Genomic DNA, 57671 nt, shown 5'->3' on the forward strand with positions numbered 1-57671 from the left:
CGGCGACATACACCCCGTCAGCCCCTCCGTTAGATTGAATAGCTGTCACGGGGACGAACAGGACATTCTGGGCCTTGCTCAGCTCCAAGGCGATATTCATAATCATCCCCGTCTTCAGCTTGTTGTCCGAATTCGAGATCGATAGCTCGGCAGCGTAGGCATTCACGCCCTCATCCGTAGACACTTCTGGTGAGATGAAAATGACGGTCCCCTCGAATTCTTCACCAGGATAAGCCGTCGTCGTCAGAATGGCTTTCTGTCCGCTCTTGACCTTCACAATGTCACTTTGGTTAATCTTGGTCGCTACCTTCAGGTCACTCGAATTGGAATTGTTCATCACGATGAACGGTGCTGTCGGGCTTGTACCCACATCACCATTGACCTTAAGAATGACACCATCCCAAGGTGCGGTAATCTGCAGCTTGTTCAGTTCACTGCGCTTTTGCTTCAGATCCGTCTCGGCACGGCTAATATCGATGCGCAGATTCTCAAGTGTATTTTTCTCGGCAGGATCATTCAGTTTTTTCAGCTCCAGTTGGGCCGTTCGGTAAGACATCTCTGCATCCTTAATACCGCTCTCAATCTGATCACGCGTCTTACGTATATTAAGCTCGATTGTGTCATAGCTGGCTTGTGCCTTCTCCCATACCTGCTCGGCTTCCACCTTCTCCTTGTCGGAGATGGCACCTGAATCACTCAGGAACTTTTGATCCTCGTAGGTCTTCCGTGCCAGCTCCAGGTCGCCTTTAGCGGTCTTAAGCTGATTCTCGGCCTCCTGCAGTTCATAGCTGCTCTTCGCGGTCTCAAGTGCCTTCGCAGCCTTCTTCACGTTCATTTCCTGCAGCTCCACCTCGGTCGCCTTTGGTCCCTTGGTAGCCTCAGCCAGCTTGGAACGGGCCATACGGAGGGCATCCTCTGCATTCTGGATTTGCAGCTTGGCTTCCGTATCATTTAACCGCCCCAGCAGTTGACCTTGCTTCACCTGATCCCCAACCTTGACATTGACCTCAGCCAGCTTGTCTGTACTGGTGCTGTTGAAGTTCAGATTTACCTCTTTAGAGGCTTTGACCGTTCCCGTAACAGACAAGGTCTCGGTGATGTCACCGCGTTCGACGATGATCGTTTCATTCGGGATGGCCGTCATCGCTGGCTCAGAATTGCTCATAGAGTTATATACAGCAACTCCCCCGCCACCGAGCGCAAGCATCGCGACTAGAGTGATAATCACTTTCTTTTGACGTTTCTTCCTTAACAGCTGTAATGCATTGTTCATTTTGTTCTCCGACATGTGTTGCTTCCTCCTAAAAGTTTTGTGAGCTTAACTACTCCAAGGTTTGTTCAAGGTATAGTTGGACTGAATCAGTCCAATGGCCAGATCATTAATCTGCTGCTTCAACTGCTCGACACTCAAGCGGGCTTTGATGAGCTCCAGCTCTATGATTAAGCCGCGCTCCCATTTCTTCCGAGCCAGTACCAAGTTAGCTTCGGCAATGGCCAGATCCTCGTGCAGCTGTGCATATTTCTTTTGCTCATCCTGCAGCGTGGTATATAGCGATCTTACGGATTCGGCAAAATTGTCCTTGCCATTGCTCAGTGCCTCATTGGCATTTTTCAGGTCCAGCTTGACCAAATCATAGTCCTCTGCGGTCCCCTGAAAATTGTAATAACGCAGACTAATCTCCGCATTCTTGACAGCATCCTGCAGCTGCCAGATGGTCGGGTTGTCTTTGAGTAGCCCTGTAATGTGCGTCTCAACATTCATAGGCTCTGGCTCATGATAAACGGGATGGCTTATCAGGGTGAATTCAGTCCCTTTTGGCTTATTCATCAGGGTGTTGAGCTCGTCCTTAGCCTTCTGCAGATCGGTCTTACGCTGTTCCAGCGTCAGCTCGGCATCTGAGCGCGCCTTCGTGCTGTCAATCTTGCTCTTCTCCGAGATTAGGCCCCGAGCCAGCTTGGCAATAGCAACTCGTTCCTCCAGCTTGGCGATCTGAACAGATTCTTGAGCGACAAGGACTTGATTCTCCGCGGTGAAAATCCGGTAATAAGCTTTCATGACCTGAGCATAGACCTTGTCCTTCTCGAACTCGCCCTGCTTTTTGGCCGACAGGTAGGACAGGTTAGCTGAAGTATAAGCTTTCCAGGCAGAATTGTTCGCTGAGGAATCCGACTCCTCCAGGCTAGATGGCTGTTGTATGTATCCCAAAGCGTCAATGCTCTTTTTCAGTTCGAGATTCTTGCGTTCAAGGTCCTGTGCGGACGTCTTCAAGGTGAAGCTATTGGCCTGGGCCCAGGCATTAGCTTGCTCCAGCGTCAGCTCCTGTTGCTTAGCGCTGGCGCTAGCATTGGCATTACGATTGGCCGATTGTGATGTCTCTGCCGTGAAGGCTGGTGTAACAGCATTGGTAGAAGACAGAGTCCCTTGGGCTGCTCCTGTACCAGACGGCGCAATAGGCGTAGAAATTACGGCAGCCCCAGCAGCCGAAGGCATACTAAGGACAGCAGATAATGACAGTAACAACACAGCTGCGGCTGGTTGATGTTTCATAGGGATGCCCCTTTCCAGTTCAAATATAAAAAATGTAAAACGTATGTTTCCTTAGCCCTTTAGCACTATGGGCTTCTCTATTCTGTGGGAAATATTCGAGCTTGCCTAGTCTTTTGGACTAGATGTTACAACCTAGATACATGCTTGTCTGATTACGAAACATATGGATACTGCATCCAGCTGCTAGAGACATATGCCTGCTTTACCCTTTTCGTATATTCGATATATTGGAGATGCAGCTACAAAATGGCACCGTATTTATGACAAGTCATATAGGTGGTCCGCAAAAAAGCCTCATACTCACTGCGGGTCTGACCCTGGCAATGTGAATGAGGCTCTTTAAATCTAGTTCATCTAATCATCTAATTTATCTGACTGATCTGGCTCGTTGCATAAGCCGCCGCACCGATCATACCTGCTCGCCCACCAAGCTGTGCAGTGACGACACGACATGCATGTGACGACAATTGAAGTGCATGAGCCTGGATGGTCTCTCGTACAGTATGTAACAGCCGGTCTCCGGCCGCTGACACTCCTCCACCGATGATAATTAACTCTGGATTAAACAGATTAATGACATTCGCAAGACCGAATCCGAGGATCTCCCCTGTCTCATGCATAACCTGAATCGCTATCGGGTCGTTCAGATCATAGGCATCCGAGATCATTTTTGCAGTAATCCGGCTCAGATCACCTTCCACCCAGGTCTGGATCATGCTATGCTCTCCGCGTTCCAGCTTCTCAATACAAGTACGTACCATCCCTATAGCAGACACATATCTTCCCAGACAACCTGAACTCCCACATCTGCATGGACGACCTTCCCGGAACATATTCATATGTCCAATTTCGCCGATGCTCGAAGTAGTTCCATATAGAACTCTTCCATCGACTACAACCCCAGACCCCAAGCCGGTTCCAATGGTGACCAGTACGATATTATTCAAGCCCTTTCCTGCTCCAAAATGCCACTCTCCATAAAGATTCACCCGGACATCGTTATCAATAAATACCGGGAATGAGAAGTCCTTTTTCATCTCTTGAACTACGTTAATATTCTCCCATCCTGGAAAGTTCGGTGAGAAAATAGATAGCCCTTCCGTGGGATTCAGCAATCCCGGGATTCCTAATCCCATACACAATACTTGCTCGTCCGTTATTTGATGAAGCTGCATGAGCTCACGGATGATATTTTTAATAGCTGTGATAACATAATCAGGACCTTCTGATGCATGTGTTGGGTCACTTCGCTCTGATAAAACACTCAAGCTTCCATCTAAAATAGCTGCTTTGATATTGGTTCCTCCGAGATCGATGCCAATCATATAACCAGGTGAATGATTCATGGATGAATCTCCTTTTTAAGTATGTATTCTTTTGGACAGTGTGACTAGCTTTTAGTATAGCAGTTAGCGCCCCCAATACATATTCGATAATCAGCTTTCTACACATAAGCAAATAAGCGATTGAAATACCCATCGCTCGAACGTTACGTCGGCATCCATGCGCACTTCTCTCGCTTATTGGTTATAGCTGAAGCCATTCTCTGCCTTACCTAATGATTCAACGTAATCAGATAATTGTATTTATCAGCATGCTTAAGCTCATCCAGTATGATGCCGAACACTGTGTCTTTATAGATGCCAGCAGGCAGTCCAAACCAAATCTTGCGGTATCGTTCTACTGCACCCAATTCTCCCATCAAGGCTCGCTGTAGACCTTCTGTATAGGAGTTCACTTTTTCATATTGCTCATTGCTGGAACCTGTAATGGTCTGACCTGTCAACGCCAGATACATCTCTCTGAACATTTTGTTGTGACCACGCTCATCGTTACGAATACTTTCGATGATGGCTACCTGCTCCTGTGAAGGGGCCAAATTGATTAATTCCGTGTAGAATAGCTCGTCGTTGCGCTCCCCTTGTACCGCTTCCTTAATCATTTGTATCGCTTCCATATATCCAGTGCTCCATATAGGCGTGAATTCGTGTCTCATATAGTATACATTTCCCCAGTAAGAAGGTCCTTGATCCAAGCTGACTCCTCCCAACGTTTGTTTATGGAAGTATATGTGTATTCACCCATTCAGGTTCCTACCCAGAGAATGAGTGCAGTAGTTCCCCATCTGGTTGTAACAGAACTTTTTTATGAACAATACAATCAGTCTGGGCATATGGTGTATTACATTTCAAATAAGGAGTGCTGAGTATGACCCTACAAATGAATCCACAGCAAAGAGTGCTATATCAAGCGGACAATAATACAGCTCAAAACATAAGAGCCTATAGAGATCATCTACACAACATATGCAGACATCATATACACCAGTATGTTCGCATTGAGACCTTAGACGGCCAAATGATGGTAGGAAGAATTGTGAGCTGTGATAAGGGATTGTTGAACCTGGCCGTTAAGAATAATGAAGGTCATCATGGACATGGTACTTATGGGAGAGGTTTTGGTTACAATGACGAGCTCATTTTAACTCTGGTTCTTTATGAATTGCTCGTAATTACTTTGTTGTACACCTAACAGAATGCTTCATCCTGAACAAAGGAATGACTCCTGTCTCGTACAGACGGAGCCATTCCTTTTTGTGATGTATTTTACCGAACAAGCGAAATCATAGACGGGTGTGTGATAAAGCTGCAAGATGTATTCAGCCTCACTGCAATTAGCGCATTAGATTAGACATAAAAAGTTCTCAGAACGATGACCAAGAGAATGTAGAGCACCAGAATCACGGCAGTCGAAGTGTAAACCGGGCAAATTTTCTCACAACTCACTACAAACACCTCCTTGTGATTTACCACAATATACGCATTTATCGCGCCAAGTGTTTGTGCTTATACCCAAAATTAGATACGAACATTTAGACCAATCCCATAACTTAATGCAAGACTACGTGATCTTTTCACTAATCCAAAAAATTCCCGCTATGCGTTTACACAAGGTTTTTTGATACAAGCTGTAATTTCAAAAAGTGGCTCAGTTATCTATTATTTAATCCAGCGTTTAATTAATGTTGATCCTGATGATTATAATGTAGCTAATCAGGTAGAGGTAATTCGACCTCCCTTGACTATTAATCAACTGGATAGTCTGGAATAATCCGCTGAGGAGGAATAACAACGCTTGGAGAATCATCAAGTTCTACATCAGGACCAACCCAAAAGTAAAGCTAGGGCACTGTCTGAAGTACTGGCTGTATCCACAAAGCTCGGCCTCACTTCATTTGGAGGGCCGATCGCACATCTTGGTTATTTTCATGAAGAGTACGTGCGTCGTCGAAAATGGATGGATGATCGAAGCTATGCGGATTTAGTAGCCTTGTGCCAATTTTTACCCGGACCTGCGAGTAGTCAAGTAGGGATTGGAATTGGGATCATCCGCGCCGGGCTGCTCGGTGGGCTGATAGCTTGGCTAGGTTTTACACTTCCATCTGTCATTGCCTTAGTCTTGTTCGCCTTCCTCTTGCAAGGGTTTGATATCAGCAGCTCAGGTTGGATTCATGGTCTTAAATTGGTTGCTGTAGCCATTGTCGCCCAGGCCATACTTGGTATGGGACAAAAATTAGCTCCTGACCGTAGCAGGGCAACCATTGCCATCTTTACGGCTGCGGCGACCCTCTTGTGGCAGACTGCTTTCATTCAAATCCTTCTTATTGTTATGGCTGGCTTTATTGGTATGATCTATTTTAGAAAAACGACAACCACTCAAACATCAGACCTGTCTGTTCCTGTTAGCCGTAGCTTGGCAGTAGTCTGTTTAGGTACTTTCTTTGGAATCTTGATTGTTCTACCGCTGCTAAGCCAATTGGATAGCTCGGGATGGCTGTCATTCTTTGATAGCTTCTACCGTTCAGGATCGCTTGTATTTGGGGGAGGTCATGTCGTACTTCCACTGCTGGAGCGTGAATTCGTCCCTACAGGTATGATCCACAAGTCCGACTTTTTGGCGGGATACGGTGCAGCACAAGCTGTACCAGGGCCATTATTCACTTTTGCCGGATATTTGGGAGCGATGATAAGCGGAGTTACAGGAGCAGTGATTGCAACGATCGCTATATTTTTGCCCGCTTTTCTTTTAATCGTAGGAGCATTGCCCTTCTGGAATTTTTTACGTAAAAGCCTCAAAATCCAAGGCGCTTTAATTGGAATTAATGCTGCTGTTGTAGGCATCCTGTTGGCGGCGTTATATAATCCGCTTTGGACAACATCTGTTCTAGCTCCTGTTGATTTTGCACTGGTATCTATTTTGTTTCTAATGCTCGTTTTTTGGAAAGTACCGCCATGGATCGTTGTCGTCGCTGGTGCAGCCGGTGGTGCGATGATTAACTTGCTCTAACTCGTTAAACGGCAAAGAGCCTTACCAGTATGAATGCTGGCAGGGCTCTTTTGAATATGACGGTATATTTTTAATACTCACTAACCTCAAATGTCAGTACACGATCATACAAGATGTAATCTTTACGGCTGCTGAATGGACCTTTGTTATGATCATGCTTGTCGAGGGCATAGGAAGCTTTGCCCGATCCCGCCTGCTTGGCTTCATACCAAGCAATGAAGTCATGGACCTCCTTCATGCTGAGGTCGAATTCTTTCTCCAGCCCTGTTGTCATCGTGACTACCATGATAGCTCGGTTGCCGGAAGGCTGCTCTGGTTCTGGATTTGGCTGTTCACCTGCCAGCGGAGTAGCCGAGGCCTCTTTGGATCGTTCTGATTCCACACCATTTACTGTCGCCGTCACGGCGAAATAATATGTCGTCCCATTGGTTAGCCCTGGAATAACATAGTTGGCATACGCATCCTTGGTCACACTCACTGTTTCCGTATAGTTACCAGGCTTCGTTCCATAATAGATCGTATAGTTTGTGGCATCCTGTACTTCCTTCCAGCTTAAAATAGCCTGCGAGCTGCCAGGAGAAGCCGTTAGTTGAGAGGGAGTATTAATAGGCACAATGTAACCGCCCTGATTAAGATCTATGGCATCCAGTGAAGTCCACACACCTGATTGGACAGATTCAATTACGACTTCATGGAATCCGGTCTCAAGACCTGTCTTCTCAAAAACAAGCGTTAATGTTCCTGTGTTATATTTCTCGCTATACGTGTAGGGAACTCCATCTATGGTGATTGACACTTCAGATGCATGCTCCTGACTTGTGTAGGTTAGTAGACGAATCTGATTTCCATAGAAATCAAATGTAATGTTCTGGCCTGGTGTTTGCGTCCATTTTCCCGTAGAACGATAATAGTTAGGACTTGTTCCTGGAGGTATGGTTCCTGTAACATACGCATCGTCATATCTTGTCCAGCCATTTTCCGGGTTCTTAAGTACAGTTCCTATATTCGCTGCATAGGATTTTGTTGCCGTTAAAGAGAGTAGCATGAAGATCGTAAGACCAAAAATGATCGTAAACTTTCTTAATAGTTCCTTATTCATCTGGATACCCCCTAATATTTGGTGAATCCACTTAAAAATAAGGTAATTCATCAATCATGTCTAAACATAAACTTACTGATCTATAAAAATATACTATAATTTTGCATATTTATTTTTTATTGGTTATAATTCCTTATCCTACGAACAGATTAGCTATGATCTATTGCGTTTTTGTACGATATGAGTGTTTAACAGAATGCATTACGTCATCTTCAATACAATGCTTTATTATTATTGTTCCCCCACTTGCCCTTGGGCCCCCTCACTAGTACTTGCTTGATCTACACCCGCCTCGTCTACAACTGAATCAGGCTCGCTGGTATGCAGCACGTCTTGTACAAATGCTCTCAAATCGCTTTTACTCGTCACACTTAAGACGGCTGCTCGCCCCACATAAGTCTGTTCGATTAGCTTCATAGGAGGAACCTGCTCACTAGCTGTAACGTTGCTCTGATAACCCAGTGAAGCCAGCTTCCACATATCATCGACGGATAAATTCGTATCTATATAGGGACTTACTTCCTTCAGGATGGATGGGAGCTTCATAATCGAGGTCGTCGTCTTCATCTCCTCGGCAATGGCCTTCAGGAAATCCCGTTGTCTCTGTGTACGCGAGAAGTCAGACATGGCATCATGGCGGAAGCGCACATACTGTAGGGCTGTTGTTCCATCCAAATGCTGCATTCCCTCTTTGAGGTTGATATCAAATTCGTGCTTATCCGCTTTACTTTCATAATTCATATCCTTCTCAACATGAAAATCAACACCACCTACAGCATCGACCAGCTTAATAAAGCCTTGAAAATCTGTATACACATAGTATTGAACTGGCATACCTAGCAATTCGCCTACTGTATTCATGGCCACCTGTGGCCCGTGTTGAATGGCTGTATTTATCCGGTTCTTGCCGTGTCCAGCTATATCCGTATAGGTATCTCGAAGAATGGAGAACACATGGATGCTTTTCTGCGTAGGGTCCAGGGATACTACCATCATGCTGTCCGATCTCGGAATTTCCCCCTTCTTGGTTCCACGGGCATCTACCCCCATCAGTAGAATATTCACAGGCTCGGTGCCCAGCCACTCAGGTGGTTCAACAGCTACAGCTTCATTAATCTCACTAAAAGGAGAGTTTTCTGACGTCTTATTCAGACTCTCCAGTCCTCTATAAATAGAGGAAACGTAATAGATAGCAGAGCCAAGTGCCATGATTAGGATTAACAATAATAATAACGTTTTTTTTCTAAGGGTCATTCGATTACTTCCTTTCTCGACCTTGCTGTGTACTTAGATAAATTAATGATCCTGCAAGGCTTCTACAATAAGTGAAGCATAATATCTTCCGCCATCAGGCTTCAGGTGAACGCCATCTTTATAGAAATACTCTCCTTTGCCTTCACTGGCAGCATACCAGTCTAGCACTGTCGTATTGCTGAACTCCTTAGCAACCTCTTTGATATTCCTGTTCACCGTATCCTGCCATCCCTTGGGTACCCGTGCTGTTACCAATACCACTCGTTTGGCGTCGGACAGGGACTGTAATAAGGAACGAAGCTGCTCCTTGCTGAACGGTCCGTTGGTGCCCAGTTCAATGACGATCTGTTCCCCCAGTTTTCCTTGCGCTTGTAAATCATGGATGACCTTCTTCGCCTGCGACATCTGTCTGCCCACCTTGCCGTCAACGGTGATTTCAGGAAGCTGCTCCTTCAGGTAGGGTTCAACCCCGATCATCACAGAATCACCAATGGCGGTAATTCCTTCTCCGTTGATTGCTAGCTGTGCTAACTCCTTTTTCTTCGCATTAGAATCCCTCTCCTTCGCTGGCGCCTCCTTCGCAGCCAATCCATGATCGGTAGCTTGATGCACCCTTTCTCCCTGCGCTATGGAATGAACATCACTTTGCGAAGCTGTAGGTGTCTTAGCTCTCGTGACTCCCTCTGATCGGCTTCCCCAGTACACACATATAGCAATGACGCATACCAACACGAACCATAATCTCATCATTTTACGCTGTTTCATGACCTTCTCATCCTCTCATAATGAACTGTCAATATGAATTTATATTCATGAATTAATCTCTTATTGATGGGTATCTTGCTTTATCCTGTCTGCTAGAAGCGAGGCATAGAACCGGATTCCCTCTGGTGTTAGATGAACACCATCGGGGGAGAACAGCTCTTGCCTGCCAGCACTGGCTGCATACCAGTCGATGACAGTCGTGTTCCCGAATTCAGCAGCAACGTCCTGGATACTTTCATTCACGGTATCCTGCCAATCTTTTGGAACGCGTGTCGTCACAATATATATTTGCTTGGCATGATTCAGGGATTCTAGCAAAGACCGCAATTGAGCTTTGCGAAAAGGACCATTCGTACCCAGTTCAAGAAGGATACGATTCCCCAGCTGGCCCTGCGCCTGAAGATCATCGACAATCTTCTGTGCCTGAGACATTTGCCTACCTACCTTACCGTCAATAACGATGCCAGGCAGCATTTGTTCCAGCTCAGGTGCTGCACCGATTAGCAGAGAATCCCCAATTGCGGTAATGCCGTCTTCTGCCTTGGACAAGGATTCATCCTCATGCTTCCCGAACTCATCACTTAGGTTGGTGGATGCCGCTGCTGGCGCCACAGGTGCCAATTCCTGACTCATGGTGGGTACTTCCTCTGCTGATGGCTCCTTCAGGCTATCACTCCAAGCAACCAAAGTCAGGAACAATGGCAGAAGTACCGCTAGCAGTCCGAACCGTCTCTTTCGAATCCAATGCAAAGTTGCTCTGATGTTCCCCCTACGAAAAGGCTCTTCAATATACGTGTAGGACAGAGCAGCAAGGATGGCAGTAGCCAGCAGTTGCAACAGGATATGTGTAAAGCTCGACTTTTCTGTATGGGTGACAGGATTCGTCAAAATGATGACAGGATAGTGCCAGAGATAGAGACTGTAAGATCGTTTGCCAACCCATACAAGCGGCCTCCACCCCAAGATGCCATTCACTCTGCTGGCAGGATGCACCAGTACAGCGATCACCACCGCACTGAGAATGGATAAATATACAAAGCCGCCGCGGTATAGAAAGTCATCATACTCATTCGTAACACACATCAGTCCCAGCAGCAGGACCATTCCTAATCCCCCTATGGAATCAAGCGCCGAACGAGCGGGCCGCGTAATCCTGCCGCTTAATTTCCAGCTAGGCCAGATCACCGCCACAGCAGCTCCAATCAGAAGGGCAAATGCCCGAGTATCTGTTCCATAGTATACGCGGCTTGGATCGGTACCCGGCTCATACATCAAGCCCATTGTCATAGCTGATATCGCGGCACCTATGAGAATCCACAGCATCAATCTACCTCTACGCAAGACCAGCTTTATCCCCAATATGAGGATAATGGGCCAGAGCACATAGAACTGCTCCTCGATGGAAAGTGACCACATATGGCCGATCGGCGAGGGTGGACCGAAGCTTTCGAAATAGGATACTTCACGAAAAATGAGATACCAATTATTCACATACAGCAGTGAAGTAAGGAAATCTCCATGTAAGGCTTGCAGCCTTGGAGCGTCCAGGATAAGTAGCCAGCAAGCAACAAAAAAGAGCATCGTGACCATAGCCGGTAATAACCTTCGAGCTCTGCGAATCCAAAAATCGACAATGAGTAGCCGCCCCTTCGTTCTCCATTCCATGATGATCTGATCTGTAATCAGATAACCAGATAATACAAAGAAGATTCCCACACCCAGCAGACCCCCCTGGGCCCACTTTGCATCCAGATGATAGGCTATCACAGCAAGGACAGATATTGCTCTAAGACCATCTAATCCAGGTATGTAGCGCTTGTCTTTTGACTTTTCTAATGGCTTGCCTATCGCCCTTCTGATTGGTCGCCTATTTCTGTCCATTAAGCTTCAGTCCTTCTTCGCTGCAGGGTATTTCTTGCTCACATTCAATATACCGAGCAGATGTCGCCAAGATTTGATCAACATGTAAACAAGTTGTCACAAGCGAAGAATGTATTTGAGGAATATATTAAATAAAAAGGAGCACCCCTATCTCCGTAAACCGGAATAAGGATGCTCAGGAAGGGCTATATGCAATTACAAACTATACACTGGGCTGTAGAGTACGATGCTCAAGCCATTTGATTATCGAAATTCAATGATGAATGTCTGGCCGTCCTTCGTATCGGGGGCTATGGCTTGCGAAGTAGAGAACATCTTTTGTCCACGAATGAGCACACTCTTGTTATCTTGACTCCAATAGATTTCATTCGCGATCAGCCCACGGTAGACAGGTTCGTTAGAGAGAATATTCTTCCCCTGAACCTTCCCGACATAGAAAACATCATGATCATATAAAGAATAAGCAATACTCTTCTTGTCGTGCGACAGTTGAAAGTAATTCACCTTCTCCAGCAATATGGACAGTTCACTGCTACGCTTATCGTATACATACAAGGTTCGATCTGCACCGAGGAATACAAATTGATCCGCTGTAAGCCAAGCATATTGCTCCGCTGCCCTTTCGCGCTCATATTGAACTCTAATGCTGTCTCCACTGATCGATCCCAATAGCAGATTGGCCCTGCCATACGAACCAGGTGGATAAGTAGTACACAATACGCTTTCTCCATCATCGGACATCTGTACGGTAAGAACTGACCCCTTTGAAGTCAGGTCCCCTAGCGTATAGGACTTCGTTGTCTTCGTAACTACATCATAGGAGCGAAGCCTGCTTTGCTCTTCCTGATAACCTACTAATAGATAGCTCAGGTATTTACTGTTGTTCGACCAGGACACATCCTGTAGAAAAAAAGAGTCATTGTTGCTGATCTTGGCTACTTCTGCCTCCTGACCATCCGTTAAGGAAATGATCTTCAACGTAATCTGCGAGGCTGACCTTCTGATCTGGCTAACATATTTCCCGTCAGGCGACAGCAGCATCTGAGCGTTAATATGATCAATTCGAGGAACCACCTTGCTTTGCTCGTAAGGTGTGGCCACGCTTCTTAATTCAGACTGATCGGTTATTCCTTCATTTTGGGTAACAGCAAGTACAGCATTAGAAGATGTCCAACCTAATAAGGCGTCCGAGTTCGTGATTTCATCAGGAAGACGATAAATTGTATGGACCTGGAATGGATGAGAATTAGGCTCTTCTATATTCATATCTTCTTGACCAGGTATAATGACGGTCTCCGTTGTAGATCCCATACTGCAGCCTGTCAAGAGCATCATGACACATGTCAGATACATTAGAAGCAATGTAATGTGTTTGTTGTTCATAACGATGTCCCCGTCCTTACGATCTTCAAGCCATCAAATTCTACAGTAACAATGGTGTGATCCTCCTGATTAAGGATTTTTATCGTTCCTCCAGATTCATGCACGATAGATTTTACGATGCTAAGTCCCAGTCCAACGCTGCCCTCTTCTGATCCACTGGGGTCGGCTAGAAAGAAGGGCTCGAACCAATCAGTCAATGAGTCTGCCTCTATAGGATCACTTGGATTATCAAACACAAAGCGGATTTTACCATCGGCTTGAAGTGCCTTCACGTTGATTTCCGAGAACGATGCACTATATTTAATCGCGTTGTCCAGCAGATTGATAAAAATCTGGCGTAGCCTGTCCTTGTGGATCACAACCATCAGCTCGGGCTGAATTTCATACTTTATTTTTTTCTTATAACGCTGCGCCCGGATCGTCATGGACTCACACACATCCTGTAGAATCAGACCCGCCTCGACCTTGTCGGATTCCTCTGCTGTTACGTTTTTACGCGAGACTTCAAGGAGCTTCACTACCATGGCATGTAATCTCTTGCTTTCCTCAATGATATGATTCATTCCTTTATCAAAAAAGCTTCGATCCTGCTCGCCGTTCTCACGAATTAATTCGGCATATCCCAGAATGGATGTGAGAGGCGTCTTGAGCTCGTGAGTCACGTTATCAAAAAATAGCTTTTCCTTCCGGTGAAGCTCCTGAAGACGATCCCGATCCTTTTTGATAATCGTAATTTGTTTGCTGATCTGGTCAATCATATCGTTAAAATTGTCCGCTAACCTACCGATCTCGTCTTGCTGCTTCACCTCAGCTCGCACGTCCAGATTCCCATTTTTCACTTCCGTGGATAACCGACTTAGCTTGATCAAGGGAACCGTAATATGTCTCGACAGAACATACGAGAAGAGGAAGGCCGCCACAAAAATGGCCAATGACATGTAAAAGATGATATCCAGGACCCGACCACTTTGCTGGTATAACAGGCTGAAATCCTTGGAGAAACGCAGTATCCCCACTCTCGCTCCATCAATAACGACAGGATAGGAGAAGAGAGCCACAGCACTGCTGTGGTCATAGGTGATGCTATAAGCCATGTTGCCATTCACAGCCTGCTGCAGATCATTCTCTTGATGCTGTCCGAACATAGAGTTGTCCGAGGCATGGAGTAATTCGCCTTCCACTGTGTAGACACCTACGGCGCTGCCTGTCGCATGATGTAGATCATTCGCCATTTCCTGAGCCATTTCACCAAAATACAGAGTATTGCTTGTGAAATGATTAATGAGAAACGCCTGACGAACATAAATGTTACTGTTGTTCTTAAGCCCCACTAACTCTGAGGTTACGAGCTTCTGATTGCTGGACTGAATGAATTCCTTAACCGTCTGATTAAGAATAAGAAAAGAGAGGAAGAAGATAAGAAAGAATCCTACAAGAAATTTAACACTGATTCTCTTCATGATTCTTAATCCACCTGTTTTACAAATTTATACCCGATACCGAACACCGTATTAATATAATTACTGGCGCCTAGCTTCTTGCGCAGTCGCTGGATATGAGTGTCTACTGTACGTGTATCGCCTACAAATTGATACCCCCATACCAAATCGAGCAAATCCGAGCGAGTAAATGTCTTTCCCTGATTCCTGAATAAGGTCATCAGCAAGTCATATTCCTTGGGGGTCAGCTCCACAGCTTGCCCATCGTTCTTGACGAGTCGTTCCTCGGTAACAATCTCCAGCTTATGAAAGCTTAGAACACCTTTACCATTCTCTTCATGGCTTTCACTTCTCGCAGAATCAAGCCGTCTCAGGATCGTTCGAATCCGGGCAATAACCTCCCGTAAATCAAAGGGCTTTGTGATGTAGTCATCCGCTCCGATTTCCAGTCCAAGGATCTTGTCGGTAATGTCTGATTTAGCTGTAATCATAAAAATGGGGATGTTATAGTCTGCAGTCACCCTTTTACAAATATCCAGCCCGCTCTGATCGGGCAGCATCCAGTCCAGTAACAATAAATCTGGCTTAAATAGCTCCAACTCCTTCATGCCTGCAGCACCGCTTGCAGCAATCCGCGTCTGGAAACCTTCCTTGGAGAGTCCATAGGATAGCAGATCGGCTATCGGCGCGTCATCTTCAATGATGAGAATTTTTGCATTGTTCAACGGATCTTCAACTCTTTTCTTCTTAACGTAACGTTCACAAAGTAATAGCTAATATGGTTGCACCATAGCCCAATAACTAAAATAGATGGTAATCCAAAAAAAATGGGAAATCTGCGTTGTGGGGTCCTTCCTACAAAATAGTCCTTATCGTTCAAGGTAGCAGATACAGCTACCAGACACAATCTTTAAACGGTCTTGTGACAAATTGTTTACATCCTGATCAAACTTTAGTGACATCTCCCCTCTAATATGCTCTATATTCAGTCCTTAATCACAAGGAATGAAAAGTACATATCAAAACCAGGTCTTTCTGGGAGGAGGATATCGGTGTCTACTCGTAATACACTGCAACAGGATAGCAATGCAACAACGATCACACAGGATTCCATGGAAGGAAAAAAGCGCCAAAGAGCCAATCCCTCGGGCTCTGGCCGCCTTATCGCGCTTGATGCTGTTCGGGGACTGGCCGTAATAGGCATGTTTTTGCAGCATTTCGCGCTGAATGAAAGGAACGCCTTTGTTTCAGGGAATACAACCTTGCTTTTTATACTCTGTGGCGGAATCTCTTACTCGATTATGGCCGGACGAATGCTGGGGAAAGGTACCGACATAAAGGTATTTCGTACGCGAATGCTGGCCCGGTCCGTATTCATCGACATCATTGGATATCTGCTGATCATGTTAAATGCTCCGTTCGGTGTGATTCTGCCAGCCTATGCTGGACTGTTCATTCTGGCGTTGCTATTGGTGCGTCGCTCGACCCGGACGCTTGTCTTGACAACAGCAGTTCTGATCTTGATCGCCCCACCTCTGATGCTCCTTGGAGGAAGCCTCCTGTCAGGCACCTACTTACTCAGGGACATTGCTGGTGGTCCAATGTCAGCGCTTGGACTGGCGCCTGCCTTCGTAGCTGGTATGGCGATTGGCCGCCTTAATCTTCAACATGCGCGAACAGCCTTCTTGCTCGTTGTTAGCGGAGGATTCATTATCGCGATCAGCAAACTGCTCGCTACGTTCATTCTGCCTGGTCTTAGTCAGTCATTTGAAGCATGGATCGTAAGCGTTCAGGGCACTGTAGTCAACCAACCTGATCCTTATGCTATTTGGCCGCATAATGTGGATTCTCCGATGTGGCATATGCTTCTGTGGACAGCTCCACACAGTGCTTCTACATTTCAGACACTTATGGGGCTGGGTATCGCGTTCCTGGTGCTAGGAATTGTCTGCCTCATACCGAACAAGCTCTCAGCAGTGCTCAAGCCTTTTGCAGCCGTCGGACGTGTCGCATTGACAATGTATACCTTACAGTTCATTGTGTTCTGGATACTTGAGCTAGCTGGAATTGAACTAGGATTGGGTAGTATGCCATTAGGTGATTTGCTCGTTGCAGTAATAACCGTAGCGATTAGTTGGATCATTGCGCTGCGCCGCACAGGTCCACTTGAAGCCTTCATGAGAAGATTCGACCAAGCCTTCACTCCCGCAGCCGACACGAATAGCGGTTCATCTAAGTTATAGTCAACTGCTATGTTATAACCAGCTACACAAAGTCAATAAGCTTACCTAGTCACTGTGTACAATGCTAGGAAAGCTTATTAACCCTTTTTAAGGTAAGTTGGAATTATATAACTACAAAACACTGCATAATGGGTATGCATTGCGAACAAGCTATAATCATTACACTGTGAGGAGGATTTTTGTAATGAAACGAATAGTTGCATATGTATTGCCCTTGCTCCTGGTTACAGCCTTATCGGCTCCGGCTTTTGCCCAACACACGACGGATCAAGACATGACATATCAAAACAATAGGGCCAATTACCAAACGAATTCCGTTCGAGCTAATGCAGTAGACAACGATAACAACTCGAATTGGGGTTGGCTGGGATTATTAGGTCTGATCGGATTAGCGGGAATGAGAAAAAGAGTACCTGATCGTTCTGAGCGATAAGTATGCTTATATCCATCAAAGAGCAGTGAGGAAAATCATCCTCCTGCTCTTCGCATTTCCTAGGCCCCACAATACTAAATAATTAAACTATTCAATTAAAAGCTCAAAGATCTTTTACACTTAAGATTTTCTCAAGAAGCAGGGTCACCGGTCCGGTTAGCGCAAAGGCTATAATCGTTCCAATACCTACAACCCCTCCAAGAATAAATCCAGTGCTCAAAAAGATGGCCATCTACGCCAATTCTACCGATGTCATACCGAAGTCCGAATTTGGACTCGACGTATCGCAGAACAGCGTCTAACGCATACATTCCATTGCTGAAATTCATCAACAACACATAAGTCATGGAGAACACGATAAACAATTGGCCGATACGATTTGCGAATACGGAGTAAACCCATCTCAATCGAGATCTTCTCCATTGGAAGCAATCACCTTTTTCATCCAATGATAACTATCCTTAAGATAACGCTTCTTGCTTCCTTTACCATAATCATCTTGATCTACATAAATGAAACCGTACCTTTTGCTCATTTCCGAGGAGGAGCAGCTAACGATGTCGATCGGCCCCCAGGCATAATATCCTCTCAAATCCACCCCATCTTTAATAGCTTCTTTCATTTGCTCAATATGATCCCGGTAATAGTCAACCCGGTAAGGATCGTGGATGGAATGATCTTCTTCCAAACGGTCATGGTAGCCGACCCCGTTTTCCGTAATATAAATTGGACACTGGTACCGATCATAGAACAGATTAAGCAAGGTACGCAGTCCAATAGGATCAATGGTCCATCCCCATGAATTAGCTGGAAGCTCGAAGTTGCGGTACGGACCCGTTTTGTTTTTCAAGCTCTCATTATCAAAAATACGAGTATAATAGTAGGAAAATGACATAAAGTCAGCCGTATGTCGCAGCGCCTCTTCATCACCCTCCGCGAACTCAACCGTAATGTTGTTGTCTTTGAAATAACGGAAAGCATAACCAGGATAATAACCACGGAGCAACACATCGGAGAAGAAGTATTCCATTTGGTTGTTGCGAACGGTAGCGAATACGTCTTCTGGTTTGCTGGTCGCGGGATACGCAGGTCCACCACAAAGCATCATACCTATCTGCAAGTCGGGATTCAGCTCTTTGGCATATTTCGTAATCAAGCCGCAGGCTACCATTTCATTGTGCACACCTTGATATTTAGCGGAGAGCAGATCATCCACAACATCCTCCGCAATACCTAGATGATTAAAGGATTCATGAACGATTAAATTGATTTGATTAATGATAATCCAGTATTTTACCTTGGTATGGTAACGATCCAGGACGACTTGGCTAAAGCGGTGGAAAAAATCAATCATTTCTCGGGAGTACCAGCCTTTATAAGCCAAAGTTAAATGAAGCGGCATTTCATAATGGGACAGCGTGATCATCGGCTCCATCCCATTGGCAATGATCTCGTCAATCAAATTGTCATAAAACTTCAATCCAGCTTCGTTAGGCTGTTCTTCATCGCCGTTTGGAAAAATCCTTGTCCAGTTGATCGACGTACGGAACGTTTTGAGTCCGAGCTCGCTGAGCAGCTTCAGGTCTTCTTTATAGGTATGATAGAAATCAATGCCCCAGCGTTTTGGAAAAACCTTCTCTTTATTCTCGATGGCATTTTTAATATAGTCGGTAGTCAGCTCCAGATTGTATTTTTTCTCTAACGGAATTTGGTCTGTATACTCGTTAATATCTGCTACGCTTAACCCTTTTCCGTCTATATCATAAGCACCTTCAGCCTGATTAGCAGCAATGGCCCCTCCCCATAGAAAGTCGGCAGGAAACCCGGATGGAATGGTTTTCATAGTTTATACTTCCTCTCTTTGCTTATTGGTCTCTAATTGGTGCAATCTCTTATCGAAGCTTTCAAAAATATCAAGCAGCCGCTTGGCCAAGTTAATCTCGCTGTAAACGGTCATTAGCGTATCTTGTGCATGAGCGAATAACACCGAGTAATCTCCTTGCTGGCCTTCCGTTTCTTTTTGGATGCAATTCGTTTGCACCCGATGAGCGATGACGATTTCAGCGTTGGCTAACTTCATTTTTGACCTTGCGCCGTCAAACTCAGCATCCTCAATGTCCTTTAATGCCTCCATACAGTGCTTTCTTGCTTCTCCTGCATGCAAAATGATTTGCATCGCTTCCTGAGCCACTTGTTCCGATGTCATGATTATGATCTCCTTAACAAATTAATGGGCTTGCTGCGCTTCCTTCTCAACCTCTTGTTTCTCGTACGTTTTGAAAAATGGATACCAAATCAGCGTAGCTACAACAACACAGATCAGCATCAGCATTATGCCTGTGACCGTTCCCGTCGTGATCCAGGTGGAGATCGGAAACGGGACGTACCACATATCGAATATCACTTTTGGTATAGGAGCAAACGGAATCACTTTCGTTCCGAACCACACGATTGCAGGCAGGACAATACCAATGATCCACATCGGAATCATCAATAACGGATTCCATACGATGGAGCCGAATATTAAAGGCTCGTTGATGTTAAAAATGGAGGGAACCAAACTTGCCCGTCCCAGAGCTTTCAGTTTGGTGCTTTTGGAGAACATATGCATAACAAGTAATGGCAATGTACAGCCAACCCCTCCCACCCACAGGTAAGCGGAAAATATCGTCTCTGATGTAACCAGATTGTGCGCTCCCATGGTCGCATTTGCGGTGATCGCCGCCAGGAAAATGGGTTTGGTTACCGGGGTCAATACCCAACTGGAAATCCCCATGGAATACAGGAAGCAATAAATAAACAGAATCAGCATAAATCCCCAAGGGCTTTCCGTGATGTGGGCCAGCGGCATAAATATATTCAGAATGATGTTGTAAATATCGACATGAACGATATCGACTAGCAGCCAGGCTATAATCAAAGTGATGCCAATCGGAAGCATCGAGTCGAACCAGGATCTGACAAAGTCCGGGATAACGGACTCTTCCTTGAAGAAAGAGAATCTTCCGAACAAGCTCATCACATAGCCGGTAAAAAGAGCAGCGATGATGGCAACGAACATTCCCCCGGTTCCCAGCGAACTATGATTAAAACCGACGGTACCATCCTTGACGACTTGAGGAGACACAATGATCAGAAAAGTGATCAGACCTGTACATCCGGCAATAAAGCGCTGTTTTCTTAACTTCTTTTTCTCCATCAGGTTGAACGGTATGAGAAAAGAAACTAACAGTGAAAGCATCCCCATCGTCCATCCGAACGGTACCCAGAAATTAGGGTAATTCGGTATTTTGTATAAATCACCTGGTATCGTCAGCAGGCAAAATACCGATCCTAGAAGAATGAAAGGTAACAGCTGCATGACAGAATCCTTGAGTGTCACAATCCAAACATTATTGTTGACCTTATTCATCTTTGGAGAGAAGTCATTTTTGAGCCATCCGATGAAGTTATTCATTGTCCTTATCCCCTTTAAATGTTCAACTCGCTTAACAAATCATCCAAGGCTTCTTCCCCGTTTAAGGTTGAATAATACGATGGCTTCATTAAGAGCACTTTAACATCCGTACCTTGCGTGAGCTCCTTAATGTCATCCATAATATAAGCCAAGTGAGGACCCACTAATAATGCATCAATATCATCAATGTAATTTTCAATTTCTGCCTCTCCTCTGGCTTTGATCTCCATATTCAGGCTTCTTTTTTTAGCAGCCTTGCGAAGATTGGCAGCCATAAACCCGGAGCTTGCTCCCGACCCACAGATTAGCAACACGTTTAGCACTTCTTCTGCATTTGCCATGGTAATCATCCTCGCTTTTCTATATAATCGTGTTGTGACAGCGCTGTCATCCTTACAACCACACTATATTACAATTTCAAAGCCGCTCTCAAATAAAAAACTGCACTCCTAAGGTGAAAGATTTTAAAGCGAGGAAACGCCTATGAAAACACAGTATATCGATTTAATTCATTATTTAAGCAACTGCACGCATTGGATACCGTCGCAAAGCTTGGCAGATCGATATGGCGTGTCCAAACGCACGATCAAGTCGTACATTGGTGAGATTAATCAGCTCCACCATGGGTTAATCCTCTCGTCGAATAAAGGCTATAAAGTTGATACGGATCAGGTAAACACCTTTCTGAGTAACGAACAAACGGCCATCCCTCAGATGCAATCCGAACGAATTGCCTATATTCTGAAAAAAATAGTGCACACCAATCAACCTATTTATATACACGATTTAAGCGATGCGCTGTTTATCAGTGAATCAACGCTGAGGCTGGATTTGAAGCTGATCAAGGAAAGGCTTGCCAAAAGCAATCTGGAATTGAGCTGGGCCAAGAATCATATTGATTTGCGAGGCAAAGAAAAGGACAAGCGTAAATTAATGAGCAGCATTTTGTATGAAGAGGCAAACGGAAGCTTTATCGACGTCGATAAAATCAAGAGTTTTTATAGCGAACTGAACGTAGATTACATTCGAAAAGTCGTTGTGGAGACCTTTTCTTCCCACCACTTTTTCACAAATGATTTTTATTTAACGAACGTGATCATTCATATTACCATTGCGCTGGATAGAATGAAGCATGATTTCCAATTTTTGAATAAGGCCGTAGATTTTCACACGGACAATGCTGCATATCAGATTGCCAGAGAGATTGCCTCACAATTGGCAGCCTATTTTCACGTCCAATATTCAGAAGAGGAAATCGCGGATTTGGCGCTTCTGATTTCGTGCAATGGTACAAACGTCAACTTTACGCAAATCGAAGTCAGCGATCTGGAACGAATCGCCGGGAGCGACTGTATTGATTTGGTCAGCGAAATCGCATTCAACTTGCACAAGTATTACTATATCAGTATTGCCGATGCTGATTTTATTACCCGTTTCACGCTGCATGTTAAAAACCTGTTGATGCGATTAAACAACAACCATTCAACGAAAAATCCGTTAACGAGCACGATCAAAAAGGAATGCCCTCTGATTTACGATTGCGCTGTACATGCATCCCTTGTGATTAAAGAACGAACCGGTTATCGGATCAGTGACGATGAAATTGCTTATTTGGCTTTTCATCTGGGGTATGCCATTGAATTGCAGCGGCAAACCAACGTAAAAATCTCGTGTACAGTGCTGTTTCCACTCTACTACAACATGAATGTACAAATGATCAATAAATTGCAGCAGTATTTTGGTGACGATATTTCGATTCATTCGATCGTTACGGACGAAAGCGACTTGAATTACACCTCTAGTGATTTCATTATTTCATCCGCCCAGCTACACAAAATTCCGGAAGTGCCCTTTGTCGTGATTACTCCCTTTTTTATCGAAAGTGACCGCGAGAAAGTATCGGACAAAATATTTGAGATAAAAGAGCATAAGAAGAAAAATCAATTCAAGCTCCATCTGGAATCCTTTCTGGACGAAAGGCATTTCTGCCATTCCACGGAGCAGTCTGAGAAGGAGGATGTTTTACGGTTTATTTGCCAAATTCTGAATCGGGATGGCTATACGGACGAGGATTATTACTCCAAAATCCTGGAACGAGAAACCATGTCGTCAACCGCATTTGGACAGGTAGCCCTACCCCATGCGATTAAAATGGAGTCCCACAAAACGGGCATGTTCATCTATCTGAATCCGAATGGGATCAAATGGGATCATTCTATCGTGAAAATTGTGTTATTAATCACCGTGAGCGGAGAAGGAAGAAAGATTTTTCGTGACGTATTCGATTCGCTCGCTACCATATTAACGAATGATACCCATGTGAATGTCCTCTCTTCCCTGGATAATTTCGAGGACTTTATCAACCAATTAATCGCCTGCTGGGAGTAATCGTTCGGCATCTCCCAGCAAAGGCGATTATCATTGATGTCCATTTCCCGGCAGGGATAGAGGACTTGCGCCTTTGGACGTAGCTCTCCTGAGAGCACTCGGCACGGTATGGCTTCTGTGTCAGATTTCGACGGAGTTCTCGGCAAATGGAGGCATGATGCCTGCCTAATTCACGGGCAATTATTCTGGCACTACTCCCCTGCTAGTGGAGGATTTCTAGCTTGCTGCGCATTCATTAAGGTGTCTTAACATAAAAGAGTCCTAGGTAGTTTCTTCAAAGATGTGATTCGATAACAAGTCATTTAAACTAATGATTTTACTTCCTTTACTTTCATAATAGCACAGCATTTCGTCAATTTTTCTTTTATCATAACTTGTAATGCAATCTGATAATACATTAACGCTATAATTTGCTTTACGTAAGTTGTAGCAGGTTGATTTCACACAAGCAACAGCATCTGCTCCTGTTATGTAGAAATCACATATTTGATTTTTGCTAATATAGTCTGTGAACTCTTCACTGCTCAATGCGCTTCCTTTGTATTTTGTAAAAATATTTTCGGATACCATGTTTAAATCTGGAGCTAATTCAGATCCGCGAGTATGGGGTTTAAAAGTCCTCGTGCCGTCTGATAAGTTTTCATGCCTAACGTAGATCACATGAATATCCTTATCCACTGCCCATTTTATTGCTTTATTGATATTATCAATTATTTCCTTGTAATTCTTTGTTATGTCGTTTTGAATATCTATTACGACCAAAGCTTTTTTCACCATAAGGCTTCCTCCTCGTATTGGCTTGTCTGATTTTCATCATACTATTCAATTATTGACAACAGTATGGCAATAATCGAATACTGATAAAAAGAAATTTTGACACAAAAAAGCCCATTCCTACTCAGGGTTCAAGCGGGAACGAGCTTTGGGAAGTTTATGGGTAGTTACAAACTGTTAACAGACCTATGTCTCAATTTCAAGATCGCCTACATTATTGAGATTTATAGTATATGTAGATTAATGAATCTTTGGAGGTTCTGACTGCATCGCATCATTAAGCTGAGCCAAAAAAACACCTTCGTTCGGGCCAGGGTTATTCCGAAATACTTCTGCTTCTTTGACCAGAACTTCGTCTATATCCGTGGCAAGTAGCTTTAGCGTTGCATCAATAAATGAAAGCGGCATCGCACGTGGCTCATCATTATTGCTCTGAACCCACGGTGGTACAATTTCTATTACTTTTACCGAAGTATCTTTAAGCATGTATCTTTGGGACAGTGTATAGGTATGAAGTGCTGCCTTCGTCGCAGAGTATATAGCAGTTGCCGCTAGTGGTACAAATCCAAGAATCGAATTTCCAAAATCGAGACAAGCTATTATCGATGCTTTTATGAGGCTGATGTCGGAAAAGGAATTTGAGAGCATAACGATCAACCAAATTGCGGAGGGAGCAAATGTCAATCGAGGAACAGTATACTTGCATTTCGATGACAAGTACGATCTACGCGAGCAATGCATGCAATCTCAAATTAACCAGTTACTACAACATTGCATGTCTGAAAAAACCTTGAACCATCTCCCTTCTAAAACCTCGCTACATCGCGCGTTTGAATATTTGGAGCAGCATGCTTCTTTCTATTCCATAATGCTCAAGAGCAAGGGAGGCACTGTTTTTCGAAACCAAATGGAGACCATGCTCAAAAAAAGCCTGCATCAGCATCTTGATTCGATCAATCCCGATCCAGAAATGAACAGGGAAATTACGGTACAGTTTTTAATAGCAGCGACAGTAGGTGTATTAGATTGGTTTATTATCCGTTAAATTCCATATCCGGCACCGGTCATGGTTGAACAATTTTGGTGCTTGCTGAACCCAGGTGACAAGGGCCAGGAACATCGTTCCATTGGAAGTTGCTGATTTGGCAGTGTCTGAGAGACTGGGCGAAATCGACTTTTCAAACCACAATAAATCAGCAGCATGTAGTGCAATAACATATACTCTCATGACATCACACCAAATAGGTATTATGTTTATTGCGGCGGATGTAAACAATAAATAGAAATAATACAAGAGCAGCGAGGCCAATCCTTCTGCTCCTTTTTGTCTGGTAACACTTTTATTTAGTTGAAGTAAGGGGGAAAATGTAGTCTGCTGAATTCAAACACTATGTAATATATATAATTATAAAAAAGGCTCCACCAGCGTTAGCCAGCAGAGCTCTTAAAGTCGTTTTTAAATTCATATTAGATATACAATCAGTTGATTTTAATCAACTCCAAGATCGGTTCAACGAAAATAGCCCCTGTAACGGGGCTATTCCAGATATCCAGCACGTCCTTGTTGCCATCCAGATCCATACCGATGACTATGTAAGTAGCTTTACTCACGATGGTCCCGCTTAACCTTGAAATGGATGGCATCCAGAAACACGATAGCATACGTCGGTTGCAAGGAACGGTTGTATAGTCACATCGACTATTGAATAAACTCTTTGACCATCCAATTTAAGAATCTCTCTTTTTCCTCATAGTGTGGATAGTGCGCCGACTGTTCATAAGAAATGAACTCTTTTTGTTCCGCTTCAATTCCTTCAAAAAATAACTTAGCAGCTAGTGAGGAGGTCATATAATCGTAATCACCCATAACAAAATAAATGGGTAGATCCATCTCAGTCACCCTAGAAGGCAGGGAATTCACCATGGCTTCCCCTATCAAAATTTCTTGTGAATAGCTCATCCCTTTCGTGTGACGAAATGTATCTACGATGTTGTATTCACTGCTTAACGCCTTTCCCCAGAAGCTCTCATCTGGATTTTCCATCAACCTTGCTGCACCGCCATATTTCTTCACGTATTGTCGTGGCGTAAACGCCTGACCTTGCTTTATGGCTTCAGCAACCTGTTCCAGTTCTTGAACATCTTTTTCATTTCCGGCTAGTCGAGCTTGCTCGACGACATAACTCCAACTCTCTGTCTCGCTCAGAAGCACATCTCCAACTTGACCTATACCGATGTAGGCTTCGAATTTCTCAGGTGCTTTCTGTGCAGCTAGTGTACCAATGTATGTGCCAAATGAATGGCCGATCAGTATCACCTTTTTCTTACCTAAACGCTCAGTAGTGTAGTCGGTGATAGCCAATAAATCCTCAACCAGTAAATCAGCTGAAAGATTAGAATAGTCCTCGGAAAAATGATAGGATTTCCCACTTGCACGTTGATCATAGTTTACTACCGTAAACCGGGATTCCAATAAATCTTGGTTTTTCTTAGCGAATGGAAGCTCCGATGATGCTGGACCACCATGTACAAAGAGAATAACCGGATTATCCAAGTTATGACCTCGAATCATAATCGCATGTTTAGACCCATTTATGTCTACTTGCTCCAACGTGCTAATCCCATTCTTCGTTTTTATTTTCGGAGTCCATGTAGGAAAGTACAAGACTACGAGTGAAAGGATGAGAATAGTAACACCTGTCCCTAAAATCGTTTTCTTCCATTTATTCATGCTAGTAATACCCCTCTCTTTTTCAATTCAGGCACGCGACGGTGCTATTTGCTTGCTTTGTAAGCATAGACCTTAAAAGTCATACTTACATAGTGCGGTTTAGTAATGATTAAAGGTATGACAAAAAAAAATCGGCAACCCAGATGAGTTGTCGATTCTCAAGTTCATAATTAAACACATTTAACCTTGCTAGCCATCCATCATTCCTGAATCTCTTGCCTTACGTGTTGCCTCTTTCCGTCCCTTTACATCCAATTTAGAATAGATCGAAGAGATATAGTTTTTAACAGTTCCTTCACTAAGAAAGAGCGCTTCGGCAATATCTTGATTTCGCAAACCGGATGCAAGCTTGTGAAGAACTTCAATTTCGCGTGCGCTTAATCCGTAATCATTATTTTTTGGAGCTACGGCCTGGGGCATATTTCTAAGCATCTTGCGCGCCATTTCCTGAGAAATTAAAGTCCCCCCTGTGTGCACGACTCTTATTCCTGCGGCCAGTTCCTTGGGACGGATGGCTTTGAGCAGGTATCCTTCTGCTCCATTGCTCAAAGCCGTAAGAACATAATCCACTTCCTTGTAAGAGGTCAACATTATAATTTTGATAGCTGGAAATTGCTTTTTAATCCGTAACGTTGCGGTAACACCATCCATAACAGGCATATTAATATCCATTAACACAATATCGGGTTGAAATTGCTTACTACATTCGATTGCTTCCTCTCCATTTTTGGCCAATCCGACAATTTCAAAATCTTCTTCAAGAGAAAGAACAATATCAAGACTTTCCAGAATTAGCTCCTGATCATCGGCAATTAATATTTTAATGTTCTGCACGCAGCATCACCCCACTTAATGGAATTTCACATCTGACCTCGGTAATTGTAACCGCTCCAGATGAAGAGGAGAGGATCAGCCTGCCCCCTAGGTGCTGAATCCGTTGCTCCATGGTGGTTAAGCCAAAACCATAATCCAGTTTATCTATGGGCTTACCATTATTTTGAATCACCAAATGCAAGACTTCTTCAGCAATATAAAGTTTTAATTGCAGTGCGGATGCTTTCCCATGTTTCAACGCATTCGTAAACGATTCTTGAATTACACGAAGGATAGCCTGCCTTGCTTCAAAACGCATGGGTTGCTCAGTCAAGGGCAAGTCCAACGTAACATGTGTCCCTGTATGCTCGCTAAAACTAGTCGCAAGGGTCTCAATTTGCTTGTATAGGCAGTCATTATCATCTCCCCCTATTTCGTGAACGATCTCTCTAATTTCGTCCAGGTTTCGTTCAGCTAAAGTTCGCAAACGAGTAAGGCGCTCCTTCACCTCTATAGGCTTACGATCCATAAGAGCGATAGCCACATCCAGACTCATAATCATCGAGATAAATGAGTGGCCCAGTGAATCATGTAGTTCCTTGGACATCCGATTTCTCTCTTCCACTAAAGTCATTTGTTCGACCTGAGCAGCGTAATGAATTAACAATTTGTTCTGATGTTCAACTTCAACGGCTAAAGCATTTTTCTGATGATAGGCGTTAGCTATAAAACTAACCCAGATCCCAATAAAGCAAAATAACAGGTTATCAATACCCATGCTCATGCTTTGATTCAAAGTATATCCCTGATAAATTTGCAAGCCGAACGGTAGCAAAAATATAACAGGAAGCACCCAAAACGTCTGTCTGGTCAATAAATAACCCATGATCAGACTGGGAAGCAAGTAATCGGAATTGAACATGAATTCAGGATGAATCATGGAGTTAACATAGTAAGACCCGCCGAGTATAATCTCGACTATGCAAAACCATGTTTTGTTTATCCTCCGTTGTGGGAACCAAAACCACATCGGAACAAAAAAGGCTGCCAACAACCAGATTATTTCCAATTGGAGTTGGACAAGATCTTTTGAAGCAGTCACAATTCCAATGGCAAGTAACAAATAATAATAAGATCGAAGCAAAAAAATGCTCCAGTCCATAAAAGCAATTATCTTCTTCACTTGTGTACTCCTCCAGCCTGGTCATCGCTCCGAAATCGAGTAGATAATCTAAACTGCTTGATCACCGGACATCCAAACACTATCTCCCTTCTCCAAAGCCACACTATTGCTATTTCCCTAAGACCTCGATGAAATTGATTAAAGCTGTATCATAAATTGAACAATTTCAATGATTAATAACTAAGATAGTCTACCACTGTTTTTTACAACAGCAAAGTGAAGCGCACTGCAAAATTCAGGGTTATTATTGGATCTCATATAACACAGTACTATATTTATCGGATACTCTAATTAACGATTCAGGTATACAATACAATACTCTCACTCCGTTACATCCTGGATGAAATTCCGCGCAAAAACAAGTTCATCAGCAGTATACTTATTTGGAAAATTCATGAATCGTTGAAGTCTACTACAGTTTGACCGATATAAGAACAGTGTTAGACAGTGAAGATTTCACGGAACTGCTAGCGTACATAGCCGACTACTGATCTATACTCCGGCTTATCTCGATAGAATCAGGAGCGCGAGGCTGTAGCGCAGTGCATGCAACTGCGTGGAACCGGATCTTCCGTTCTGCAATCGGGGTACGCTTGATAGATACACCCGACGCGTCTGGAGAGAACCAGGAGACAACATTTTTTGCTTCTCAACAAACTAAATATATATCATCAAAAACGAGCAGTCTGCTAATTACAGACTGCTCGTTTTTGCTTATCTCCTAGGTTAAGTTGTTTCTCTTCAATGTATTTCCCAATTTCCTTTGCACTTGATGATTTTAACATAAGTATTCCTCTTCACTTGATTATCCGTTATTAATGGTTAAATTTTAACACATACTCGATGTGAACACGCACTATAAAATTATAACCAAACATATATTTTATTATCTTATTGAAAAATTATACCGATATAATTATAATGTAAACGAACTCATTAGATTAGGGGGCGATTGATATGGCAGAAAAAGTTAGAGATTATCCAAAGCTTGCAAAGAGCATTCTGGACGCTGTTGGTGGCCAAAGTAATGTTATGGGGGCTACACGCTGCGCCACCCGGCTTCGATTGGTACTTAAGCAATCCAGCCCAGAGGCGAAAGAACTTGTGGGAACGCTACCAGGGGTTATTACCGTCGTTGAAAGCGGCGGGCAATTTCAGGTTGTTATTGGACAGCATGTCGGCGAAGTCTTCGAATCATTTGCAGCTCTCGTGAACCTGGATGATACTGCAGTAGAACAGGGTGACAAAAGAACCGTATTGAACCGAATCATTGCTACGATGTCGGCAGTCTTCGCGCCCTTCATTTATATCCTGGCTGCTGCTGGTATTTTGCAGGGGATTTTGATCCTGATCAACCTGGTGTCCGACAGCTTCACGAGTACGGGAACCTATCAGGTACTGAGCTTCATGTCATGGGCTCCTTTCGTGTTCTTACCAATCTTCATCGCGATTACGGCATCAAAATACTTTAAAGTGAATACCTTTATCGCCGTTGCTTGTAGTGTTGCATTGGTTAGCCCTGACTGGGCAACAATGGCAGCAAGTATTACAGACGGAGCGAAAATCAGCTTTCTGGGCATTCCCTTGACGGGAACGACATATACGGGCTCGGTGCTTCCACCGCTTCTCCTGGTATGGTTCTTGTCCTATCTGGAACGCTTTCTGAACAAAAGAATACATGAAATGATCCGGCCGTTGTTCGTTCCATTCCTATCCATGGCTATTATGGTTCCGCTGACTATTTTGCTACTCGGGCCCTTGTCAACATGGGGGGCAAATGGTATTGCTGCTGGTTACAATTTCCTTGCTGAGAACTTACCGTGGCTTGCAGGGGCAATTATCGGCAGCGCATGGCAAATTATCGTAATCTTTGGCATCCATTGGGGCGTTCTACCGATGGTTCTTGCGAACTTTGATCTCTATGGTCGGGATTCATTTCAGGCTTACCAGACGATTGCCATTATTGCTCAAATCGGTGCCGTGCTTGGCGTTATTCTGAAGACCAGAAATCAGGAAACCCGCAAAGTCGGTATCTCCGCAGGCATTACGGGACTGTTTGGCATTACGGAACCGGCGATCTACGGCATTACTCTCAAATTCAAGAAGCCGATCATCTATGGATGTATTTCTGGTGGTATCGGTGCGATTACAGCCAGTTTCTTTAATCCATTCTACTTTGCTTATGCCGGACTGCCGGGCCCACTGACGCTTGTCAACGGAATCAGTGATGAGTCGCCGATGTCCATCTGGGGCATTCTGATCGGTGCCGCCATTGCGTTCATCCTTCCCATTATTTTGATTCAAATTTTGGGTTATGGCGAAGACAAGGTGAAAGCAACAGCTGCAGCAACTCCAACTCCAACCATTGAAACACCAAGCACTACTACCGTTCCTTCCGAGGGCGGGGAAGAAGCCATTTCTGCTCCACTGGTAGGCAGAGTTGTACCTCTTTCCGAAGTTCCTGACGAAGCGTTTAGCTCGGGGGCCATGGGCCAAGGCGTTGCCATTGAGCCGTTGGAAGGTAAGTTATATGCACCGTTTGCAGGAACGGTTGCAACGACCACGCCTTCCAAGCATGCTATCGGACTGCGTTCGGCATCCGGTGTTGAATTGTTCGTTCACATCGGTATAGATACGGTAAAATTAAAAGGGGCGCCATTCACCTTGCATGTCAAGGAAGGCGACAGCATCAATAAAGGCGATTTGCTTATCGAATTCGACATCGCCATGATCAAGAATGCAGGCATGCCGACCATAACACCTGTCCTTATTACAAATGCATACGAGTACCAAAATGTGATTCAAGAAGACGCAGATCAAAGCGCTTTGACTCAAAAATTGCTAACAGTCATTAAGTAAGACAACAATACCATGATAAAAAACCAGATTACCTGAAATTTCCTAGGTGGGGGGCTCTCCTCACCCATTTCAAACATCTGACAATAGCTATGTCACTCTGAATCGTTTTTGAGCTGGTTTAATCTACCCCATGTCTGGCTCTTGATTTTCGGAGTGAAGCATCCTTACTCAGAAGAGGTTTCGTTCGCTTGGGGGCGGAACCTTCTTTGATTTCACTGGAGCAGTGCAGCATTCTCCACAAGGCCTGAGCTTTCCTTCAAAATGATATATCCGATAAGCGGAGGAACCGATGTTCACCAGATCGAATCATTACACAACCCAACTCAAGTTTATTTTTTCCTTCGGGATCGTAATGTTCCATAGCAAAGGGAGACACCTGATTTACTGAACGAAGCCCCTTGAATGGGGATGGAGCTTGTTACGAGGGCTTGAATTTTTCACACACGTATCATCCAGGATCACAAAAATGGAGCCATGATCTAGTGATGACTTCGTTGAAAGAGAAGGCCTGACAATAATCAACAACAAATAGAGCGGAATGGAGAACGAAATGGGAACCAGAATGAAAATTAGAGTAGAGCCCCGGCGGTTAATTATCATGTTGATAGGAAACATATTTATGGGTTTGGGAGTTGCTATTTTCAAGCTATCGGGATTGGGGAATGATCCCTTTAACGGGATGGCAATGGCACTTGCTGAATATGTCGGGTTCTCATATGCCACTTTTTTAATTATGCTGAATCTCGGATTGTTTGTAGCTCAATTCTTCACGGGGCGAAAATTCATCGGAGCAGGTACAATTGTAAATGCCTTCTTATTAGGCTACATCATCACATACTTTTACGACTCTGCGCTGGGGCTCTTTGGTGAACCTCAGGTTCTGTGGCAACAGGTAATCATTGTTGTGGCTGGGATCGTAATAATTAGCTTGGGGGTCTCTCTATATCAAACGTCCAATGTGGGCGTTTCCCCGTACGACAGTCTGTCTCTTATTATGCGAAATTACGTCCCGAAAATCCCTTATTTCTGGCACCGAATGTTTACAGATTCTATTTGTGCATTGATTTGCTTCCTGTTCGGAGGCATCGTTGGGCTGGGGACGCTGGTAACAGCGTTTTGCCTGGGACCCATTGTTCAATTTTTTGATGTCCATGTATCGGAGAAACTACTGGTTAAAGGGCGCACAGATATTCAAAACTCCGCACGAACATAGGCACGTATGAACAGGTATATCAGACCTTTTCAACAGAGACTTTGCAACAACAATTGACCAGCATTTCCCTTACAACTTACAACAATGTCCAAGTGTTACGGCTTGAAAATGGCAATAAAACGGTGAATGATCATTACCATATTCAATACCTGAATGACAAAAACAATAACGAATAAATTATGCTCTCACTTTGTTTCTGAGGAAAAGTCTAAAACAAGGTTAACACAATACTCAATCTGGCATCATCTCATGCTAGATTGAGTAGCATTAACTACTTTCCCCCCCTCACTTATCCATCTATATTTATACACTTCAATGGATTCCAGATTTTCGTTGGCATCATCGTCAAATCCAGACTGAAATTCACAACAACAACAAGTTTTGTTTGGGAAACCCTGACTATCCCATTGAGGAAAGTTTAATTCATTATCGGCTTCCCAAATGCGCACAGATTTTTTTAGCATTCCAAGTGCTACAACTCCGTGACGAACTTGATGCGCTGGAGCAAATTGCCGCTCAACTGGCTGCGCCAGCTGTAAAAAGCCAGGTGTTTATACTTTCGTTTTCAATCGTTCGATTGCGGGAGAAGCAACAGCACAAAGCAAGATCAGAATGCTAGCACCCAAAATCGCTGCGGTGATACCACTTACATTGATAGCCCAACCCCCTAACGAAGCACCTACTGCGATTCCGCAGTTGCATGCGGAAACATTCAACGTGCCCGCCAGTGCTTTTCCTTCGTTTGCAGCATTGATTACCCGAGCCTGGTTAAGGGGGAAAAGCGCCGTATGTGCTATTCCCCATGCAGCCAGCGCAACTACGAACATTGCAGGATATCCGACGAGAAGAACTGAACTTGCCGCGCCTACAGCCAATAGAAGACAGAACAAAACGTTAGCTTTTATGGCGTGACGGTCAACAAGTCGACCAGCCAGATAATTGCCGTATAGACCGACTGTACCAAACCCCATCAGCCACCAGCCTACATGCGATGATGAGATACCAGCATATCCTTCCAGCATGTCAGCGAGGTAGGTGTAAGAAGCGTACATCGCTGATAGTATTGCAACTGAAAGGACGAGGTTGGCAATTAAGTAACGATTCGAAAGAGATTTGATCTGACTTTTCAAGCTTGTTTCCTCGACAGGATGGAGTTTTGGCATGGCTTTGGCCAAAAGCAAGGCCACCGTAATCGAAAACACGGCCAGAAACCAGAAAGCTCCTCGCCAACCTACAGCATCACCAAGTACGGTGCCCAAAGGGATGCCAAATACCAATCCACCAGTTAAACCCAAATAGAGTTTGGAAATCGCCTTGCCAGCATCCTCTTGTGGTACAAGCTTAGCAGCAACATCGCTGCCGACTCCCCAGAAGACTGGAAGTAGAGCCGCAGGGACAATTCGTGCAATCATTATCGTCCAGAAGCCCGGAGCTAATGCGACGGCTACATTACTCGTAGCAAATACCACCAAAATCCATGCAAATAGCGCGCGCCGCTCCACACGCGCGAATATTACGGTCATAATAGGGCCGGCGAAAATAATAATGAGTGCAAACGAAGTCACCAGCTGACCAGCGATCGGTATCGAGATATTGAGGTCTCTTGCCATATTCGGCATAAGACCTATTATAATAAACTCGGTTGTAAAGATTACAAATGCAGCCAGCGATAGGATGAAAATCGATAGGTCTGCACGTTTATTTCTGTCCTTCGAACTAATAGTATTCATAATATTTCACCTTCTTGAATTATGTGTTCTTCTCTGCTGTACTGAATCTATACGAAGCATATATATATTTTTACCGGTATATAGATACAACTGTTTTCATGAAAGTAGGCTATAGCACGTATCCACAAAATGTTACTCTCTCCAGTGAATAAATTTATTCATATATTCCACAGTCGGCTAATATTTCCGATTTAAAACGCATGCTATCAGCCTCTGTTATAGGGCGAATGACCTTACAAGGAACACCAGCAGCAAACGAATTTGCTGGGATATCACGAGTCACCACGCTCCCAGCACCAATCACACAATTGTCACCTATGGTAACCCCTCCACAAACCGTTACGTTCGCCGCCAACCAGACATCGTTACCAATGGTCACTGGCTTTGCGTAACATAAGTGTTTAACCTCTCCATTTTGATTAATCATCTGCTTTCGCTCTGAAGCAATAAAGGGATGGATTGGAGTCGCAATGGTGACATTGGGACCAAAAAGAGTATTGTTTCCAATTTTAATTTTTGCATCATCCTGAACTGTCAAGTTATAGTTAGCGAAAAAATGATCGCCGATTTCGGTGTGTGTACCATAATGAAAAAAAATAGGTCCTTGCATATAACAATTATCACCTATACGTCCTAGCAATTTCTGGAGTATACTATTACGTTCTTCCTCCTGATTCTCGTACATATCGCTATAACATCGGCTCAAATTGTGAGCATTTCGTTTTATCAGTTTTAAATCAGGGTGCGATGGAGCAAATAACTTCCCTTGGAAAATACGTTCTTCTTCCTTCATATTTATCAGATCCTCTCAAACGACCAGTTTTAATAATGGACTGAATTTACACGTTATTTAGTATAGATTTATAAACACCATTTCAGATGTAACCTCTCGCGAAATGTATATACAATAATGAAAAAGCCAATCTACTCTCTTCAGTTAAGCATTTATTGTTTTCTTCCCTTTGGCAGAAAAACCGCCAGCAATCCTAATAATGGTAAAAAGGAAGATAGTTGTATAACCCAAGCTACACTTGTAATATCAATCAATGAACCCAAAATAACAGAGCCCAAGCCTCCCATACCAAAGGAGAAGCCAAAAAACAATCCTGAAACGGTACCGATATGATTCGGGAGTAATTCTTGGGCATATACAATAATCACACTAAATCCCGACATAAGAATGATTCCTACTAATGCACAAAGGACTAATGAAGTCAGCGGTCCCACATACGGTAAAAGAATTGAAAAAGGGGCTGTGCCGGCAATAGATAACCATATCATTGGTTTTCGACCAAATCGATCTGCCAAAGGCCCCCCAATGAGTGTGCCAATCATGCCTGCAAACTGTAAGATAAATAAACTGATTTGTGCTTGAGATAATGTTACTCCATATGTCCCAGCATAATAAAACGAATAATATCCCGTCATCCCTGCTAGATACACGAATTTGGAAAAGAGAAGCAGTACTAAGATAAAGAGTGTAAAAGTAATGAAGAGTTTGTTGCGCTTTGAACTATTTGGAGCTACATTATCTGTCGTAGAATGAATCGTAGATTGCTTGGTTATAGCAATTTTTGCTTTATACCAACGACTGACCCGACTTTGAATGAGCATACCTAAGAAACCTAATCCTAATAACCACAAGTAGCTACGTTGACCTTGTGGAAGAATTAAAAAGGCTACAATTAATGGAGCTATAGCCTGACCTGTATTACCTCCTACCTGAAAGATGGACTGCGCTAACCCTCTCCCTTTGCCTGCAACCATGTAAGCGACTTTCGATGATTCTGGATGAAGAATTGAAGATCCAACTCCAACAATAGCAGCAGAAACTAAAAGCATCCAAAATGCAGATGAAAATGCAAAGCCAAGCATACCGATTAGTGAACATAACATGCCAGCAGGTAATAAGATTGGCATCGGTTTGCGATCGGAAATATAACCAACAAGGGGTTGCAGAACTGATGCCGTAATATTTAGAGTGAAAGCAATCCAACCCATCTGCGCAAAATTTAATTGCATAGTTTGTTGAAAAAGTGGAAAAGAGGCAGGGATTACTGTCTGCATAGCATCATTAAGCAAATGTGCAACACTTACCCCGGCTAATGCCCAATTAGCTGACCGGTTAATTTGTAAGGATGATGAATATGAACTCACTAGATCGCCTCTTTTTGGTAATCGTAGTTTCTTACCGGGGTCTAACATAGATATATAGTAGACACCCAAATATTAATCATCATTAGCTCCAAAACTAATATATAAATGAATTCGTATTACTGCCCGAATCTGATATTTTTTACAGTAGTTTGTTCTAATGAAAAATGTGAATAGGTTCTATCACCACCTCTGCCAGTTGGAGATTGAGCAAGAAAACCTACCTTGACTTCATCCTCAACAGGAAGATTAAAAAATCTAGCCATGAAGAACTGTTCACCATCTAAAGAGTAGTGAAATGCGAATGACTGTCCGACCCGTGAAATTTGTAGCCACACGGAATCTCCATCAATATTGTTACCGTTAGCGTCATCGGAAGTTTGGTTTGTAACTACACTCACAACAGCATGCGTATTAAAATCGGTAAGTTCGAAACATAATTTCCCCCATACTTCCCAGTCTTTCATCACCATTAGGCAAGCCGCATCGTACACATCTTTGAAATCAAGTTGTACTTTTGCTCGCAATACAAAATTTCCGCAAACTTCCTTATAGAAAAACGGAGCATTTGCAAGACTTTCAGGTGTGATACCTTCTTCAGAAACAGCTCCATTATTGCAAAAAATATCAGTTTTCTCTGGGGCGTACATAATCATTTTGTCATCTTCAAATGATATATGAGATTCGTTTAACCAAAAAAAATTGTCAAAATCTTGATTCCTCACTCTAATTCCCCCCGGGTTTTACAATTTTGTTTGCACCTATCCCATACTTCAGATAGTATTATATCACCATAAAAATTCCAAACAAGGAATTTTATCCCCAAAAAATATCACTATATTCCCAGAGAGGATAACTTTAATGAGAATTGATACGATGCCACTAGATAGTACATTCTTCGAAAATATTCAACATGGTCAGCTTGATTTTCCAATTCAATACTATGTAGATGAGCTACATAAATTTAATAACTATAAAGTGCCGCTACACTGGCATTTTGAGCTAGAATTCTTTGTTGCTCGTGGAGGAACTGTGTTGGTTCAAGTGGGTCATCACCAAATCAAATTAGAAGCTAATGATGGCATCTTCATTAGTAGAAATACATTGCATTCCTATGAACAAATAAATGAAGATGATCTATGTGAATGCCCCGTCATCGTTTTTTCTGCTGAACTGATTGCTCCCCATACAAGTATTTTATATAAAAAATACATCATGCCGATTCTTAACGACAAAAACTTGCCATTTGTCGTATTTCATACTCGAGAAAAATGGCATAAGGAAATTTTGATAAAGCTGGATTACATCTTTGCTCTACTTCAACGATATGGCGCTGTGAGCAGTTACGGTGCATTTCCTATTCTGGATTTTGATGTAGATCCACTCTCAGATGTTGGTTTCGAAATGCAAGTACAATGCCTTCTCAATCAGATTTGGTTGTTGATTGTTCAGCATAGAAACCACCTTCCTGTGGTTACTACTGATAAACGGGAATTACATTCTCAAGTCAGACTTCAGAACATGATTTCATTTATTCAAAAAAATTACATGAACCCTGTGACACTCGAAGACATTTCAAACTCCACAAATATTAGTAAGAGTGAGGCGGCACGATGCTTTCATTCTTATTTGAATTGTTCTCCTGTAGAATATTTATTGCAAGAACGGATTAATGCGGCGAAACGTCTTTTACACACTACTCCCCGCTCCATCCAAGAAGTCTGTTTGGAGTGTGGTTTTAATTCTTCAAGCTACTTTATTAGAATGTTTAGAAAAAAAGTCGGAGTAACACCTGGAGAGTACAGAAAGAAAAATACAATTTAGTTTACCGTTAACACTATTTTTTTGAAATAACTATCCTATCTTTATATCAATCCAAATCGTTCACGCGATTATATCACTGTTAATCTCGGTAATCGAATTCAACTCTTGGCCTCAACAACTAGTTAGATAACTAGCATTCATAGCTGTGTGAACAATTTCATATTCAGTAAATAGCTCGCCAATTGGCGAGTTTTTCTTTATCTCAGTTAACAATCATAAGTATAGCACGACCCTTAATAAACGTCCTAATTTTATTATAAACATATATTTATTTTATTTAGTCATTGATAAATTGTACCGGTATAATTATAATTTGAATATGCTGTTACAATAAAAAGGAGGAAATAACATGGGACAATTACCAAAAGACTTTTTATGGGGCGGCGCTTTAGCTGCACATCAATTTGAAGGTGGCTGGAATCAAGGCGGTAAAGGGCCAAGTGTTGTAGATGTAATGACAGCAGGTGCATATAACATACCACGAGAAATTACAGAAACAGTTGAAGCTGATAAGTTTTATCCGAACCATGAAGCAATTGATTTCTATCATAAATATAAGGAAGATATCGCCTTGTTTGCTGAAATGGGGTTAAAATGCTTACGAACATCGATCGGCTGGAGCAGAATTTTCCCAAAAGGCGATGAAGCTGAACCGAACGAAGAAGGATTACAATTCTATGATGATGTATTTGATGAATTACTAAAGTATGGAATTGAGCCTGTTATTACACTTTCTCACTTTGAATTACCGTTGCATTTGGCAAGAGAATATGGTGGATTCAGAAATAGAAAAGCAGTAGACTTTTTCGTACAATTCGCGGAGGTTTGCTTTAATCGCTATAAAGATAAAGTAAAATACTGGATGACATTTAACGAAATCAATAACCAAATGGATGTGAATAATCCCCTGTTCTTATGGACAAATTCAGGTGTTATCGTAAAAGAAGGCGAAAACGTGAAAGAAGTAATGTACCAAACCGCACACCATGAACTGCTTGCAAGTGCATTAACAGTAACAAAGGGAAAAGAAATTAATCCAGAGTTTCAAATCGGGGCAATGGTATCTCATACACCAATTTATCCTTATTCATGCAATCCAGAAGATGTGATGTTAGCTGAAGAAGAAATGAGACAACGCTACTTCTTCCCTGATGTACAAATTCGTGGTTACTACCCAAGCTACGCTTTAAAAGAATTTGAAAGAGAAGGATATAATATCAAGTTCGAAGACGGCGATGACGAAATCTTAAGAAATGGTACGGTTGATTATTTAGGCTTTAGTTACTATATGTCTACAACTGTTAAAAGCGATGTTGTAAATGATAACACTGGAGATGTTGTAAGTGGCGGATTGAATGGTGGATTACCTAATAGTGTAGAGAATCCGTACGTCAAGGTTACTGATTGGGATTGGACTATTGATCCAACTGGACTTCGATATACATTAAACCGTTTTTATGATCGCTATCAAGTTCCATTATTTATTGTAGAAAATGGATTTGGTGCTGTGGATACTTTTGAAGCGGATGGCTCCATCCATGATCCAGAAAGAATCCAATATTTAAAATCACATATCGAAGCATTAGAAAAAGCAGTCACTTATGATGGTGTTGATTTAATTGGCTATACGCCATGGGGGATCATCGATATTGTGTCATTCGGAACAGGGGAAATGAAAAAACGTTATGGCATGATTTATGTGGATCGTGATAATGAAGGAAACGGATCAATGAAGCGTTATAAGAAGGATTCGTTCAACTGGTACAAACAAGTTATTGAAACGAATGGGGAAGAATTATAAAGGATACCTTGTTAACTTAGGAATGAACAATAACCCGAATAATGGACGCTTATTAATAAGTGCCTTATTCGGGTTATTTTGTAGGCTTCCAGTTTACAGCCGCGCTTATGATTAGAACAGTGTTTTCTGGAATATCTTGTTCCAAATTCATTCGCAGAATGAGTTGGCTCGTATGGCAGCTCCACTTCCATTTCTATCAGGAGTTACCACGAACAACATAACAATAATGAAGGCTCCTTCAAAATAACGTGCTCACTGCCAAATCTTGCTCGATTTAGTTGAAAAGAAACCAAGAGCTTGTATCTTCACAAAAAATGATTGTTCGTTTGTACGAAGAATTGCGATTGTTCATAGTTATATGTTAACTTGGAAAAGTCGAATGGTTGCCCATTGGTTAAGTGAAACACAGATTCAACGTATAGTTTAGGATCTCCCTTTTTTAACCTTAAATACTTTGCTTCTTCATCAGTCAACTTATTGACGTGAAAAAATGTATCTGCAAAACCGATATTTAATCCTAATCCTTCTGTAATATAATTAAATACTGATTCAGAAATAATTTCGTTGTTCAAATAAGTAATGATCGATTTATTGTAATACGATTCCTCTAAGCATAACGTCTGCCCGTTAATATAACGAAGCCTCTTAAAATAATAGACATCGTCACCTGGTTCCATATTTAAATTAAGAGCCGCTTCTTTTGATGGTTTACGTACGTCTAATTCAATCACTTCTGACGTGATTTGAAAATCATTAAGACTTTTTTTATACCCCTGATTAGATAGAAAACTAATATATCCTTTTCTCTTATGCCTTCTAACAAAAATTCCACTACCTCTGACTTGATACACAATCCCTTTTTTCTCCAAGAGATCTAAAGATTTGGTAATTGTACTCTTACTCACTTCAAATTGAGTCATCAATGTTTCTAAAGATGGCAGTTTCTCTCTCTGTTGGAGTGAATGCTCTTCAATATATTTTTCCAGTTCATTTGCGATGTGTTGATACTTTAACATGTTCATTCCTCTTTATTTTTTTTATCAATACCAGAATTATACCATAAACTTTTTAAAAGTATACTCAACTAGATTGTACATGCTTTAAATTTTTGTTTGGTTTTTATAAATTGTACCGTTATAATTGTGTTGTAAGTGCAAGTATCATTAAGGACGGATCCAATGACAGAAAAGTTGAGAGATTATTTCAAGCTTTCTTCTTTGTTGCCACGTTATAGCTTACTTTTATCGCCGATACAGAACACCTTCAAGTTGTCCTTAACTTCTTATGACATGAAAGTATGCAAATGCCCCATCCCACATCAAAAACCAATTAATAATTCCTATCAACTCGTATACACCTGCTTCACATCCAGATTCCTGTACTGAATCGCCTCCGCTACATGACCTACTTCAATATGCTCTTCTCCAGCCAAGTCCGCTATTGTCCGTGACATCTTCAAGATACGATCATAGGAACGCATGCTCAGTCCAATTGCTTCCACCGTGTGTTCCAGCAATTGCTCTGCCTCGCGGTTCAGCTCCGTATACTTGCGTAGCAGCCTTCCAGATAGCTCACTATTCCAGGCAATTGGCAGATTGGCATATCTTTGAGCCTGTAAGGCCTGAGCTTGCAAGACCTGCTGTCGCATATCATTGGACGAGAGATTCTGCGTTTCCTTGCGCCACTCCTTCGGACGCGGCACCTCTACTTGCACATCAATCCGGTCCAGAAGAGGTCCCGAGATGCGTGAGCGATATTGTGAGATTCTTGCTGGGCTACAGCTGCAGACCTCACCATGAGCTTCGCCGCTTAACAGTCGGCCACATTGACAGGGATTCATCGAAGCGACCAGCATAAATTGAGCGGGAAAGGTGAATACAGCTCGAGAGCGGCTAATTGTCACATGGCGATCTTCCAGCGGCTGCCGGAGCACCTCTAGCACCTGACGGTTGAATTCAGGCAGCTCGTCCAGGAATAATACGCCCCTGTGTGCAAGGCTCACCTCACCGGGACGAGGAATGCTACCTCCTCCGATCAGACCAGCTGAAGAAATCGTATGATGCGGGGAACGGAAAGGACGCTGACGTATAAGCCCCGTAGGTGCTTCCTTCAATTTGCCGGCCGCACTTAAAATCTTCGTGACCTCCAAAGCCTCTGATTCTGTTAAAGCTGGCATGATGGTGGGCAGACGCTTGACCAGCATGGTTTTGCCGGTTCCTGGCGGGCCAATGAACAGCAGATTATGCATGCCCGCCGCAGCAATCACTAGCGCTCGCTTAGCCTGCTGTTGACCAAGCACATCTTCATAATCCTCGACAACATTGGTAGTTGTCGCTTTCAATGGATGCCCAGACTCTGATTGTCCTCGTCCTGTAGGGCAGGAAAGTGATTGTAACGGCGCATACGTCGAAATTTGTATAGGCGCCTTGGCTCCCTTTAACCCGCGAAGCCCCGCTATCACACTTTCACTGTCAATCACTTGGTGAGTAGCCTTGTCAGCTTCTTCGGCAACAGTCTCCCCGTCAACGGCCTCCTTATTGTGATCTGCACTACTCACGGTATGTCCTGCTTCATATGAATAACCGCCCTCATCCTGACCATTCGCTACATGGATTAGATCGCGTAAATGATTCAAAGGATATACGTCGATACCGCTAATGAGGCAGGCTTCCTCCCAGTTCTCCTTCGGCAGGAGTACGCTGCTACATCCCTCTCTTTTCGCTGCATCCACCATGGAGAGTACCCCGTTGACAGGACGTATACTCCCATCCAAAGCCAGCTCACCAATGAACAGTGTCCGCTCCTGCATAGGCAGTACGACCTGTCCACTAGTAGCCAATAGACCAATAGCAATAGCCAGATCGAAGGCGGTTCCTTCCTTTCGCAAATCTGCCGGGGCCAAATTAATCGTCACCCGCTGAGCAGGATAGGTGAACCCACAATTTTTGATGGCTGCTCGTACACGTTCTACAGCTTCCCGGATGGCCGAATCCGGAAGACCAATGATAGCTGTCTGTGGCAGACCATTGGCCAGATCAGTCTCAACCTCAATGAGTACACCATCAATACCATACAGACAAGCGCTGTCCAATTTTCCATACATCACAAAAACACCCCATTCATCTATATTTGAGCATGGCTTTAACGCCTGCTTATACATGAAAAGGGTGCTTCCACTATTTCACTAGCTTCACGAACTATACCTATAAAGTTGAAAAATGATGTGCCGAACATAATGTATAAATTGAAGATATACTCGCTGGATGGCGAATAAAGGGCTTTGACTACGCTTGTGCTGCCTAATTCGTACAAAGCTTATGAGTCTGAGCCCATAGCCTAAATAGTTAAATTAAGAATCTACCGATCGAATAGAGTAAGCTTCTCTACTGCAGCCGTACGTGGCTGTGCTTTCGGAATCACATCAGGATATCCACCGTAGATCATTGCCACTACTTTTTCACCAGGCAAAATATCCAATTGCTCACGGAATTTAGGACCATACAGAAACGGCTTCGTTACCCAGAAGGTTCCGATTCCCTTGCTCCAGCCTGCAAGCATAAAATTCTGAACAAGCGCACTTACAGCCGCATAGTCCTCATCCCACACCAGCTGCCGCGGATCTTCCTTCATCACGACTACAAGCTGGAATGGATTATGCAATATCCCCTCTGCAAAGCGATTATTCTCCTCGCCAATCTCTGCAGAGATTGCATCGACCAAGCGCTGACGGCCATCTCCCGTAAAGAGCAAGAACCGCCATGGCTCACGAAGCTTATGATTCGGCGCCCATACAGCGACATCCAGCAGCTCTGTAATGGTCTCCGTCGGAATTGGATCTGGTTTGAACCTTTTAACTGTTCTCCGGTCACGAATGACATCCAGCACCTGCTCCGAGAATTTCACTTCTGTATTTGATTCTGAATTTGTGCTCATATGACTTCCTCCTCAAGTATCTATTCATACGATTTGGCTACACATAGCAGCTGCCTAAAGAATATCGAGTTATGTAGCTCCCAATCCTGCTTGACAGGCTATCGTATTCCAGAATACAGACTATTCAGACAGAATATCCTGTCATTATTATCTGACATGATCAACTATTCGCTTATAAACTTGAATTTAAATTTGAAATTAGATTCAAATGAGAACACTTCTCAATAATTAAACTATAGCTTCTCCCATTCCTCTTGTCAAACAAGCTTTATTTGATACGGTAACTAGTCGGTTTCAAGACAGGGGAATAAAAAAAGACTGACCATCCTGATGTAACTAAGGACAGACAGCCTGTGTGCTTCAAGGCTCATAATAATTGATAAAATTCATGAGTACAGAACCCAATGTCTATGGACTGCAATCACTTATATTGTTAGAACGCTGCATGTATATGTTCGGTCACCTGGGCTTTACCGTCTGGCAATAACTGTACAGCAATGACATCAAACCGTACAGGCCAATCCTGAACTCCCTTCATGTGCATGTAGATTGTGGCTACATTGCGAACTTGTGCCTGTTTGCGTACATTTACAGACTCAGTAGCAGTACCGTAAGCTGTACCTGAGCGACTACGCACCTCTACAAATACAAGTAAGCCTTCATCCTCTGCGATGATGTCGATCTCACCCCTTCTACAGCGCCAGTTGCGATCACGCAAGACATAACCCTGTTCCTGTAAAAAATCGACCGCCGTCAACTCACCCAAACTTCCTTTGTCACGTCTTGTGGCTCTAGCTCTGGGAGCAGAAATCCCCTGTCCATCCCACTCAAAGCTATTCATAGGATCTGTCTCCGGCCTGCTTATCCATCCGGTAAATATAAGTTAGTACCTCTGCTACAAGATGATACAGCTCTGTAGGAATCTGCTCATCTAGATCCAGCTTCGATAGCACTTCTACTAGGGCGGGGTCCTCCTGCACAGGAACACCGTTCTCTCGAGCCTTCTCCAGAATCGTCTCTGCTAGACGACCGCTTCCTTTAGCCACGACGACAGGAGCATCATTCTCCCCTGGTGCATATTTGAGAGCGACAGCTTTTTTCCTTGCCAGGGATGTTTGCTCTGACGAATCACTCATATTTTCACATCCACCCCTTTGTACGTCTGCGGAGCATATTCCTCCGCCACCCGCACAGGTGCATCCAATTCCTGCTCAGCTCGTACTGGCATCGGCTCTGTTCGTAAGGACAACAGCTGATAGCCGATGCCTGCCAGCCCTTCCGTGACGCTATCTCTACCGCTCTCCAGCAATGCCCCGGCCCATTCGCTATCATTGTGCACTTTGACACTAACGATACGATCCACTACCTGCACATCCAGTAGCGTCGGTCCAAGAGCATGCATGTCCAGATCGAACCATAGGCGGCAATTCGCCGGGTCCAGCTCGCCTTTCTTGCCACGCCGAGACTGAATCTGTACCGAGGCCGTCTCCTGTCCATCTGGGCCTATGAAAGGTATGAACAGATGCACCTGTGCAAATGGAGCTGTGCGATCCGTATTCAGCAGTAGCTGTTGACCTGTAAGGTGCTGGACCACCTGCTGTGCCGCCTCCCGCAGCGCAGGCGGCACATCGTCGCTGCTGCTCATCAGCTGCAGCAGCATTCCCTTGACTGTGGCAGCAGCATCCGCCTGCTGCCCATTCGCTGCCTGTGCCAAGCCAGGCAGCTCTCTTCCCGCCCCGCTTCCATTCGCGGGGCGAAGCACCTGCTGCTCGTGCTCTGCACCGAGCAGCTTCAGCAGCCGCCCTACCCACGGCTCCGCTTCGCGGGTGGGAGGCGGCTGCACTGCGGTCTCCGCGGTAGGCCTAGCGGAGACTTCTCCGGGCTGGGGCGCTTCGCCAGCCCGCCCGTTTGCCGCGCCTTGGCTATGCTCCGGCGCGGATGCTTGTGCTGGTGCCAATGGAGTAGGCACCAGTCCGCGCAGCTCCTGCAGCACCGTACGGAGCTGCTGAAGCTGCGCACCGGACTGCGGCGTTCCTGTAGCCGCAGCCGTCCCGTTGCCAACGCTGGCCTCTGCGCGTCCCGCTGCAGCCAGCCCTTGATTCGATGCACTATCGCCATCAGCCTGCTGGCTCTGAGCTGCTGCACCAGATGCGTTAGCAGCAATAACGCCTGTCATTGGGGCCCCTGCTGCCGTATTGCCCGTAGCTCCAGTCAGACCAGTAGCTCCACCAGCTGTCGTTACAGTCGTGCCCGTTGCTCCTGACTGTGACCCATTAACTGCCGGGCTTGCTCCGCCGGTTGCATTCCCTGCTGCCCCTGCTGTACCACCATTTACCTGCTGTGTTCCAGCCTGAACGGTTGTAGGAGCTCCTGAAGAAGCTAGCGGCTGTCCTTGACCTGTATTCCCTGCTCCCATACCAGTGGGAGCAGGGGCCCCAGCTGTTGCACCTGTTCCTTGAGGGGAAACATTACCAGTAGTCGCACCTGCACTTGCAGACGTACCTGTATTGGTCGTAGTCGCAGCGGTACTGCTCGGATTGCTCGGATTGCCCGTAATGCCTGAGCTTCCTCCAGCTACTCCTGCTTGTTGTCCGCCCATTCCCTGCGGTAAGCTCCCTCCACCAGTCGCAGCATTACCTGCTCCACCTGATGTTGGTGATCCATTTGCCGTACTGGTGTTGTTGCTTCCCTGCCGCAATGCCTGATCCACCAGCTTCTCCAGAGAAGTCAGCAGTTGATCAAGTGAAGGTCCGAAGATCGCCTGCTGAAGACCGGCAATGCTTTGTGGAGTCATGGGAAGTCCGCGCTGAAGAGCTACCGCCGCCGACTGGACAAGCGTATCCAACTTGGCTCCGCCTGGAAGTAACTGATTGGCAACCTCACGCAAGCTCTTGGCGTTATCCTGCGTCAGAGGAATGCCGTTACGCTGCATCAATTGAATAAGCTCACGATTGTCCGCAGTGTCTGGTAAGCCAACCGATTTCAGCACCTCTGACAGCGACACCGACGGCAATGGTAGATACGGGGATTGGGACAAAGGCTTGAGCACCGCCATCCCGTTCTCGCCGGGAGGCTGCACCTGTAGCAAGGTCGTCTGACCTGCCTGTAGCGGTGTCTCCAGCTTGGCCCGTACCTGTGCACCTTGGATTTGAATAACCGCTTCGTTGCCGTCATCGGATACCTGCATGACCGTGCCCCGCACGACCTGCCCCGTCTGCAGCTCCAGCTTTTTACTGTCTCCGGCTTTGGCATCTCCCATCAACCCGCGGATAACCGATCCGATGTTCATGGCCAACCTCCTTACATATCAGCATTAATATCATCTATATGCATACTGCAACATGTGCTAGAGCACGTTGTACAAATTGCTACCACACGGTGGGCCTGTCCTCATGTTGTCTTCTTGTATCTCTGTTCATTCGTTTCTTTTCTTGTATATATCGGTCATTTCAAGATAAGTTATGAGTCCGCTTACCAGAACGCGCCACTTCTGAATACAGACAGCCATCGCTTACAGCTGGATATAGGTAGCAGACAAGATGTTCTTCCCTACATACGTGATGACGTAAATTAAGTACCATTATGATGACGTACATTAAGTAACATATTAAGGTTCACTATCAGATCAAATTACAAATCAAACAGTGTAGGCTGCTCGGTCAGCAGACTGCCAAGGAAGCTTCTTCGATGCATCGGCGTTGGCCCCAGGGCCACAATCTGCTCTCTATGCAATTTGGTTGCATAACCCTTATGTATGGCAATACCGTATTCTGGATACTTGGCCTCCCATTCCGTCTGGCAGAGGCGGTCACGAGTGACCTTTGCGATAATGGATGCAGCAGCTATGGATTGACTGTTTGCATCCCCTTTAATAATGGATAATTGCGGGATATCAATCGCTACCTTCTCCGCATCGACCAGCAGATAATCGGGAGCTAGCTGCAAGCCTTCCACCGCCTGCTTCATGGCCAGACGAGCCGCTTGCTTGATATTGATCTCGTCAATCACCTGGGCACTCACGAAGCCGATCCCGACCGCTAATGCCTTGTCCATAATCTGCTCATAGTACATGTCCCGCTTCTTGTCGCTCAGCTTTTTGGAATCCGTTACACCCTCCAGCTCCAGCTCAGGAGGTAAAATAACGGCGGCAGCTACTACATCGCCGAACAAGCAGCCACGGCCTACCTCATCAATTCCGGCTATGAATTGGTAGCCTTCCTTCCAGCATTCACGTTCATAACGCAGCATTTCACTCATTACAGCACCCGCTTTACATATATTTCGACTTTCGACTTCATAATAGCCATGGCCCTACCATACTAGTTCCTGACCGAACTGATTATGTAACGATCAGGAGAGCACAGTCGTTATTGGACAACGGGAAGCCCTTGAAATACGATGGGTCCGCCCCATGCTTGCTGTTCATCTGCTCATCATCCTCGTGCAATAGAACAGCAAGCTTAACAGCCATCATCAAAGCTCTCCGCTTGCAGCGGCTTATATTTTCCAAGCTATTTTCATGGGGATATTCATATGGATACAGCCCATCTTAACATATTTATGAGTCCACATTACAGAGAACTTCTACCGCCAATTTCTGTCTAAGCGAATATCTGGCTGGCTACCAGTGGCTAGCTGGTATCTACAAGTGCTCTGCCCCTGCATCCTCGGTCATATACAAAAAAACCTTCCGCATCTCTGAATGAGACACGAAAGGTGCTTCCTCTCGCTTGCCTATAGCTTAGACCAACATGATGCGAGTAGCACACTAGATCTTCACATCACCTAGTAAGGTGACTCCAGTGTCAAGCGTCCCAGCTTGCCTGCACGCAAATCACGTAGAATTACCAGCGAAGCCTTCTCCAAGTCTACGTGTCCACCACTAACGATACAACCACGCTTGCGTCCTACCGCTTCCATAACCTCTACAATCTCGTTAGGGTTCTCAAGATCCTGCGGTTTCTCCGTTAACCCGTATCGCTCAGCCATCGTATCCCAGTAATATTGGACCAGGTATTTGACCCCGAAAAAGGCTACATCCTCAACGTTCAAAATCTCTTCCTTAATGGCGCCGGTTACAGCCAGACGATACCCGACATTTTGATCCTCGAACTTGGGCCACAGGATACCTGGTGTATCCAACAGCTCAATCTCGCCAATTTTGATCCATTGCTGCGCCTTGGTTACGCCAGGGCGATCACCCGTCGCTGCAATATTCCTGCCAGCCATGCGGTTAATAAGTGTAGATTTTCCGACATTCGGAATTCCTACAATGAGAGCCCGAATTGCTCGTGGATTAATCCCCTTCGCAAGCTGTCTGTCGATCTTCTCCTTCAGCAAAAGCTTGGCTTGTACAGGTATATCCTTAATCCCTGTTCCCGTCTGCGCATCGACCTGCAGTGCTGCATGGCCCTGCTCTTTAAAATATGCGATCCATTCCTGTGAGACCGCCGGGTCCGCCAAATCCGCCTTGTTCATGACAATCATCCGCGGCTTACCCTGCAAAATCTCGTCAATCATCGGATTACGGCTGGACAGTGGGAGCCTTGCATCAATTAGTTCGATAACCAGATCAATGAGCTTCAGCTTCTCCTGTATTTGGCGGCGCGCTTTGGTCATATGTCCAGGAAACCATTGAATCGTCACCGTCATCACCTCATTCTACAAGCCGTTAAGTGGCATGAAGCCATTCAACCGCTTATTCACTATGATTAATCCATTTCATATCTTTGATGGGCCAGAAAATAACATCAGCTCGCCCTACAATCTCATCCAGCTTGATGTAACCGATCCGGCGACTGTCTGTGCTGTTGGAGCGATTGTCTCCCATGACAAATATTGTTCCCTCAGGGACTTTATCGTCAGTTACCATTCCATTCGGGAAATCCATCAGGGAATTATACTCCCGTCCCTCTGCTTGAGCTTCCTCAACAGCCTCGTGAATATATGTCTCAGGAATAGGCTCTCCGTTTACCGTAACCTTATCCCCTTCTACTTTGACCGTATCTCCAGCGACAGCAATAACGCGCTTAATGAAGTCTCGTCCCTCTTCAGGCACATGGAATACGATGACCTCTCCACGCTTGGGTTCACGGATGCTATACAGAATTTCATTCACAATAACCCGTTCTCCGGTATGAAAATTAGGCTGCATCGATGGACCTTCCACAATGAATGGCTTGAACAAGAACCAACGGATCAAAAAGACAACAATCAGCGCTATTGCAATGGCCTTAACCCATTCCAGAATCTCATTCTTCTGCTTCTCGCCTGAATTCCCGCCTTGATGTACCGACTGCTCGCCAGCACCCTGCCCGTGTGGCTGCTCCATAGCTCAGACTGCTCCCTTCTTGTCGATTACTTGTACTCTATGTATCATGATTCGATTACGAGACCGCCTGATGAATCAGTACAGCCTCTCCGAACTTCTCCAGAAAAAAACGAAAGGAGCTTGTAATCAAGCCCCTCACGTTATTCGTTATATTAACGAATTTCTTTAATTCTCGCTGCTTTACCGCGCAGTTCACGAAGATAATAAAGCTTCGCACGACGCACTTTACCACGGCGAGCCACATCGATTTTATCGATTTTTGGGGAATGAAGCGGGAAAGTTCTTTCCACACCTACACCGTAAGAAATTTTACGAACTGTAAAAGTCTCACTAATTCCACCACCACGGCGCTTGATCACAACACCTTCGAACAATTGGATACGCTCACGAGTTCCCTCGATAACCTTAACGTGCACTTTCAAAGTGTCGCCAGGACGAAAGCTCGGAATATCCTTGCGAAGTTGTTCTTGAGTAATCGCTTGGACGATATTCATCTAGGACTCCCTCCTTCCGTACAGGTGTTCATGCATCTTCCAGAAACTCATCCGTTTCCTTCATCATCCACAGCGGACCACCGTATTACACACAACAGATGTATCATATCATGGAGGGCACCGTATTGCAACAACAATTAGAGGGACTTATATAATTTGTTGATTTTTGCTGGTGTATCCTTTCCTTTGAAGCCAGCCTATACTGACTCCCGCGTGAACTACATCAAGTCATGTATTTAATTATAGACATCTACCTGCACGATTACAAATGCCTGCAACAGCCGTCAAGACAGTCAGCTCTAGCGATGATCTACGACCTGAAATGTCTGACAGACGAGTAACAAATCCGGGGTAAACGTTATGCCATGAAGTCCTAATTCCCACGTGAAGAATTTGACGTGCTCTTGGTACCAGTAATCATAGCTCAAATCTCCCTCGCCCTCAGACCTTGCGAACTCGGCTGTGACATCCTTCATTTTGACCAAGTCTATGTTGGTATATTGGATGATTGCTAGCGGTTCATTGTCTCCATCCAATATAATCGCGTAATCATTCACTTGCGGGACCGGCTCCCCTTCAAGCTCATGGACACAATGTGCAGCGCATGTCCCTGTTTTGATGCCTTGAACGACCAAGCCTCCCAGCTCATCTCCCATTTCTTTGGAGCCATCTCCGAACATCCATGCTGGTGGGACACTGAGAGTCAGCCCATGTTCGCTGGCATATCTGTTCCAATATGATTCAATTGTATTCGTATTCATTCTATACCTCATCTTGCAATCACCAGTCTGATGATCATTTTGCGGATAAAGCTTAATCGTTGCTTACCAAAGTAGAACCCAACACCATAATCAGCTTATGAGCAGTATGAAGCCGTTACAAGTGGAGAGCCTTACTGATCACTATTAGACTCACTACACTTTCAAACGAAGTTATAAGCAGATACGACAGTTGGCTTGCACTCGTTGTACTAGGGTTTGCGCACGTTTCGCTAGTGGCTATACTTCCCAGGTATTCAACCTGAATTTATTCGATCAAGGCACTAGGTATTTTCCTGCTCCAGCTTACGCAGCCACTCCCGCTCCTTGGCCGTCAGCTCTGCCTGCTCTAGCAGCTCAGGCCGACGCTCCCACGTTCGACGCAAAGACTCCTGTCTCCGCCACTGCTCAATATTCGCGTGATGACCAGAGAGTAGAATGTCGGGTACCTTCCACCCACGGAATTCAGGAGGACGCGTATAATGTGGATATTCAAGCAGACCTGTGCTGAAAGAATCCGTGATCGCACTGCTCTCGTTACCCAGCACTCCAGGCAGTAGTCGCACTACACTATCAATGACTGTCATCGCTGGCAGTTCTCCGCCAGTGAGCACATAGTCGCCAATAGACAGCTCGTCCGTCACCAGATGCTCCCGAATGCGCTCATCGTAGCCTTCATAGTGCCCACAGACAAAGATCAGATGCTCTTCCCGAGACAGCTCCTCTGCCTTCTGCTGGGTAAACGTATCCCCTTGAGGACACATCAGAATGATGCGTGGCTGTCTTCCTTCCTGAGCACCCGGATTCTCCTGTTCATCCGCCTGCTTGCGTGCCAGCAAGTCCTCCACGGCGGCGAATATCGGATCTGGCTTGAGCACCATCCCTCCACCACCGCCATAGGGCGTATCATCGACGGTATTATGCTTGTTCGTTGAGTAGGCCCGGAAATTAACTGCCTCCAGCGAGACGATTCCCTTCTCTCTTGCCTTGCCGAGAATGCTAGTTCCGAAGACTCCCTCGAACATTTCCGGAAAAAGGGTCAATACATCCACTCTCATCTTACAATAGCCCTTCCATAAGCCGCACGGTTACACGCTTCTCAGACACATCCACCTGTAGAACAACCTCCTGGATATAGGGCAGCAGCAGATCCTTCCCGCTCTTCTGCTTCACTACCCATACATCATTGGCTCCAGGCGTTAGAATCTCCTTGATGGTACCGAGGAGTTCGCCTTCCTCAGTGAATACCTCACAGCCTACAATCTGATGAAAGTAGAACTCATCCTGCCCCAGCTCGCCCTGTCGATCCGCTGTAATCTTCAGCATGCTGCCTTTATATTTCTCGACATCATTGATATTTCCATATTCCTTGAATTTCACAATGACCATATTCTTTTGGAAACGTGAAGTCTCCACCGTCACAGGAATCGGAGCTCCCTGCTCAGAGACGATAAGAAGCTCACTTCCTTTTGCAAAACGGTCCTCGGGGAAATCCGTGGAAGACAATATCTTCAGTTCACCGCGAATGCCGTGCGTATTTACGATCTTGCCGACATTTAATAACTGTTGCATCTTGCCCCTCCTGCTCTTTCACGTTCTATTAACCGGACATAACATCTTCAGCATGTACGAAAGGGGGCTAGGACATTCATCCTAACCCCCTTTCCTATATCTTAAGATATGATATCAACGGTAACCCGTTTATCCATCTTAACTGCTGCTGATGTAACCACAGTACGAAGTGCTTTGGCGATTCGGCCCTGCTTGCCGATAACCTTGCCGACATCATCAGGATGTACAGCCAGCTCATAGACGACAAGCCGATCCTTCTCAACCTTCTTCACGGTTACATCTTCCGGATGATCTACTAAAGCCTTAGCAATGATTATCACTAATTCTTCCATTTATGACCCTCCGAATCAGCAACTATTTTTGCTGTCTAAGCTCATGGTGTTTTTTCATTACACCAGCTTTGCTCAGCAGGTTGCGAACGGTATCAGATGCTTGCGCACCGTTTTGCAGCCATTTCAGCGCTTTCTCTTCATCAATGTTAACAACAGCCGGTTGTGCAACCGGGTTGTAGTAACCGATTTCCTCGATAAAGCGACCGTCACGAGGGGAACGAGAATCAGATACCACCACGCGATAGAAAGGCGCTTTATGCGCACCCATACGTTTCAGACGAATACGAACTGCCATGAAATTCACCTCCTTCAAGAAATAGAATAGACTTGCTATATCATTCCACGCTCACTTCGGCATAAGCCAAAACGACGATCATGAACCTCTGATCATTATCTGAACGGGAAACGCATTCCCTTGCCCAGACCCTTAAGCTGCTTTAAAGCCTTTTTGTTCTTTGGACCCTTCGGTCCCATCATGTCTGAGAATTGCTTCATCATTCGGCGCATCTCGTCAAACTGCTTAATGAGTCGATTGACCTCAGCCAGCGACGTTCCGCTTCCCAGTGCAATCCGCTTGCGACGGCTGTGATTGATGAGATCAGGCTGCTGCTTCTCTTCAGTCGTCATAGAGTGCACAATGGCTTCGATGCGTCCCATTTGTTTGTCGTCCACCTTGATGTCCTTCATCTGCTTCATGTTGCCCATACCGGGAATCATGTCCAGAATCTGGTCGAGAGGACCTAGCTTCTTCACCTGATCCATCTGTTCAAGGAAATCCTCGAACGTGAATTCAGCGTTGCGCATTTTGCGCTCCATCTCTTTTGCTTTGTCGGCGTCTATATTAGACTGGGCTTTCTCAATGAGAGAGAGCATGTCGCCCATGCCGAGAATCCGTGAAGCCATCCGTTCGGGATGGAAGGGCTCCAAGGCATCCAACTTCTCACCCATGGAGGCGAATTTGATCGGACAGCCTGTTACAGCTTTGACCGAGAGAGCCGCACCACCACGTGTGTCACCATCAAGCTTGGTCAAGACTACTCCAGTAAGCTCGAGCTGCGTGTTGAAATGCTCCGCCACGTTAACGGCATCCTGTCCTGTCATGGCGTCTACGACGAGCAGAACCTCATCAGGCTGAACTACACTATGGATTTGCTTAAGCTCCTCCATCAGTTCCTCATCGATATGCAGACGGCCTGCGGTATCGACGATGACATAATCATGCCCGTTCTCCTTCGCATGCTGCATACCTTGTCTGGCAATCTCAACGGGGCTGGTCTGGTCTCCTAGCGAGAATACCGGCGCCTTGATCTGCTCTCCAAGGATCTGAAGCTGCTTGATAGCCGCTGGGCGGTAAATATCGCCAGCGATCAGCAGGGGGCGATGATTCTGCTTCTGCAGCAGCTTGGCCAACTTCCCTGTGGTGGTCGTCTTACCGGCACCCTGCAGACCTACCATCATAATCACTGTAGGCGGCTTGTTCGCTTTAGCGAGCTTTGCCTGACTTCCGCCCATCAGTTCGGTCAGTTCCTTGTTAACGATGTCGATAATGACCATACCAGGTGTGAAGCTGTCCATGACTTCCTTACCGACAGCCTTTTCCTTGACCTTCGCAATGAAGTCCTTCACTACCTTGAAGTTAACGTCCGCCTCAAGCAGAGCCAGTCGTACCTCACGCATGGCTTGAGCTACATCATCCTCAGATACCTTACCCTTGCCCCGCAGCTTGCTGAATACACTCTGAAGTCGGGTGGACAATCCTTCAAATGCCATACAGTCACACCTCCTCTTCCATGTTGTGACTACTCACCAGTGAGCCTCATCCCAACAAGCAGGTTACATTTCCTGCAAGCGACTCACGATGTCATTCATCTGCTGCAATGTCGCCTCATGCGGCATATCCGTCTGCGACATGAGCTTCGCCAGATGACCCTGCAGACGTTCAAGCTCTTCCGATCGCCGTTCATGTCTGGCTAGCAATCCAAGCTTCTCTTCATACATGTCGAGCACCTGCTCGGCACGCTTGATATGTTCATATACAGCCTGACGGCTGATTTCGAATTCTGCTGCAATCTCTCCCAGGGAGAAATCATCATGAAAATAATATTTGAGGAACATCTGCTGCTTGTCTGTCAGCAAAGGTTCATAGAAGTCAAACAGCAGGTTAATTCTGGTTGTCTTCTCGAGTCGATTCTCCTGACTCATTTTGGGCACCCCCATCGTCAAGGAAAAACACTTTACACTTCTTTTCAACGTTCCTTATCATACCTAAAAGAAATCCCGTTGTCAAGCATTTCTCCTTGTCACAATGAAATGACTTGAATTCCCTTAGCGTGAGCCTAGATTTTGAGCGGTGTCAGATAGAGCAGCACGGCAAAAAAGTGCAAAATGCTACCGCCTAATACGAACAAATGCCATACCGCATGATGATAAGGAAACGCCTTCCACACATAGAAGATCGTCCCGAGCGTATACATGATTCCTCCGCCTACCAGTAGCATGATTCCTCCATGCGGTATGGTGGCCACCAGCGGATTCCAGGCAATAACGATGAGCCAGCCCATCGCAATATAGAATGCTGTGGACATGAACAAAAAGCGCTTCGTAAAAAATACTTTGAATATCACACCAGCAACTGCAATTCCCCAAATAATGCCGAACAGCGTCCAACCCAGTGTGCCTCGTAGCGCCGTAAGCAGAAAAGGTGTATAGGTGCCAGCAATGAACAGATAGATACAGGAATGATCGAAAAATTCGAACAAATCCTTAACCTTTCCTTCTTTAAAGCTGTGGAGAAGCATCGAATTCGTATACAGCAGCAGCATCGTTACACCATAAATGGTGAAGCTCACGACATGCCATGCTGTACCTTGTGAACTGGCAAAGACAATCAGAAGCACAAGAGCCGCTACGCTCAGAGCCGCGCCAATCCCGTGTGTAATTGCATTAGCCAGCTCTTCCCGTCGGTTGTAAGTGTAAGTGTTAACCATACGAACCTCCCATTATTCTTGTCGATCAGGTATTTAACCAGGGTATTTTCGAGGTGTGCTTCACAGTGGCTTCCATCATTATACTATGTTACGGGCACACGGCGCACCTCGGCCCCATCCTGCCCTAGCTTACAAAAAAGGACCTGTGCTACACACAGGTCCAATATAACAATACATCAGCTAACTACAGCATACACAAGTACAACGTATGTTGACGTTATCTACATCCAATAGGTGTTATGGTTCACCTTAAGCTACAAGGCAGTATCCTTTTACGCAACTACGTAGTACCTGCATTCCATGTGCTCGCATGTGGTCACATGGATCGATTACACGGTCAAAAATCGCATATACTCCCGCTGTACGCGGCGGCAGTGTTATCAGGACTAGGAGTCCGAGGCATCCGCCGCCTCCTCGGTCGTCTCCTGTACAAGACCTGCGAACAGGGCATGTACGAACTGATCGGAGTCAAATGGCTGCAGATCATCAATCTTCTCGCCTAGTCCGACGAATTTGACAGGCAGGTTCATCTCCTGACGAATTGCAATGACGATGCCACCTTTGGCCGTACCGTCCAGCTTGGTCAGCACAAGACCTGTCACGCCGCTCTTCTCACCGAAAAGCTTCGCCTGGTTCAGCGCATTTTGCCCTGTCGTTGCATCCAGTACGAGCAGCACCTCATGCGGCGCATCCGGAATCTCCCGTTGAATGACACGGAAGATTTTGTTCAGCTCCTCCATCAGATTCGTCTTGTTCTGAAGTCTGCCAGCCGTATCGCAGAGCAGCACATCCACCTGACGCTGCTTCGCAGCCTGTACGGCATCAAACATTACAGCGGCTGGATCTGAGCCTGAATGCTGCTTAATGACCTCTACGCCTGCGCGTTGGCCCCATACCTCCAGCTGCTCGATCGCTCCTGCACGGAACGTATCACCTGCCGCCAGC

At 44.8% G+C, this 57671-nt stretch carries 52 protein-coding genes and 4 pseudogenes (2 of these 56 running past the window's edge); 9 read left to right on the forward strand and 47 right to left on the reverse strand.

Annotated elements, in window-relative coordinates; all coding sequences use genetic code 11:
• The 5 genes from D328_RS0103055 to D328_RS31420 all read right to left on the reverse strand — a co-directional run.
• Nucleotides 1-1288, reverse strand: partial view of an efflux RND transporter periplasmic adaptor subunit gene (locus D328_RS0103055; protein ID WP_018883481.1) — the 5' portion only. The gene continues 170 nt to the left of window position 1, outside the view; the window shows 1288 of its 1458 coding nt (coding positions 1-1288); its start codon is at nt 1286-1288; its stop codon lies beyond the left edge, outside the window.
• Nucleotides 1289-1318: 30 nt separating this feature from the next.
• Complete coding sequence (locus D328_RS0103060) at nt 1319-2548, reverse strand: TolC family protein (protein WP_018883482.1); 1230 nt, start codon at nt 2546-2548, stop codon at nt 1319-1321.
• 362 nt (nt 2549-2910) lie between these two features.
• Nucleotides 2911-3894, reverse strand: a complete 984-nt coding sequence (locus D328_RS0103065) for an ROK family protein (protein ID WP_018883483.1) — start codon at nt 3892-3894, stop codon at nt 2911-2913.
• A gap of 209 nt (nt 3895-4103) precedes the next feature.
• Nucleotides 4104-4583: a ferritin-like domain-containing protein gene (locus D328_RS0103070; RefSeq protein WP_018883484.1), complete on the reverse strand. Its 480-nt coding sequence runs from the start codon at nt 4581-4583 to the stop codon at nt 4104-4106.
• 652 nt (nt 4584-5235) lie between these two features.
• Entirely contained in the window at nt 5236-5319 is an 84-nt protein-coding gene (locus D328_RS31420; protein ID WP_231505479.1) for a YjcZ family sporulation protein, read from the reverse strand.
• A gap of 364 nt (nt 5320-5683) precedes the next feature.
• Between D328_RS31420 and D328_RS0103080 the strand changes: the two genes are divergently transcribed.
• Nucleotides 5684-6895: a chromate transporter gene (locus tag D328_RS0103080; protein ID WP_018883486.1), complete on the forward strand. Its 1212-nt coding sequence runs from the start codon at nt 5684-5686 to the stop codon at nt 6893-6895.
• Between the two features lie 70 nt (nt 6896-6965).
• Here the strand turns inward: D328_RS0103080 and D328_RS0103085 are convergent, their stop codons facing one another.
• From D328_RS0103085 to D328_RS0103115, 7 genes are all read right to left on the reverse strand, one after another.
• Nucleotides 6966-7994, reverse strand: coding sequence for a fibronectin type III domain-containing protein (locus tag D328_RS0103085; RefSeq protein ID WP_018883487.1), 1029 nt, complete (start codon nt 7992-7994; stop codon nt 6966-6968).
• 231 nt (nt 7995-8225) lie between these two features.
• Nucleotides 8226-9248, reverse strand: a complete 1023-nt coding sequence (locus D328_RS0103090) for an LCP family protein (protein WP_018883488.1) — start codon at nt 9246-9248, stop codon at nt 8226-8228.
• Between the two features lie 42 nt (nt 9249-9290).
• A complete protein-coding gene (locus D328_RS0103095) occupies nt 9291-10013 on the reverse strand; it encodes an SGNH/GDSL hydrolase family protein (RefSeq protein ID WP_018883489.1) in 723 nt (240 codons plus the stop codon).
• Between the two features lie 60 nt (nt 10014-10073).
• Nucleotides 10074-11894 carry an acyltransferase family protein gene (locus D328_RS0103100; RefSeq protein ID WP_033411991.1) on the reverse strand — a complete coding sequence of 607 codons (1821 nt, stop codon included), beginning with the start codon at nt 11892-11894 and terminating at the stop codon, nt 10074-10076.
• Between the two features lie 243 nt (nt 11895-12137).
• The gene (locus D328_RS0103105; RefSeq protein WP_018883491.1) at nt 12138-13277 is read right to left on the reverse strand and encodes a hypothetical protein; all 1140 of its coding nucleotides are present in this window, start codon (nt 13275-13277) and stop codon (nt 12138-12140) included.
• Nucleotides 13274-14740 carry a HAMP domain-containing sensor histidine kinase gene (locus D328_RS0103110; protein ID WP_026280984.1) on the reverse strand — a complete coding sequence of 489 codons (1467 nt, stop codon included), beginning with the start codon at nt 14738-14740 and terminating at the stop codon, nt 13274-13276. The genes D328_RS0103105 and D328_RS0103110 overlap by 4 nt, the downstream gene beginning before the upstream one ends.
• Nucleotides 14741-14742: 2 nt before the next feature.
• Nucleotides 14743-15441: a response regulator transcription factor gene (locus tag D328_RS0103115; protein WP_018883493.1), complete on the reverse strand. Its 699-nt coding sequence runs from the start codon at nt 15439-15441 to the stop codon at nt 14743-14745.
• Between the two features lie 249 nt (nt 15442-15690).
• On the opposite strand from D328_RS0103115, the gene D328_RS0103120 reads away from it, so the two are divergent.
• Together D328_RS0103120 and D328_RS0103125 are read left to right on the forward strand one after the other, a co-directional pair.
• Entirely contained in the window at nt 15691-16959 is a 1269-nt protein-coding gene (locus D328_RS0103120; RefSeq protein ID WP_081625202.1) for a DUF418 domain-containing protein, read from the forward strand.
• A 184-nt stretch (nt 16960-17143) separates the two neighbouring features.
• The gene (locus D328_RS0103125; RefSeq protein ID WP_018883495.1) at nt 17144-17392 is read left to right on the forward strand and encodes a WGxxGxxG family protein; all 249 of its coding nucleotides are present in this window, start codon (nt 17144-17146) and stop codon (nt 17390-17392) included.
• Between the two features lie 403 nt (nt 17393-17795).
• Here D328_RS0103125 and D328_RS0103135 read toward each other — a convergent pair whose 3' ends face one another.
• Genes D328_RS0103135 through D328_RS0103150 form a run of 4 tightly spaced genes read right to left on the reverse strand, consistent with a single transcriptional unit; the run spans nt 17796 to nt 21172 of the window.
• Complete coding sequence (locus D328_RS0103135) at nt 17796-19235, reverse strand: glycoside hydrolase family 1 protein (protein WP_018883497.1); 1440 nt, start codon at nt 19233-19235, stop codon at nt 17796-17798.
• A gap of 3 nt (nt 19236-19238) precedes the next feature.
• Nucleotides 19239-19598 carry a PTS lactose/cellobiose transporter subunit IIA gene (locus D328_RS0103140; RefSeq protein WP_018883498.1) on the reverse strand — a complete coding sequence of 120 codons (360 nt, stop codon included), beginning with the start codon at nt 19596-19598 and terminating at the stop codon, nt 19239-19241.
• A 21-nt stretch (nt 19599-19619) separates the two neighbouring features.
• Nucleotides 19620-20849 carry a PTS sugar transporter subunit IIC gene (locus tag D328_RS0103145; protein ID WP_018883499.1) on the reverse strand — a complete coding sequence of 410 codons (1230 nt, stop codon included), beginning with the start codon at nt 20847-20849 and terminating at the stop codon, nt 19620-19622.
• A 14-nt stretch (nt 20850-20863) separates the two neighbouring features.
• Nucleotides 20864-21172, reverse strand: a complete 309-nt coding sequence (locus tag D328_RS0103150; protein ID WP_267879780.1) for a PTS sugar transporter subunit IIB — start codon at nt 21170-21172, stop codon at nt 20864-20866.
• A 160-nt stretch (nt 21173-21332) separates the two neighbouring features.
• On the opposite strand from D328_RS0103150, the gene D328_RS0103155 reads away from it, so the two are divergent.
• The gene (locus D328_RS0103155) at nt 21333-23237 is read left to right on the forward strand and encodes a BglG family transcription antiterminator (protein ID WP_018883501.1); all 1905 of its coding nucleotides are present in this window, start codon (nt 21333-21335) and stop codon (nt 23235-23237) included.
• A gap of 37 nt (nt 23238-23274) precedes the next feature.
• On the opposite strand, the pseudogene D328_RS31785 reads toward D328_RS0103155, so the two are convergent.
• The 3 genes and pseudogenes from D328_RS31785 to D328_RS28270 form a co-directional block, all read right to left on the reverse strand.
• A pseudogene (locus D328_RS31785) lies at nt 23275-23469 on the reverse strand (helix-turn-helix domain-containing protein); the annotation flags it as partial.
• A 29-nt stretch (nt 23470-23498) separates the two neighbouring features.
• Nucleotides 23499-24014: a cysteine hydrolase family protein gene (locus D328_RS0103160; RefSeq protein WP_018883502.1), complete on the reverse strand. Its 516-nt coding sequence runs from the start codon at nt 24012-24014 to the stop codon at nt 23499-23501.
• Nucleotides 24015-24251: 237 nt separating this feature from the next.
• Nucleotides 24252-24590: pseudogene (locus D328_RS28270) on the reverse strand (SDR family NAD(P)-dependent oxidoreductase); the annotation flags it as partial.
• On the opposite strand from D328_RS28270, the pseudogene D328_RS30950 reads away from it, so the two are divergent.
• A pseudogene (locus tag D328_RS30950) lies at nt 24583-25152 on the forward strand (TetR/AcrR family transcriptional regulator). The pseudogenes D328_RS28270 and D328_RS30950 overlap by 8 nt on opposite strands.
• A gap of 401 nt (nt 25153-25553) precedes the next feature.
• On the opposite strand, the pseudogene D328_RS30955 reads toward D328_RS30950, so the two are convergent.
• From D328_RS30955 to D328_RS0103185, 4 genes and pseudogenes are all read right to left on the reverse strand, one after another.
• Nucleotides 25554-25695: pseudogene (locus D328_RS30955) on the reverse strand (transposase); the annotation flags it as partial.
• A 15-nt stretch (nt 25696-25710) separates the two neighbouring features.
• Entirely contained in the window at nt 25711-26742 is a 1032-nt protein-coding gene (locus D328_RS0103175; RefSeq protein WP_018883505.1) for an alpha/beta fold hydrolase, read from the reverse strand.
• A gap of 189 nt (nt 26743-26931) precedes the next feature.
• Nucleotides 26932-27576 carry a response regulator transcription factor gene (locus D328_RS0103180; RefSeq protein ID WP_018883506.1) on the reverse strand — a complete coding sequence of 215 codons (645 nt, stop codon included), beginning with the start codon at nt 27574-27576 and terminating at the stop codon, nt 26932-26934.
• Nucleotides 27563-28738 carry a sensor histidine kinase gene (locus D328_RS0103185; RefSeq protein ID WP_018883507.1) on the reverse strand — a complete coding sequence of 392 codons (1176 nt, stop codon included), beginning with the start codon at nt 28736-28738 and terminating at the stop codon, nt 27563-27565. Before D328_RS0103185 ends, D328_RS0103180 begins: the two co-directional genes overlap by 14 nt.
• A gap of 957 nt (nt 28739-29695) precedes the next feature.
• Here D328_RS0103185 and D328_RS0103195 point away from each other — a divergent pair.
• Nucleotides 29696-31597: a beta-glucoside-specific PTS transporter subunit IIABC gene (locus D328_RS0103195; protein WP_018883509.1), complete on the forward strand. Its 1902-nt coding sequence runs from the start codon at nt 29696-29698 to the stop codon at nt 31595-31597.
• Nucleotides 31598-32216: 619 nt separating this feature from the next.
• A complete protein-coding gene (locus tag D328_RS0103200; protein ID WP_205622106.1) occupies nt 32217-32810 on the forward strand; it encodes a YczE/YyaS/YitT family protein in 594 nt (197 codons plus the stop codon).
• Between the two features lie 551 nt (nt 32811-33361).
• Here the strand turns inward: D328_RS0103200 and D328_RS0103205 are convergent.
• From D328_RS0103205 to D328_RS0103220, 4 genes are all read right to left on the reverse strand, one after another.
• Nucleotides 33362-34540: an MFS transporter gene (locus D328_RS0103205; protein ID WP_018883511.1), complete on the reverse strand. Its 1179-nt coding sequence runs from the start codon at nt 34538-34540 to the stop codon at nt 33362-33364.
• A 154-nt stretch (nt 34541-34694) separates the two neighbouring features.
• Entirely contained in the window at nt 34695-35333 is a 639-nt protein-coding gene (locus D328_RS0103210) for a sugar O-acetyltransferase (protein ID WP_018883512.1), read from the reverse strand.
• 152 nt (nt 35334-35485) lie between these two features.
• Complete coding sequence (locus D328_RS0103215; RefSeq protein ID WP_018883513.1) at nt 35486-36697, reverse strand: MFS transporter; 1212 nt, start codon at nt 36695-36697, stop codon at nt 35486-35488.
• Between the two features lie 116 nt (nt 36698-36813).
• Nucleotides 36814-37419, reverse strand: coding sequence for a DUF1349 domain-containing protein (locus D328_RS0103220; protein ID WP_018883514.1), 606 nt, complete (start codon nt 37417-37419; stop codon nt 36814-36816).
• 136 nt (nt 37420-37555) lie between these two features.
• Here D328_RS0103220 and D328_RS0103225 point away from each other — a divergent pair, with 136 nt between their 5' ends.
• Together D328_RS0103225 and bglA are read left to right on the forward strand one after the other, a co-directional pair.
• Nucleotides 37556-38518, forward strand: coding sequence for an AraC family transcriptional regulator (locus D328_RS0103225; protein WP_018883515.1), 963 nt, complete (start codon nt 37556-37558; stop codon nt 38516-38518).
• A 349-nt stretch (nt 38519-38867) separates the two neighbouring features.
• The gene (gene bglA / locus D328_RS0103230) at nt 38868-40319 is read left to right on the forward strand and encodes a 6-phospho-beta-glucosidase BglA (protein ID WP_018883516.1); all 1452 of its coding nucleotides are present in this window, start codon (nt 38868-38870) and stop codon (nt 40317-40319) included.
• 305 nt (nt 40320-40624) lie between these two features.
• Here bglA and D328_RS0103235 read toward each other — a convergent pair whose 3' ends face one another.
• The 20 genes from D328_RS0103235 to ftsY form a co-directional block, all read right to left on the reverse strand.
• Complete coding sequence (locus D328_RS0103235; RefSeq protein WP_018883517.1) at nt 40625-41335, reverse strand: GntR family transcriptional regulator; 711 nt, start codon at nt 41333-41335, stop codon at nt 40625-40627.
• A 326-nt stretch (nt 41336-41661) separates the two neighbouring features.
• Nucleotides 41662-43422: a YifB family Mg chelatase-like AAA ATPase gene (locus tag D328_RS0103240; RefSeq protein WP_026280987.1), complete on the reverse strand. Its 1761-nt coding sequence runs from the start codon at nt 43420-43422 to the stop codon at nt 41662-41664.
• Between the two features lie 254 nt (nt 43423-43676).
• Nucleotides 43677-44252: a nitroreductase family protein gene (locus tag D328_RS0103245; RefSeq protein WP_018883519.1), complete on the reverse strand. Its 576-nt coding sequence runs from the start codon at nt 44250-44252 to the stop codon at nt 43677-43679.
• A 433-nt stretch (nt 44253-44685) separates the two neighbouring features.
• Entirely contained in the window at nt 44686-45093 is a 408-nt protein-coding gene (locus tag D328_RS0103250) for a YraN family protein (RefSeq protein WP_018883520.1), read from the reverse strand.
• The gene (locus D328_RS0103255; protein WP_018883521.1) at nt 45086-45388 is read right to left on the reverse strand and encodes an EscU/YscU/HrcU family type III secretion system export apparatus switch protein; all 303 of its coding nucleotides are present in this window, start codon (nt 45386-45388) and stop codon (nt 45086-45088) included. Before D328_RS0103255 ends, D328_RS0103250 begins: the two co-directional genes overlap by 8 nt.
• Nucleotides 45385-47541, reverse strand: a complete 2157-nt coding sequence (locus D328_RS0103260; RefSeq protein ID WP_018883522.1) for a hypothetical protein — start codon at nt 47539-47541, stop codon at nt 45385-45387. The genes D328_RS0103255 and D328_RS0103260 overlap by 4 nt, the downstream gene beginning before the upstream one ends.
• Nucleotides 47542-47882: 341 nt before the next feature.
• On the reverse strand, nt 47883-48509 hold the full coding sequence (locus D328_RS28280) for a ribonuclease HII (protein WP_018883523.1): 627 nt from the start codon (nt 48507-48509) through the stop codon (nt 47883-47885).
• 82 nt (nt 48510-48591) lie between these two features.
• Nucleotides 48592-48726 (reverse strand): hypothetical protein, encoded by a 135-nt coding sequence (locus tag D328_RS31725; protein ID WP_018883524.1) that lies wholly within the window; start codon nt 48724-48726, stop codon nt 48592-48594.
• 311 nt (nt 48727-49037) lie between these two features.
• On the reverse strand, nt 49038-49898 hold the full coding sequence (gene ylqF, locus D328_RS0103275; RefSeq protein ID WP_018883525.1) for a ribosome biogenesis GTPase YlqF: 861 nt from the start codon (nt 49896-49898) through the stop codon (nt 49038-49040).
• A 52-nt stretch (nt 49899-49950) separates the two neighbouring features.
• Nucleotides 49951-50583: a signal peptidase I gene (gene lepB, locus D328_RS0103280; RefSeq protein ID WP_018883526.1), complete on the reverse strand. Its 633-nt coding sequence runs from the start codon at nt 50581-50583 to the stop codon at nt 49951-49953.
• A gap of 152 nt (nt 50584-50735) precedes the next feature.
• Entirely contained in the window at nt 50736-51077 is a 342-nt protein-coding gene (gene rplS / locus D328_RS0103285) for a 50S ribosomal protein L19 (RefSeq protein ID WP_018883527.1), read from the reverse strand.
• Between the two features lie 299 nt (nt 51078-51376).
• Entirely contained in the window at nt 51377-51838 is a 462-nt protein-coding gene (locus D328_RS0103290; RefSeq protein WP_018883528.1) for an ASCH domain-containing protein, read from the reverse strand.
• Between the two features lie 281 nt (nt 51839-52119).
• Nucleotides 52120-52893 (reverse strand): tRNA (guanosine(37)-N1)-methyltransferase TrmD, encoded by a 774-nt coding sequence (gene trmD, locus D328_RS0103295; protein ID WP_018883529.1) that lies wholly within the window; start codon nt 52891-52893, stop codon nt 52120-52122.
• 1 nt (nt 52894) lies between these two features.
• Entirely contained in the window at nt 52895-53407 is a 513-nt protein-coding gene (gene rimM, locus D328_RS0103300; RefSeq protein ID WP_018883530.1) for a ribosome maturation factor RimM, read from the reverse strand.
• A gap of 101 nt (nt 53408-53508) precedes the next feature.
• Nucleotides 53509-53739, reverse strand: coding sequence for a KH domain-containing protein (locus tag D328_RS0103305; protein ID WP_018883531.1), 231 nt, complete (start codon nt 53737-53739; stop codon nt 53509-53511).
• Between the two features lie 22 nt (nt 53740-53761).
• Entirely contained in the window at nt 53762-54034 is a 273-nt protein-coding gene (rpsP, locus tag D328_RS0103310) for a 30S ribosomal protein S16 (RefSeq protein WP_018883532.1), read from the reverse strand.
• A gap of 95 nt (nt 54035-54129) precedes the next feature.
• A complete protein-coding gene (gene ffh / locus D328_RS0103315) occupies nt 54130-55509 on the reverse strand; it encodes a signal recognition particle protein (protein ID WP_018883533.1) in 1380 nt (459 codons plus the stop codon).
• Nucleotides 55510-55572: 63 nt separating this feature from the next.
• Nucleotides 55573-55941 (reverse strand): YlxM family DNA-binding protein, encoded by a 369-nt coding sequence (gene ylxM, locus D328_RS0103320; RefSeq protein ID WP_018883534.1) that lies wholly within the window; start codon nt 55939-55941, stop codon nt 55573-55575.
• Nucleotides 55942-56075: 134 nt separating this feature from the next.
• On the reverse strand, nt 56076-56726 hold the full coding sequence (gene trhA / locus D328_RS0103325) for a PAQR family membrane homeostasis protein TrhA (RefSeq protein ID WP_018883535.1): 651 nt from the start codon (nt 56724-56726) through the stop codon (nt 56076-56078).
• Nucleotides 56727-57112: 386 nt separating this feature from the next.
• On the reverse strand, nt 57113-57671 hold the 3' portion of the coding sequence (ftsY, locus tag D328_RS0103330; RefSeq protein ID WP_018883536.1) for a signal recognition particle-docking protein FtsY. It continues 449 nt past the right edge of the window; only the last 559 of its 1008 coding nucleotides appear in the window; its start codon lies beyond the right edge, outside the window; it ends in the stop codon at nt 57113-57115.

It is taken from the genome of Paenibacillus massiliensis 2301065 = DSM 16942 (genome assembly GCF_000377505.1).
GTDB classification, from domain to species: domain Bacteria; phylum Bacillota; class Bacilli; order Paenibacillales; family Paenibacillaceae; genus Paenibacillus; species Paenibacillus massiliensis.

What these genes read in the sequence shown, in the direction of transcription:
- D328_RS0103060 (WP_018883482.1), bottom strand. Translation starts at nt 2,548, where the DNA reads ATGAAACATCAACCAGCCGCAGCTGTGTTGTTACTGTCATTATCTGCT.
- D328_RS0103065 (WP_018883483.1), bottom strand. Translation starts at nt 3,894, where the DNA reads ATGAATCATTCACCTGGTTATATGATTGGCATCGATCTCGGAGGAACC.
- D328_RS0103085 (WP_018883487.1), bottom strand. Translation starts at nt 7,994, where the DNA reads ATGAATAAGGAACTATTAAGAAAGTTTACGATCATTTTTGGTCTTACG.
- D328_RS0103090 (WP_018883488.1), bottom strand. Translation starts at nt 9,248, where the DNA reads ATGACCCTTAGAAAAAAAACGTTATTATTATTGTTAATCCTAATCATG.
- D328_RS0103095 (WP_018883489.1), bottom strand. Translation starts at nt 10,013, where the DNA reads ATGAAACAGCGTAAAATGATGAGATTATGGTTCGTGTTGGTATGCGTC.
- D328_RS0103100 (WP_033411991.1), bottom strand. Translation starts at nt 11,894, where the DNA reads ATGGACAGAAATAGGCGACCAATCAGAAGGGCGATAGGCAAGCCATTA.
- D328_RS0103105 (WP_018883491.1), bottom strand. Translation starts at nt 13,277, where the DNA reads ATGAACAACAAACACATTACATTGCTTCTAATGTATCTGACATGTGTC.
- D328_RS0103120 (WP_081625202.1), top strand. Translation starts at nt 15,691, where the DNA reads ATGCTCTATATTCAGTCCTTAATCACAAGGAATGAAAAGTACATATCA.
- D328_RS0103125 (WP_018883495.1), top strand. Translation starts at nt 17,144, where the DNA reads ATGAAACGAATAGTTGCATATGTATTGCCCTTGCTCCTGGTTACAGCC.
- D328_RS0103135 (WP_018883497.1), bottom strand. Translation starts at nt 19,235, where the DNA reads ATGAAAACCATTCCATCCGGGTTTCCTGCCGACTTTCTATGGGGAGGG.
- D328_RS0103140 (WP_018883498.1), bottom strand. Translation starts at nt 19,598, where the DNA reads ATGACATCGGAACAAGTGGCTCAGGAAGCGATGCAAATCATTTTGCAT.
- D328_RS0103145 (WP_018883499.1), bottom strand. Translation starts at nt 20,849, where the DNA reads ATGAATAACTTCATCGGATGGCTCAAAAATGACTTCTCTCCAAAGATG.
- D328_RS0103155 (WP_018883501.1), top strand. Translation starts at nt 21,333, where the DNA reads ATGAAAACACAGTATATCGATTTAATTCATTATTTAAGCAACTGCACG.
- D328_RS0103160 (WP_018883502.1), bottom strand. Translation starts at nt 24,014, where the DNA reads ATGGTGAAAAAAGCTTTGGTCGTAATAGATATTCAAAACGACATAACA.
- D328_RS0103175 (WP_018883505.1), bottom strand. Translation starts at nt 26,742, where the DNA reads ATGAATAAATGGAAGAAAACGATTTTAGGGACAGGTGTTACTATTCTC.
- D328_RS0103195 (WP_018883509.1), top strand. Translation starts at nt 29,696, where the DNA reads ATGGCAGAAAAAGTTAGAGATTATCCAAAGCTTGCAAAGAGCATTCTG.
- D328_RS0103200 (WP_205622106.1), top strand. Translation starts at nt 32,217, where the DNA reads ATGGGTTTGGGAGTTGCTATTTTCAAGCTATCGGGATTGGGGAATGAT.
- D328_RS0103205 (WP_018883511.1), bottom strand. Translation starts at nt 34,540, where the DNA reads ATGAATACTATTAGTTCGAAGGACAGAAATAAACGTGCAGACCTATCG.
- D328_RS0103210 (WP_018883512.1), bottom strand. Translation starts at nt 35,333, where the DNA reads ATGAAGGAAGAAGAACGTATTTTCCAAGGGAAGTTATTTGCTCCATCG.
- D328_RS0103225 (WP_018883515.1), top strand. Translation starts at nt 37,556, where the DNA reads ATGAGAATTGATACGATGCCACTAGATAGTACATTCTTCGAAAATATT.
- bglA (WP_018883516.1), top strand. Translation starts at nt 38,868, where the DNA reads ATGGGACAATTACCAAAAGACTTTTTATGGGGCGGCGCTTTAGCTGCA.
- D328_RS0103235 (WP_018883517.1), bottom strand. Translation starts at nt 41,335, where the DNA reads ATGTTAAAGTATCAACACATCGCAAATGAACTGGAAAAATATATTGAA.
- D328_RS0103240 (WP_026280987.1), bottom strand. Translation starts at nt 43,422, where the DNA reads ATGTATGGAAAATTGGACAGCGCTTGTCTGTATGGTATTGATGGTGTA.
- D328_RS0103245 (WP_018883519.1), bottom strand. Translation starts at nt 44,252, where the DNA reads ATGAGCACAAATTCAGAATCAAATACAGAAGTGAAATTCTCGGAGCAG.
- D328_RS0103250 (WP_018883520.1), bottom strand. Translation starts at nt 45,093, where the DNA reads ATGAATAGCTTTGAGTGGGATGGACAGGGGATTTCTGCTCCCAGAGCT.
- D328_RS0103255 (WP_018883521.1), bottom strand. Translation starts at nt 45,388, where the DNA reads ATGAGTGATTCGTCAGAGCAAACATCCCTGGCAAGGAAAAAAGCTGTC.
- D328_RS0103260 (WP_018883522.1), bottom strand. Translation starts at nt 47,541, where the DNA reads ATGAACATCGGATCGGTTATCCGCGGGTTGATGGGAGATGCCAAAGCC.
- D328_RS28280 (WP_018883523.1), bottom strand. Translation starts at nt 48,509, where the DNA reads ATGAGTGAAATGCTGCGTTATGAACGTGAATGCTGGAAGGAAGGCTAC.
- D328_RS31725 (WP_018883524.1), bottom strand. Translation starts at nt 48,726, where the DNA reads ATGATGGCTGTTAAGCTTGCTGTTCTATTGCACGAGGATGATGAGCAG.
- lepB (WP_018883526.1), bottom strand. Translation starts at nt 50,583, where the DNA reads ATGGAGCAGCCACACGGGCAGGGTGCTGGCGAGCAGTCGGTACATCAA.
- rplS (WP_018883527.1), bottom strand. Translation starts at nt 51,077, where the DNA reads ATGAATATCGTCCAAGCGATTACTCAAGAACAACTTCGCAAGGATATT.
- D328_RS0103290 (WP_018883528.1), bottom strand. Translation starts at nt 51,838, where the DNA reads ATGAATACGAATACAATTGAATCATATTGGAACAGATATGCCAGCGAA.
- trmD (WP_018883529.1), bottom strand. Translation starts at nt 52,893, where the DNA reads ATGAGAGTGGATGTATTGACCCTTTTTCCGGAAATGTTCGAGGGAGTC.
- rimM (WP_018883530.1), bottom strand. Translation starts at nt 53,407, where the DNA reads ATGCAACAGTTATTAAATGTCGGCAAGATCGTAAATACGCACGGCATT.
- D328_RS0103305 (WP_018883531.1), bottom strand. Translation starts at nt 53,739, where the DNA reads ATGGAAGAATTAGTGATAATCATTGCTAAGGCTTTAGTAGATCATCCG.
- rpsP (WP_018883532.1), bottom strand. Translation starts at nt 54,034, where the DNA reads ATGGCAGTTCGTATTCGTCTGAAACGTATGGGTGCGCATAAAGCGCCT.
- ffh (WP_018883533.1), bottom strand. Translation starts at nt 55,509, where the DNA reads ATGGCATTTGAAGGATTGTCCACCCGACTTCAGAGTGTATTCAGCAAG.
- ylxM (WP_018883534.1), bottom strand. Translation starts at nt 55,941, where the DNA reads ATGAGTCAGGAGAATCGACTCGAGAAGACAACCAGAATTAACCTGCTG.
- trhA (WP_018883535.1), bottom strand. Translation starts at nt 56,726, where the DNA reads ATGGTTAACACTTACACTTACAACCGACGGGAAGAGCTGGCTAATGCA.